We start from the raw sequence: 57,671 nt of genomic DNA on the forward strand, positions 1-57,671 counted from the left end.
GTCGCCGCCGTCGTCGGAGTGCAGCGTCAGCCGGTACTTGGTGCCGTTCACGGTCGCCACCGTCTCGTCCGCCTTCGCGAACCACGGCCGCCCCGCCCGTACCGCCGAGACCGGCGCACTGTCGATCTCGCTGCCGTAACTCGTGAGGAGCGCGAGGCGGCCGTCCTCGATCCGCACCTCGCCCGCGCGCGTCAGCGAGCGCGGCCAGCGTGCGATCCGTACGCCCCTTGCGCTGAACTCGGGCTCCGCCATGCCGATCCGCCCCTTTCACCCGGTTGCCGTACCCAGTGTGCCGGGCCCTCGCCGCCCGCACCAGTAGCCCTGCGGAAGGGCTTCCACAAGGCAGGCCTATGGATCGTCAAAGGGAACGTTTGCCCAGGTGAGAGGGGTATTGTCGGCCCTGGGGGGACCCCGCGAGGCGACACGAGGAGAGCGACGGATGAGCACCACCCACGAGACTGCGGCCGCCCCGGCGGCCACCGTCGACGTCGACCGCAGCGACCCGGCGTACCGGTCCTGGCTGAAGGAGGCCGTGCGCAAGGTCCAGGCCGACGCCAACCGCTCCGCCGACACGCACCTGCTGCGCTTCCCGCTGCCCGAGAAGTGGGGCATCGACCTCTACCTCAAGGACGAGTCGACGCACCCCACGGGCAGCCTCAAGCACCGTCTCGCCCGCTCCCTCTTCCTGTACGGGCTCTGCAACGGCTGGATCCGTCCCGGGAAGCCGGTCATCGAGGCGTCCAGCGGGTCGACGGCCGTCTCCGAGGCGTACTTCGCGAAGCTCATCGGCGTCCCCTTCATCGCCGTGATGCCCCGCACGACGAGCCCCGAGAAGTGCCGGCTCATCGAGTTCCACGGCGGGCAGTGCCACTTCGTCGACGACTCGCGCACGATGTACGAGGAGGCCGCGGCCCTCGCGGAGCGCACCGGCGGCCACTACATGGACCAGTTCACGTACGCGGAGCGGGCCACGGACTGGCGCGGCAACAACAACATCGCCGAGTCGATGTACCAGCAGCTGAAGCTGGAGCGGTACCCGGAGCCGGCCTGGATCGTCGCCACCGCCGGCACCGGCGGCACGTCGGCGACGATCGCCCGCTACGTCCACTACATGCAGCACGACACCCGGATCTGTGTCGCCGACCCGGAGAACTCCTGTTTCTTCGACGGCTGGACGCACCACGACCCGCACGCCACGGCCGACTGCGGCTCGCGGATCGAGGGCATCGGCCGGCCGCGCATGGAGCCCAGCTTCGTGCCGGGGGCCGTCGACCGGATGATGAAGGTCCCCGACGCGGCGAGCGTCGCCGCCGTGCGCGCACTGGAGACCGCGATCGGCCGCAAGGCCGGCGGTTCGACGGGGACCGGCCTGTGGAGCGCGCTGAAGATCGTCGCCGAGATGGTCGCGGAGGGGCGCACCGGCAGCGTCGTCACCCTGATCTGCGACGGTGGCGAGCGGTACCTCGACAAGTACTACTCCGACGACTGGCTGGCCGCCCAGGGCCTGGACATCGCCCCGTACGCGGCCGCTATCGAGCGTTTCCTCGCGACGGGGGCCTGGCCGGAGTGAGCCGCCGGTCGAGCCGGCGGGCCGCGTCCCGGAAGGAGAGCCCCACGCCGGGCGCGGCGAGGCGCAGCGCGAGCCGGAACGGGGCGGCGCCGTCGGCGGCCATGGTCCAGCGCAGCCGGGTGCCCGTCCCGGTGGGGGAGAGGGTCCACTCCTCCGCCATCGCGGTCACGCCGGGGGCGTTCGTCGCGTCGACCCGGTAGGCGTAGCGGAGGTCGGGCTCGGAGGCCAGGATCGTCTCGTCGAAGGCGATCCCGCCCCGCAGCCGGACGGTCCGGCCCGCGCCGTCGGTCGTCGGGACGGCGGAGGTGACGGCCGTGAACCAGGACGGCAGGCTGCCCACCTCCACGGCGACGGATCGGTAGACGGCCGGCGGGGGTGCGGCGAGGGTGGCGGAGAAGACGAGACGGACGGGCGCGGACGCGGTGAAGTCGAGCTCCACCGGCTTGAGTCGGCGCGGCATGGGCCCTCCCGGGGGACGCGAACGGATGCAGCACCATAGCTGACGAACCGTCAACATCACAGGGCCCCCTGCCGTCGGGCCCACCGCCCATGTGGGGCCCGCGCCTGCTGCCGTGTGGGCCATCGCCCCTTGCGGAACGCCTGCCCACAACGGGGTCACCGTCCTCCGAGCAGGCCGTCCAGGGCCCGGCCGAAGACCACGCGGCCCGCTCGTGCCAGCAGCCCGTCGAAGCACCTCGGTACGCCCCGTACCGAGAGCTCCTCCGTCCAGAGGACCCGCGTGCCGCCGGTCTGCGTGACCATGACCTCCACCTGCGCCCAGCCCCGTACCACCCGGCCCGACTTCACCAGGCGGCAGACGCCGGGCCGGTCGGCCGTCGGTGGGGCCCAGTGGACGATCTCCATCGGGTCGTCGAAGGAGAGGCGGCCGACGCCCGTGCGGGCGGTGAACCGCGTCCCCGCACCGCTCGGCCCCGGCGTCAGGACGATCGTCCGGGTCAGCGGCACCTGCCGCCCGTGCGCCGGCCAGTCCGTGAGCCGGCGCCACACCTCCTCCGGAGCCGACGGCACCGTCCGCTCGACCCGGAAGACGGTCACGCCTCCGCCTCGCCCGGCACCACAAGCCCCGGCAGGTGTTCCGCCACCTCCGCGCGTACGCCCTCCGGCAGGCCCCGGTCCGTCACCCAGGTGTCGACCTCGTCCAGGGAGGCGAAGGAACTCAGACCCACCGTCCCCCACTTGGTGTGGTCCGCGACCACGACGACCCGCCGCGCCGAGCGCATCAGACACCGGTTGGTCTCCGCCTCCGCGAGGTTCGGCGTGGAGAGGCCGGCCTCCACCGACACGCCGTGCACACCGAGGAAGAGCAGGTCGAAGTGGAGCGAGCGGATCGCCCGGTCCGCCACCGGGCCGACGAGCGCGTCGGACGGAGTGCGGACCCCGCCGGTCAGGACGACCGTCGCCGCCCCGCGCCGCGTCTCGCCCCCGCCGACGGTCTGCTGCGCCTCGTGGAAGACGTCGGCGACCCGCACCGAGTTGGTGACCACCGTCAGGTCCGGCACGTCGAGCAGATGCCGGGCCAGCGCGTAGGTCGTCGTGCCGCCCGACAGGGCGATCGCCGTCCCGGGCGCGACGAGGGCGGCCGCCGTCCGGGCGATCTCGTCCTTGGCGCTCGGTTCGAGCACCGACTTGGCCTCGAAGCCCGGCTCGTGGGTGCTCGCCTCGACCACCGGAACGGCCCCTCCGTGCACCTTCGCGACCATCCCCTGCCGGGCCAGCGCGTCCAGGTCGCGTCGGATCGTCATGTCCGAGACGTTCAGGCGCCGGGTCAGTTCGTTGACCCGTACGCCGCCACGCCGCCGTACCTCGTCGAGGATCAGGGCACGCCGCTGCTCCGCGAGGAGGTTCTGGTTGTCAGTCACCGCCGGGGCCGGTCCTTCCGCAGGGGACGAGGGGATGAGTGTCGGATTCGGTGAGAGACCGTGCGCGGTCGCACGGCCTTCCGCGATCCTGTTGCCGACGTCGCATCTTCCCACTCTGAGAGGAAGTCCCCTCAGTGTCCCCTGCCACACCCGCCCCGGAGAGCGGGGGCGCGGCGCTCGAACTCCTCGTCCACGGAGTCGGCGGAGCCACCCCCGAATCGATGCTCGACGACCCCAGGACCGTCCGGGTCACCGGCGACCGCACCGCCGCCATGTTCCGGCGGAGCGAGGACCTCGACGCCGAGGACCACCCCGAGCGGTACGCGGCGCGCCCCGTCCCGGAGGCGTACTGCTGGTCCAACCTGACCTCCGGCGACGGCGCCCGCGCCCTGTGGCTGCTGCTCCTGCCGTTCATGGTGGCCAACCTCGCGCACTGGATGCGGCCGCCCGCCGAGGGCAGGCCGGGCCTCGTGCGGCTGTACGGGGTCCTCGTCCGGCTCGTCGCCCTCACCCTCACCGTGCTCCTCACCGCCGCCGCCTGCGAGGTCGCGCTCGACCTGACGGCCTGGCAGTGCGCCGCCACCCCGGCCTGCACCGACGCCTACTCCTGGCTCGGTTTCCTCTCCGAGGGTCGCGGCGGCTGGTGGTCACCGCCCGGCCGCCGTCTCGCCCTCGCCGCGCTCGTGCCGACCGCGCTCGTCGGTCTGCTCTGGTACCTCTCCAACCGGACGTGGAGCGCGTACGAGGCCCAGCGCCCGCCCACCGGATACGACGCGCCCGTCGCGGAGCCCCCGACGGACACGACCGCGAACGCCGACACGGAGGCCGCCGACGCCGCCGATCCCGCCGGTCCCGTCGAGCTCCGCCCCGCGCTCGGCCGGCCCGGCTTCTGGTACGGCCGCCGACTCGTCGCCCGTCTCCGCGCCGCCCACACCGCCGCCGGATTCCTCACGGTCGCCGCCGCCCTCGTCACGGCCACCGCCCACCACGACGCCGGCGCACCAGGCGTCGGCACGGTCCTCGGCCGGGTCCTCCAGGCGGCCGTCGTCGTCCTCGCCGTCGTCGTGCTCTGGGTCGTCTGCCGGCGCGGCCGCAGCGAACGCCGCCTCGATCTGCGGGTCGAACGGGCCCTCGTCTCCTGGCTCCCCGCCGCCTCCCTCGTCCTCCTCGTGCTCACCGCCGTCCACGCCGGCTGGTCCCGCCCCCGCTGGACCTCCTCCGGCACCCTTCCCGGCGACGCCGTCTTCGGCGCCCTCACCCTCGTCCAGGGCGGCCTCGTCGTCGCCCTCGGCGTCGTCGCCCTGCTCCTCCAGCGGCCCCGCAGGGACCCCCGTACCGCCCTGCGCGGACTCGGCGGGCCCGCCGTCGCGATGCTCGCCTGCGCGCTCGCCGGAGTGATGTCCGGGGGAGTGGCCCAGCGCGTCGCCGACTGGCTCGACGACCCCGCCGCCCGCGGCGGCGTCCGCATCGGCCCGCCCGTCCTCCTCAGCTGGCAAGCGTCGGTCATCCCCGTCCTGCTCCTGCTGCTCCTGGCGCCCGCCGCCCTGCTCGTCGTACGGACGCTCCTCGACGCCCGACGCCTGCGCTCCTCCGTCGAGGCGGACTACGACGCCGCCGGCGAACCCGACCCGGTCCGTACGGGACAGATCGCGTCGGGCCGGGCCCGCGCCTCGCTCACCGACTCCGCGCCCGTCCTCGTCGGCGTCGTCTCCGGCGCGACCCTGCTCCTCGGGGCCGCGTCCGTCGCCGGCGCCTGGGCCAGCGGCAACGTCCCGGGGCGGGCCTTCGACGGAGCCCACCCCGCGATCGCCTCCCTCGCCTCCGCCACCCAGGCCCTCGGCTCGTGGATGATCGGCCTCGGCTTCCTGCTCTTCGTCACCTGGGGCCGCCGCGCCTACCGGGACGCCTCCGCCCGCCGCACCATCGGCATCCTCTGGGACGTCGGCACCTTCTGGCCCCGCGCCGCCCACCCCTTCGCCCCGCCCTGTTACGCCGAGCGCGCGGTCCCCGACCTCACCTGGCGGATGAGCTCCTGGACCCGGAGCACCGGCGGCCGGCTCGTCATCTCCGGGCACTCCCAGGGCAGCGTCCTCGCCGCGGCCGCCGTCTGGCAGCTCCGGCCCGCCACCCGGGGCCGGGTCGCCCTGCTCACCTACGGCTCACCCCTGGAGCGGCTCTACGGCCGCTGGTTCCCCGCGTACTTCGGCCCCGAGGCGCTGCGCGCCCTGAACCGCACGGTGCACTGCTGGAGCAACCTCTACCGCGCCACCGACCCGATCGGCGGGCCCGTCCGGGTGCCGGCCGAGGACGGCCGACCGGCCGTGGACGGGGCGGTGCTGCTCGACCCCGTCGCGTACGGCCGCACCCGGGCGCATCCGCTGCCCGAACCGATCCTGGGCCACTCCGACTACCAGGCCGACCCGGAGTTCGCCCGCCACCGCTCCGCACTCCTCGACCGGCTCCCGCCCGACCTGCCGCACCAGCGCACGCCGAACGAGCCGTCCGGTCAGGGCAGTTCGGGAAGGTCCTCCGGGTAGAGGAGGGTCAGGTCGTCCGTGCTCGCCTCGGCGAGCGCGGCGACCCGGCCCGCGTGCCGCTCCACCATCGACTCGAAGGTCTGCCGCGCCGTACGGCCGTTGCCGAACGCAGGGCCCTTGGGGAGCTTCTCGAAGTACGTGAGCAGCGCCTCGTCCGTGCCGGGGGCGAGCCGGTACTCGTGCTCGTCCGCCTGCTGGCCGACGATCCGCAGCAGCTCCTCGGGCTCGTAGTCGCCGAAGGTGATGGTCCGTGAGAAGCGCGAGGCCACGCCCGGGTTGACGGTGAGGAAGCGCTCCATCTCCGCCGTGTAGCCGGCGACGATGACCACGACCGCGTCCCGGTGGTCCTCCATCAGCTTCACCAGCGTGTCGATCGCCTCACGGCCGAAGTCCCGCCCGGAGTCCTCGGGCGACAGCGCGTACGCCTCGTCGACGAAGAGGACGCCGCCGCGCGCCCGGTCGAAGGCCTCCTGGGTACGGATCGCGGTCGAGCCGATGTGCTCGCCGACCAGGTCCACCCGGGAGACCTCCACCAGGTGCCCGCGCTCCAGGACCCCGAGGGAGGCGAGGATCTCCCCGTACAGCCGGGCGACGGTCGTCTTGCCCGTACCCGGGTTGCCCGTGAAGACGAGGTGGCGGCGGACCGAGGCCGCCTTGAGCCCGGCCTCCTGGCGCCTGCGCCCCACCTCGATCATGTTGGTGAGGGTCCGCACCTCCAGCTTGACGCTCTCGAGACCCACCAGGGCGTCCAGCTCCCCCAGGACGTCCTGCGAGGAACGGCTCTCCGGCGCGGGCTCGGGCGCGTCCGTCGCGGCCGGCGCGGGGGTGCGCGGCGCGGGCACCGTACCGAGCAGGCCCGCCGACCGGGTGGCCGTCAGGACCGTGCCGCCGTCGGGTACGGAGGAGCGGACCGCGCTCTCGTCGCTGGTGCAGTCCTCCGCGCTCGCGCCCTCCTCCGGGAACTCGTAACCGCCGCGCGCGCACCGCTCCGTACGGCACTTGCGCAGGGTCGTCCGGCAGCCGTCCGTGACGTGGAAGCCGTATCCGCCGCTGCCCGTGACCCGGCAGCCGTGGAAGGAGCCGCGGCCCTCCGCCGACACGTAGAAACCGGCCTCGGCGGGCGAGGTGACCGTGCACCGGTCGATCGTGGGGTCGGCGCCCTTGGTGACGATGACACCGGTCTGCACGGAGTCGATCGTGCAGCCGCCGAGGGTGCCGCCGCTGCCGTGGTCCCGGAACCAGGCGCCCGTGGAGGCCTCCCGGATCCGGCAGTCGTCGAGCTGGGCCGTGGCCCCGTCGCTCACCGACACCGCCGTGTTCCGCACCTGCGTCAGATCGCTGTCGACGACGTCCACGCGTGAGCCCCGGTCGAGGACGAACAGCGCGTCCGGCACGTCGTGCACCCGGCAGGCGTCGAGGACGGCGGTCGCCCCGTCGCTGACCCACACGGCCGGGTAGTCGCCCGTACTGTCGTGGATCTCGCACTGGTTGGCGTCCACCCGCGTGCCCGGGTCCCACACGGACAGGCCGTTGCGCCCGAAGCGGCGGACGGTGGACCGGGTCAGCGTCAGGACCGAGCGCGAGCGCAGGTCGACCGCGTTCTCCGGGACGTCGTGGATGTCGCAGTCCGAGAGGGTCAGGACCGCGTCCGTGTCGAGCGTGATCCCGTCGGCCGAAGTGCGGTGCACCGAGGAGTCGGTGAGGTGGGCGGTGGCGCGGGCCGCGATCTGCAGACCGGCGCCCTTGATCTCGTACACCTCGCAGCCCACGCCCTCCAGGCCGCTGCCCTCGCCGGTCACGGCGATGCCCGCGCCGGAGGCGTGGTGCACCCGGCAGCGCTCCAGCCGCGGATGGGCTCCGCCGCGCACCGAGACGCCGGCCTGCCCGGCGGAGACCACCTCGCACTCCTCGAACACGCCGCCCGCGCCGTCGAGGACGGCGATGCCGACCCCGGCCGGATTGTCGACGGTGCAGCGGCGGACCGTGGGCCGGGCGGCGCCCCGCACCTCGATGCCGGCGGCCGAGCGGGTCATGATGCGCAGGTCCAGCAGTTCGGGCGTGCCGTCCTCGACGAGCAGCGCGGGCGCGGCGACGTCCTGCCCCTCGATGTGCAGGTCCTGCACGGTGACGGAGGCGCGGAGGGTGAGCGGCACCCCGTCCGGGGGCGCGATCCGCACCGAGCCGATCCCGCCCTCGGGGCCGCGCAGGGTGACGGCCCGCCGGACCACGAGGTTCTCCCGGTAGGTGCCGGGCGCGACGGTGAGGACGTCCCCGTCGCCGGCGGCCTCGAGGGCGGCGGCGAGAGAGGGGTACTCACCCGTGCGGCGCCGCCACCGCGATGTGCCGGTGTGCGTCACCTGGACCGTGCCCTGTGCCATGGGTGTGTCCTGCCCCCGCCTCATGCCTCGCCGCTGATCCGATGCCCCACCGTAGCGCGCGCGGCGCCGCCGGGTTGACGGGTCGCCGGCCCCCGCCCCCATGGACGTCCGACGGCCCCCGGCACGTGTCAGCGCCGGTCCGGAGCGGTCGGGCTCGGTCGCCGAGTGATCGAACCCGAAGCCCGGGGTTCAGCTTCCGGTGCCCGTGCGGCCCCAGTCGGGACCCACCGCCGCCCACGCGCGGTCGAGGCGCGCGTAGCGCCGCAGCTCCAGTCTGCGGACGGCGATGCGGCGGACGAGCTCCACCAGGAGACCGGCGAGGAGAGCGGCCGTCAGCCCGGCCATGATCGCGTGCGCACGGGCCGTTCCCGTCTGCATCGGCGGCTGCACCGGGCGCCCTTCCGAATCCGTCCAGATCCGGAAGGAGGCGCCGGGCGCGGAGTGCTGCCGGGCCGTCGCCACCGTCCCCGTGCGGGGCGTGCCGTCCGGCGCGGTCCAGCGGGCGACGACGGAGCGCCGCAGCCGCTCCTCCCCGGCGGTCTCGACGGACCGGGGGCCGCTGACGGGTCCGTCGGCGAGCCGCACCACCCGGGCCGTCGTCGGCAGCCGCTGCTCCTGCTGCGTGCGGACCGCGCGCGACAGCGAGCCGTACGCGGAGGTGCCGGACGCCCAGCCGGTCAGCGGCACCGCGAGACAGAGCAGTACGGCCGCCGCGAAGGCGACCCATGCCTCGACGAGATCAGTGGTCCGGCGCAGGGGATTGTGCCGCCAGCGCCAGAGTCCGGTGGCTGCACGCACGTGTGGACCCCCTCGTTGTTCACCGCTCCTCCAACGAGTGTGCCCCGGTGCCTGGTTCCCCGCCCGTCGGGCGCGCGAAGTGTGATGTGAACCCCGCGCTGTGCTGTGAACCCGCGCCGGGGTGCTGACCCGCGCTGTGCTGCGAACCCCCGCTGTGCTGCGAACCCCCGCTGCGCTGCGAACCCCCGGCCGTGCTGCGAACCCCCGCAGGTGATGCGAACGCCCGCCGTGCTGCGAACCCCCGGCGTGATGCGAACCCGGCCCGTCCTCAGTCCAGGATCTTCACGGCGTCGCCGACCCGGACGGTGCCGGTGTGCTCGGGGACGAGGTTCTGGCCGAAGAGGACGCGGCCGTCGTTCTTGCGGTGCCGGGCGAGGGTCCGCAGGGGTTCCTTGCCGCGCTCGGCGGTCAGCTGGTTCGTCGTGGTGACGGCGCAGCGCCCGCAGGGCCGGGCGACCCTGAAGGTGACCTCTCCGACGGCGAGTCGCGTCCAGCCGTCCTCCGCCCAGGGGGCGGTGCCCTCGATCACCAGGTTCGGCCTGAACCGGTTCATCGGCAGGGGGCCCTCGTCGGCGTGGTCGCCCTGGGCGATCAGGGAGTTGAGGGCGTCGAGCGAGGAGACGGTGGCGACGAGCAGCGGATAGGCGTCCGCGAAGCTCACGGTCTCGCCGGGCAGCGCGTAGTCGGGGTCGACGGGCCGCCGGTGCCCGGGCGCGTCCATGTGCACGAGCCGTACGTCGCTCTCCAGGTACGCCGAGAGCCAGGCGGCCGCGGCGGGGTCGGCCGGGACCGCCTCCACGTCATCGCCGAAGATCTTCACCGTGACGGTGGTGGAGGGGTGCGGGACCTCGACCTCCAGCGTCGGGTGACCGGGAGCGGACAGTGCGACCCCGCCGCCCGGCAGGGGCTCGGCCGTGGCCAACGCCATCCGGGGGTGGCGGCGTTGGGTCACGACCTCGTTCGCGGCGTCGACGACGGTCCAGCGGCGGTCCCCGGCGAGCCCCCAGGGCTGCACCTCGGCCTCGGTGCGGGTCAGCGCACGCATGGATTTGACCGGGTGGATGTGGACGGAGCGGAGTACAGGAATAGGCATGCCTTCATCCTGCCAGCCGCCCCGGCACGACGGAGCCGGTGGGCGGAGCCTGTCAGTAACCCCCGCCCTGGTAGGGGCGGTTGTACGGGTCGTCGTAGGGCGCGGGGGCCGGGACCGGCGCCGGCCGGGGGGCCGCCGGGCGCATCGCCTCGTAGCCGGCGGCGGCCGGTCGGGGCTGCTGCGGGTACTGACCGCCCGGGTAGCCGCGCGGGGCCACCGGCTGCTGCGGGATGTACGGGGCCGGGGCGGCCTGCAGCGGGACGGGGGCCATCTGCGGTGAGGGCTGCGGGTAGCCGTACCCGCCGCCGTAGGCGGGGGCGGGCTGTGGGCTGGGCGCCGCCGGGAGGGCGGGCAGCGCCGCGGGGAGCGCCGGCAGGTAGGAGCCGCTCGCGGGGAAGCTGCTGCCCGTGTCGTAGGCGGCGGGCACTCGGATCGGGGCGATCTGAGGCGTGCCCCGCTCCGCGACCAGGGAGTCGTAGATCGGGGTGTCCGGGAAGGACGGCGCGGTGTGGAAACCGCCTCCATAGGTGGAGCGGGGGGAGGTCATGGCACATAAGTTAAGCCCACGATGTGCCGGTTGGGGAGCCCCCATCTTCGGGTCATCCGTTTTACGCTGTTTTTGTCGGCCTGACCTGCTAAAACGTTGTTAAAGGCTGCGTTAACGGCGGGGGATTATTCCTTCGGTCGGGGGACATCTGGCGGTGCCGACGCAGGTGGCGGACTTTCGATCTTGAGTGCCTGAAACTCAGGATTATCGAGCTATTACCGACCGTAACTAGGTGCCGACGTGTTGAGGATTCCTGTGGTCGCCGTGTCCGTGTGTATCGGGGTCTTGTCCTTCTTGTGAAACGGCGGGCGGCAAATCAGGCATCCGGGGGCGAACCCGCTTTTGTGCCGCGTGGCATGTGCGCGACGGGCTGAGAGCGTCCGTGCCCGTCAAGGCAGTCCTCCTTGAACGGGTGGGCGGCGATCCCGTCCAACTCCCCCTGGCTCCCTGGAGAAACCACATGTCCTCGCCTTCCCCCGCCGCCGGCCGCGCCGTCTCGCCCTCACGTCCGGCGCCGCCGTCCTCGCCGGCACCCTGATCGCCGCCGGTGCCACCACCACGTCGGCGGGCGCCGCCGCCGACCGCGCCGACGCCACCTCCGTCGCGGCCACCGCCTCCTCGCTCGGTCTCGGAGTCAAGGAGAAGCTGGTCGTCAAGGACGTCGTCGAAGACGCCGACGGCACCGTCCACACCCGCTACGAGCGCACCTACGCCGGTCTTCCCGTCCTCGGCGGCGACCTCATCGTCCCCCACACGCGGGGCGGGTCACGCGGCCCGGGCGAGGTGGGTACGGTGCCGGGCGACCGTCGCCAGGACCGACGCCGGCAGGAACGCCCCCGCGGCGATGACCGCCGACACAAGCGCACGCCGGGTCGTCCATGTGACCGAAGCGGGCGCCGCCGGTTTGGCCGACACCTTCGGCGTGCGGCCGGTGGACTGACCCGGAGTCACCGGACGTCCGCCCGTGCGCGCCTGACACAGGTGAGGGGGCCCGAAGCTCACCTGTCCGGTGCCGTCTCCGGGCGGGTGTACGTGCGGCCCTTCCAGGCCGCGCCCCGGCCCCGGTAGTGACGGACCGCCGAGTCCACCGTCATCAGGAGGTACAGGAGCGCCGTGACCGGCAGCAGGGGGGCGAGCCACAGCGGCTGCCGGTAGTAGCGGAGCATCGGCACGTACGTCCCCGCCATCACCGCCCACGCGACCCCGCCCGCCCAGGCCGTCACCGCGTCCCCCGTCCACACCCCCGTCACCAGGGCCGTCGGCGGCACCAGATAGACGAGGGCCAGACCCGCCACCGTCCCCGCCAGCAGCAGCGGGTTGTGCCGCAGCTGCGCGTACGCGCTCCGCGCGATCATCCGCCACAGTTCCCCGAGGCCCGGATACGGGCGGACGCTGTCGACCCGCTCCGCGAGCCCCAGCCAGATCCGCCCCCCGCACCGCCGCACCGCCCGCGCGAGCGACACGTCGTCGATCACGGCCTGCCGGATCACCTCCGGCACGTTCGCCGCCACCGCCGTCTCCGTCCGCAGCAGCACGCAGCCACCCGCCGCGGCCGTCGCCAGCGGCCTCGGCCGGTTGATCCAGCGGAACGGGTACAGCTGGGCGAAGAAGTAGACGAACGCCGGCACCACCAGGCGCTCCCAGAAGCTCGCGACCCGCAGCCGGGCCATCTGCGACACCAGGTCCAGATCGTTCTCCGCGGCCGCCGCGACGAGCCGCCGCAGACTGTCCGGCTCGTGCGCGATGTCCGCGTCCGTGAGGAGGAGGTACTCCGGCTCCCGCGCGCGTGCAAGCGCCATTCCGTGCCGCAGCGCCCACAGCTTCCCCGTCCAGCCCGGCTCCGGCTCTCCCGGCGACACGACGGTCACCGGCAGCCCGCCGTACCGGCCCGACAGCTCCGCGGCGAGCTTTCCCGTACCGTCCGTGCTCCCGTCGTCGACGAGGAAGACCTCCGCGCTCCCCGGATAGTCCTGTACGAGGAGCGAGGGCAGGCTCAGCGGCAGCACCTCCGCCTCGTCCCGCGCCGGCACGACCACGGCCACCCGCGGCCACGGACCGGTCCGGGTGCCGCGCGACGGCGGCAGCCGCTGATCGGTGCGCCAGAAGAAGCCCTGGCCGAGCAGCAGCCAGACCCAGGCGGCCAGGGAGGCGGTCGAGAACCAGGCGAAGGTGCTCATTCGCCGCAGTCTGCCCCAGTTCGCGGGGGACGTGAGGCTCATCGGCTAGGGTGACCGGGTGAAGATCGCGCTCATGGACTCCGGAATCGGCCTCCTCCCCGCGGCCGCCGCGGTGCGGCGGCTCCGGCCGGACGCGGATCTCCTCCTCTCCAACGACCCGGACGGCATGCCGTGGGGCCCGCGCACCCCCGAGGACCTCACCAGCCGCGCCCTGGACGTCGCCCTCGCCGCCGCCGAGCACCGGCCCCAGGCGCTCATCGTGGCCTGCAACACCGCCACCGTGCACGCCCTGCCGGCCCTCCGCGCCGCCCTCGAACCGGACATCCCGGTCATCGGCACCGTGCCCGCGATCAAGCCGGCCGCCGCGGCCGGCGGCAAGGTCGCGATCTGGGCCACCCCCGCCACCACCGGCAGCGCCTACCAGCGCGGGCTGATCCGCGACTTCGCCGACGGCGCCGAGGTCACCGAGGTGCCCTGCCCCGGTCTCGCCGACGCCGTGGAGCACGCCGACCGGGACGCCGTCGACGCCGCCGTCGCCGCGGCGGCCGCGCTCACCCCGACCGACGTCCGCGCCGTCGTCCTGGGCTGCACCCACTACGAACTCGTCGAGGAGCGGATCCTCGCCGCCCTGGCGGCCCGCCGCCAGGGCGGACTCCCGCCGATCGTCTTCCACGGCTCCGCCGACGCCGTCGCCGCCCAGGCCCTGCGCCGGATCGGCGCCGAGCCCGCGCCCGACGCGGACCCCACCGGCATCCTCTCCGTCCTGCTCAGCGGACGGCCCGGCGACCTCCCCGCCACCGCCCTGACCTACGCGGAGGGCCGCGCCCTCGGCGCCACGGCCGCCGTGCGCTGAGCACCGCCGGAGGGGTCCGTACCGAGCGTGACCGGACGACTCCGCTCCGGCGCGCTGTTCCGGCCGATCCTGGGTACTCTCGCCTTATGAGGGAGCATTCCCGGACCGAACCGACGCCCGCCGTCTGGACCGGTCGCGCCACCAACCGTTTCCAGTGGGTCGCGGCTGTCGCCGGAGCCGCCTGCATGGCGCTGGGCATCACCCTCGCCGTCGAGTCCCCGTGGACCTCCGGCATCGCCGCCCTCCTGATGGCGGTGATCGGCTGCGTCGCTGCCGGACTGCTCGTCCTCTTCGGCACCCTCGCCTTCGTCCACGTCGCCGTGAAGGTCGACGACCGCGCCATGGAGGTCCGCTGCGGCCACATCGGCGTGCCGCGGCGCCGCATCCCGCTCACCCAGGTCGTCGGTGCGGACTTCGCGCCGAGGGTCAGTCCGTGTCAGTGGGGCGGCTGGGGCTACCGCTGGCGGCCCGAGAAGGGCACGGCCGTGATCGTCCGGCGGGGCGAGGGCCTCGTCCTGCGCCTCGGTGACGGCCTCACCTTCACCGTGACCGTCGACGACGCCGAGTCGGCCGTGCGCGTCATCCGCGCCCGCCTGCGCCACCCGGCCCCGCCGGCGCCGCCCGCCGCGACCGGCGCGTGAGCACGGGGAGGTCCCGCGTCCGCACCGGTCGCAGGGGTTCCCGGCCGGGCCGTACCGCCCTCCTGACGGACAGGATCGCCCCGTAGACTCCCCAAGGTGAGTGCCACCATCACCCCCGTCGACGCGTCCGGACCCGACACCGCCCCCACGCCGGGTTCCCGGCTCCGGCGGTTCGTGCGGCCCGGGGCGGCTCTGCTGTCCGGGTTCCTGCTCTACCTGAGCTTCCCGCCGCGCCCCCTGTGGTGGCTCGCGCTGCCCGCCTTCGCCCTGCTCGGCTGGACCCTGCGGGGCCGCCGGCTCCGCGCCGGGTTCGGCCTCGGCTACCTCGCCGGCCTCGGCTTCCTGCTGCCGCTCCTCGTCTGGACCGGCGAAGAGGTCGGCGCCGGTCCGTGGCTCGCGCTCGCCGCCGTCGAGGCGCTGTTCGTGGCCGCCGCCGGACTCGGCATCGCGGCCGTCTCCCGGCTCCCCTGGTGGCCCTTCTTCGCCGCCGGTGTGTGGATCCTCGCGGAAGGGGCACGCGCGCGCGTGCCCTTCGGCGGCTTCCCCTGGGGCAAGGTCGCCTTCGGACAGGCCGACGGCCTCTTCCTCCCGCTCGCCGCCGTCGGCGGCACCCCCGTGCTCGGCTTCGCCGTCGCCCTCTGCGGCTTCGGCCTGTTCGAGGCCGGCCGGCAGTTCCGCGCCTACCGGGCCACCGGCGCGGTCCCGCGCGGACCGCTCGCCGCCGCGGCGCTCTCGGTCCTCGTCCCGGTCACCGGCGCCCTCGCCGCGCTGCCCCTCGTCGACGACTCCGCCGAGGACGGCACCGCCACCGTCGCCGCCGTCCAGGGCAACGTGCCGCGCCTCGGCCTCGACTTCAACGCCCAGCGCCGCGCCGTCCTCGACAACCACGTGGCCCGCACCCGCGAGCTCGCCCGGGCGGTCAAGGAGGGCCGCGAGCCGCAGCCCGACTTCGTGCTGTGGCCGGAGAACTCCTCCGACATCGACCCGTACGCCAACGCCGACGCGGCCGACGTCATCGACGGCGCCGTGAAGGAGATCGGCGTGCCCACCGTCATCGGCGCCGTGATCACCCCCGAGACCGGCAAGCTCCGCAACACCCTCATCGAGTGGGACCCCGAGCGCGGCCCCGTCGCCACGTACGACAAGCGGCACGTGCAGCCCTTCGGCGAGTACATCCCGATGCGCCCCTTCGTACGGATCTTCAACAGCAACGTCGACCGGGTGAGCCGCGACTTCGGCGCCGGTACGAAGATCGGCGTCTTCGACCTCGCCGGTACGAAGGTCGGTCTCGCCACCTGCTACGAGGCGGCCTTCGACTGGGCCGTGCGCGACACCGTCACCCACGGCGCCCAGCTGATCTCCGTCCCCAGCAACAACGCCACCTTCGGCCGCAGCGAGATGACCTACCAGCAGCTCGCGATGAGCCGGGTGCGCGCGGTCGAGCACAGCCGGTCCGTGGTCGTGCCCGTCACCAGCGGTGTCAGCGCGATCATCCGGCCCGACGGCGAGATCGTCGCGCAGACGAAGATGTTCACCCCGGACGTCCTCGTCGAGAAGGTGCCGCTGCGTTCCTCCCAGACCCCCGCGACCCGCCTGGGCACTCTGCCCGAGGCCCTGCTCGCGCTGCTCGCCGCGGCCGGCCTCGGCTGGGCCACCACCCGCGCCGTGCGCGCCCGCCGCACCCCGGCCGCCTGAGGCCCCAGGCCGTCCCACGCGCCCCCGGCCCCGGTCCTCCGATGATCTAGGGTCGGGGCATGGGTATTCCTGACTTCATCCTCGAACTGCGCAAGACGGCCGGCCACCAGCTGCTCTTCCTGCCGGGCGTCAGCGCCGTCGTCTTCGACGACCGGGGCCGGGTCCTGCTCGGCAAGCGGGCCGACAACGGCCTCTGGGCGATCGTCGGCGGCATCGTCGACCCGGGGGAGCAGCCCGCCGACGCCGTGGTGCGCGAGGTGTACGAGGAGACCGCCGTGCGCTGCGTGCCCGAGCGGATCCTGCTCGTGGAGACCCTCCGCAAGCCCGTCGTCTACCCCAACGGCGACACCTGCCAGTACATGGACGTCGCCTTCCGCTGCCGGGCCGTCGGGGGCGAGGCGCGGGTCAACGACGACGAGTCGACCGAGGTCGGCTGGTTCGAGGTGGACGACCTGCCGGAGATGAAGCGTTTCTCCTATCTGCGGATCGAGAAGGCGCTCGCCGACGACCCCACATGGTTCCGCACCACAGCAACCAACTGAACTATGGGCCCGGCGCACATCGGTGGGGGAGGGGCCCGTTCATAGGGTGCGGAGCATGAGCGCACCCATCACCGTCCCCGGCACCGAATTCGCCGCCGCCCCCGGGAACGACGTCGCCTCGCCCCTGCCCCACGCCGCGGCCCTCGCCCTCGACCTCACCGGCCGCACCGCGCTCGTCACCGGCGCGGCCGGCGGCATCGGGCGCGCCTGCGCCCTGCGGCTCGCCGCCGCCGGGGCCCGGGTCAGAGCGGTCGACCGGGCCGCCGAGGGCCTGCGGACCCTGGCGGACGAGGCCGACGCGCTCCCCGGCACCCTCGAACCCCACCTCCTCGACCTGACCGACCTGGACGCGGCGGAGGCCGCGGCCGCCGGCACCGACATCCTCGTCAACAACGCCGGGATCCAGCTGGTCCGCCCCATCGAGGAGTTCCCGCCGGACGTCTTCCACACCGTCCTCACGGTGATGCTGGAGGCGCCCTTCCGGCTCATCCGCGGCGCCCTGCCCCATATGTACGGCCAGGGCTGGGGGCGGATCGTGAACCTCTCGTCCGTCCACGGGCTGCGCGCCTCCGCCTTCAAGTCCGCCTATGTGGCCGCCAAACACGGTCTGGAGGGCCTCTCCAAGACCGCCGCCCTCGAAGGCGCCCCGCACGGGGTCACCTCCAACTGCGTCAACCCCGGCTATGTCCGTACCCCGCTGGTCGAACGGCAGATCAGCGACCAGGCCGCCGCCCACGGCATCCCGCCGGAGCGCGTGCTCACCGAAGTCCTCCTCAAGGACTCGGCGCTCAAGCGGCTCATCGAACCGGAGGAGGTCGCCGAGGCCGTCCTCTACCTCTGCAGCCCGCAAGCCTCGTTCATCACCGGCAGCTCCCTCACCCTCGACGGCGGCTGGACCGCCCACTGAGACAGACCCCCACGGTTGTCCACAGGGGTGGTGCGACCACACGTACGGCAGGTATCCCTGTGTCCATGTCCCACGAACTCGTCTCCTACCTGGAACTCCTCGCCCGGGGAGCGGCGACGGAGGCCTACGACCGGCCCGTGCTGCTCGCCCGCGCGAGCGGCGCGGGCCCCGAGGTGCTGGCCGAACTCGAAGAGGCCAAGCAGCTCGCGCTACGGGTCCGGGCCGAGCTGGAGGGGCGGCGGCGCCGCGAGGCGGAACTCTCCGCCCTCTTCGCCACCGCCCACGACCTCGCGGGGCTCCGCGACCTCGACGCGGTGCTGCGGGCCATCGTGCAGCGCGCCCGCTCGCTCCTCGGCACCGAGGTCGCCTACCTCAGCCTCAACGACCCGGCGGCCGGCGACACGTACATGCGGGTCACCGAGGGCTCGGTCTCCGCCCGGTTCCAGCAGGTCCGGCTCGGCATGGGCGAGGGGCTCGGCGGCCTCGTCGCCCAGACCGCCCGGCCCTACGTCACCGAGGACTACTTCGCGGACCCGCGCTTCCAGCACACGCGCGCCATCGACGCCGCCGTACGGGACGAGGGCCTCGTCGCCATCCTCGGCGTGCCGCTCAGCCTCGGCAGCCAGGTCATCGGCGTGCTGTTCGCCGCCGACCGCAGGGCCAGGGTCTTCGAGCGCGAGCAGGTCGCCCTCCTCGGCTCCCTCGCCGCGCACGCCGCCGTCGCCATCGACACCGCCAACCTGCTCGCCGAGACCCGCTCGGCCCTCGCCGAGCTGGAGCGGGCCAACGACATCATCCGCGAGCACAGCGCCGTCATCGAGCGGGCCTCCGACGTCCACGACCGGCTCTCCGAGCTCGTCCTGCACGGCGGCGGCGTCCACGACGTGGCCCACGCCGTCTCCGAGGTCCTCGGCGGCACCGTCGAGTTCACCGAGGCGGGCGCGGGCTCCGCCCGCCGCGCCGGCGGCCACGCGGTCCGCGAGGGCGACGACTGGGTGGCGGCCGTCTCCGCCGGCGACGAGACGCTCGGCGCGCTCGTCCTCCACGGGCAGCCCGAGCTCGACCCCGTCGACCAGCGCACCCTGGAGCGCGCCGCCCTCGTGACCTCCCTGCTGCTGCTCGCCCGCCGCTCCGCGGGCGAGGCCGAACAGCGGGTACGGGGCGAGCTCCTCGACGACCTCCTGGACGCCCCCGACCGGGACCCCCGCCTGCTGCGCGAGCGCGCCGCCCGCCTCCGTACCGACAGCGAGGCCCCGCACGTCGTGCTCGCCGCACGGATCGACAGGGCCGCCGAGGACGCCGCCGACTCCGACGCCGGGCGCCGGGAGAGCGCCGACCGCCGGCGCCTGTGGTCGGCGGCCTCGCACCTGGCCGCCACCCGCCACGGACTCGCCTCGGCCCGCGACGGCGGTACGGTCCTGCTGCTGCCGCTCGGGCCGGGGGAGAGCGCGGCCGAGCTCGCCCGCCAGACCGCCAGGAGCCTGGGCGGCACCCTGCGCGAGCCGGTCACCGTCGGCGCCTCCGCTCCCGTACGGAAGGTCCTCGACCGCCCGGACCAGGTGGCCCTCGCGTACGAGGAGGCCCGCCGCTGCCTGGACGCGCTCGTCCTGCTGCACCGCTCGGGCCAGGGCGCGGCCGCCGAGGACCTCGGCTTCCTCGGCCTCCTCCTCGCCGACGGCCGGGACATCGACGGCTTCGTGGGCCGGACGATCGGCCAGGTCGTCGACTACGACCTGCGCCGCGGCACCGACCTGGTCCGCACCCTGGACGCCTACTTCGCCAGCGGCATGAGCCCGGCCCGCACCAAGGACGAACTCCACGTCCACGTCAACACGGTGGCCCAGCGCCTGGAGCGCGTCGGCCGGCTCCTCGGCCCCGACTGGCAGTCCCCGGCCCGCGCCCTGGAGATCCAGCTGGCCCTGCGCCTGCACGCGATGGCGGCGGCCGTCACCCGCTGAACCGCGGGGCCGTACCGCGTCGGTGGGATCGGGCCGATGAGCGGCGTCCCGCGAACTCGGGCCGGTGAGCCCGTGACGCCACGGGCTCCCTGATCGTTCTCGGGGCGAATCCCGAGGGAGCCGCATGACCAAGGAACGCCTTGATCCCGCCCTGCTCAGGCTGTGCGGTGTGCTCGCCGTGGGGGCCTTCGCCCCGCTCCTCGACAGCACGATCGTCTCCGTGGCGGTCGACGCCCTCGCCGACGACCTCGGTGTCCCGACGACGACCGTGCAGTGGGTGAGCACCGCCTACCTGCTGACGTTCGCGATGGTCATGCCGGTGAGCGGCTGGGCCGGTAACCGGTTCGGGACGCGGCGGGTCTGGCTGGGCGCGCTGGCCGTGTTCTCCGTCGGTTCGCTGCTGTGCGCCTCCGCCCGGAGCGTCGAGTCGCTCGTCCTGTTCCGAAGCGTTCAGGGCGCCGGTGCGGGGCTGATGACGCCGGTCCTGCAGACCATCGTCATCCGGGCCAGCGGTGGGCGGAGCGTCGGCCGGCTCATCGCGGTGGTCTCGTTGCCGGCTCTCCTCGGCCCGGTCCTGGGGCCGGTGTTCGGCGGGCTGCTGCTCGGGCACCTCAGCTGGCGCTGGATCTTCTACGTCAACCTGCCGGTCTGTGCGTTGGCGCTGTTCCTCGCCTGGCGGGGCGTGCCCCGGGACCGTCGGCAGCGTGCTTCCCGCCTCGATGTCGTAGGGCTGCTGCTGGTCTGTCCGGGCCTCACCGGGCTCGTGTACGGGCTCTCGCAGTGCGGCGGCGGGGGCGGTGCGGGACAAGGGCGAGTACTCCTGCCGATCGCGGCGGGAGTCGTCCTGGTCGTGGCGTTCGTCGGACGGAGCCTGCGGAGCAGCGCGCCCCTCATCGACCTGCGTCTGTTCGGGCTGCGCTCCTTCGCCGCGACGTCGGTGCTGATGTTCGCCGGCGGTCTGACCATGTACGGCGGGATGTTCCTGCTGCCGCTGTACTGCCAGCTCGTGCTCGACAAGGGCGTCGTCGCCACCGGTCTCCTGCTCGTTCCGCAGGGCGTCGGCGCGCTGGCGGCGCGGGGGGCCGGGGTGCTCACCGACCGGATCGGGCCCCGTCCGGTCGTGGTGACCGGCCTGCTGCTGAGCGCGGTCGCGACGTGGCCCTTCGCCGCCTCGGTGGCCGAGGGCGCGGTGATCGGCGTCGCCCTGTTCTTCCGTGGCCTCGGTATGAGCGCCGTCAACCTCGCTGTCACGGTCGGTGCCTACCAGGGCCTCGCGGACTCCCAGGTCGCGGACGCCAGCACCACGACGCGCATCCTCCAGCAGCTCGGCGGTTCCTTCGGCATCGCCACCCTCGCCGTCCTGCTCCAGCGCGGTGACCACACCGCCACGGCGTTCGCCCACGCCTTCGGCCTGACGGCCGCCCTCACCGTCTGCACCGTCGTCGTGGCAGCACTGCTGCCCGGCCGCCGCGCCCCGGCCTCGGCACCACTGGCGACGGCCGACGGACGGACCTGACGACGCTCTGCCACCGGCCCGGCGGCCCGTCCGCCCGCAGCGGCCCACAGGTTTGACGACCCTCTGCCGCCGACCCGGCGGCCCGTCCGCCCGGCAGCGGCCCACAGGTCTCCGGACAGCGCGCACGGACGAGCCGGTCACATGAACGCCGAACGCGTGACCTTTGTCCGCGCGTTCCGGTTGACCGGGCATGAACGCTGAGAGGATCCGTCACCTCACCTTCGACGGCTTCGGCTACCGGTGCCGGATCGTCGAGAACACCGCTCCCGTCACCGAGCCCGTCGTCGTACTCGGGGGCGCCTTCCAGGACATGTACGCCTATCAACGGCTCGAAGCACGCTGGACGGCGTCGGCGACCGTCGTCAGCGTGGACCTGCCTGGATCGGGCGCGGCCGATGTGCTGCCCGCCTCGTACGGCTTCGACTTCCTCACCGGCGCGCTGGCGGACATGGTGGACCGGCTGGGCCTGGGACGGGTGAACCTCTTCGGCGCCTCCTACGCCGCGCCGATCGCCTACGGCCTGGCCCAGGACCATCCCGAACGCGTCGCCCGCCTGGCCCTGGTGGGCGCGGCTCCCGTGTACCCGCCGGATCAGCGCGCCGCGCTCCAGGCGATGGCCGACGCCCTGCAGTCCGGCGACCCCGACGCCTACGCCCGTATGAGCATCGCGGCGCTGCTGTCTCCCGGCGAACGGGACGTCCAGAAACGAGCGGTCGTCACCCGCGTCCTCGCCCGCACGATGGGGTCGGTCACGCACGCCGACATCCCACGGCATCTCGCCTCCACCCGCCGTGTCATCGACTGGCAGGGGCTGCGGCCCGGCGGCGTCCGGGACGTTCCGGCGCTGGTCTTCACCGGCGAACACGACAGCCTCACCTACCCCGATCTCGGGCGCGAGGTCGCCGGCACCATCGACGGAAGCGTCTTCACCCTGATCAGGGGAGCCGACCACCTCTGTCATCTCGAACGCCCGCAGGAGATGTCCCAGTTGATGGATCGCTTCTTCACCGATCAGCCCCTCGACGACCTGCCGAGCCTCACTCCCCTCGAACACCACGCCAGGTCCGCCTCCCTGGTCCCGTGACGGCTGCGAAGCACACCCCGGCCGACCCGCCGCCGCACTCCTCCCCACGACCCCGAGGGACACAGATGTCCGACCTCCGGCCCGAGACGGCCGACCAGGGCTTCGTCAGCTACACGGAAGCCATCCTCGACACCCTGGCGGGCCGTCCCGACCTGCCCGTGATCATCCGTGATGACCGCCGGCACATCACCGCGGGCGAGCTGCGCGACAGCGTCCACCGGCTCGCCCGGGAGCTGATCGCGCGCGGCATCCGGCGCGGGCAGACCGTCTCCCTGCTCACCGGCAACACCCCTCAGGCGCTCATCGCGCGCTACGCCGCCAACCTGGCCGGGGCGCGTGTGACACCCCTGTACGAGGGGCTGTCCACGGACGTCCTGGCGCACCTGATGGACGTCGTGGACACCGAGCTGCTCCTCGTCGACCCCACCCGGTACGCGGACCTGGACCGGCTCGCGCCGCTTCTCCACGTGCCGCTGCTCGCGACGCTGGGCCCGCACCCGGCCGCCGACGACATCTGCGCGGCGGCGGCCGGGCAGCCGTCGGCGCCCGTGAGCGTGCAGGTCGGCGCCGACGACGACTGGTGCATCCGGCACACGGGCGGCACCACGACCGGGCTGCCGAAGAGCCTGCAGATGAGGCACGGCCCGTACCGGCGCACCCTGGAGGACCTGCGCTCCCCCGAGGACGCCCCGTTCCGCTATCTGGCATGTACGCCACTCACGCACATCGCCGGGCTCTGGGCGGACCTGGCGCTCCTCCAGGGCGGATCGGTCGTCCTGCAGTCCGCTTTCGATCCCGGCGAGGCCCTCGCGGCGATCGAACGCGAGCGGATCACCCGGCTGTTTCTCCTGCCGCCGCTCCTGCACCAGCTCCTCGACCATCCCGCCCTGCCTGCCACCGACACGTCCAGCATCCGGCGGATCACCTATGGGGGGAGCCCCGCGTCGACGACCAGGCTGCGGCAGACCGAGAGCGTCTTCGGCAAGGTGCTGCAGAGTTGGTACGGGCAGAACGAGACGCTCGGGCTCACCGAGGTCCGCCCCGAGGAGCACCACCTCGTCGGCCGGCACGGGCAGATCACAGTCGGTCGTGCCATGCCCGGCGTCGAACTCCGCATCGTCGGCCGGCACGGCGGCGTGCTCCCGGCCGGCAGCGAAGGCGAGATCCACGCCCGCACCCACAGCGCCATGAACGGCTACTGGAAGCAGCCCGAGCTGACCGCACGCGTGTTGCACGACGGCTGGGTGAGAACCGGCGACATCGGCTACCTCGACGACGACGGCTACCTCTTCCTCGTCGACCGCGGCCACGACACGATCACCGTCGACGGTGCGGAGGTCTATCCCAGCGAGATCGAGGAGGTGCTGACGGCCCATCCCGCCGTCGCAGAGTGCGCCGTCTTCGGGATGCGTCATGACGGCACCCCCGAGCGCGTCCACGCCGCCATCGTGCCCGCCCCCGGTCACGGCGCCGACGTCGACGAGCTGCGCGACTTCGTCGCCGCCCGGAAGAGCGGCCGTCATGTCCCCGACACATTCCACGTGTTGAAGGCCATCCCGCTCAGCAGCACCGGCAAGCCCGACAAGCACGCGCTCCGCCGGGCGCTCTCCTGAGAGAGCGGCCCCCTCCGCCGGGGCGAAGAGGGCCGCTCGGGGTGGTGGGTGCCGTACTCCGGTCAGGCGTCGGCGCGGACCGGGGCGGCGGCCTGCGGGGCGTCCTCGGCGATCTCGCCGAGGTCGCGCTCGCGGGTCTCGCGGGCGCAGGCGAGCGCCACGACGGTGAGCAGCGCGGCGGCGATCACGTACAGGGCGATCGGCGTCGAGGTGCCGTGGTCCTGGAGGAGCGCGGTCGCGATGAGCGGCGCCGGGGCTCCGGCCGCCACCGAGGAGAACTGGGCGCCGATGGAGGCGCCCGAATAGCGCATCCGGGTCGCGAACATCTCCGAGAAGAAGGCCGCCTGCGGCGCGTACATCGCCCCGTGCAGGACCAGACCGACCGTGACGGCCAGGAGCAGGGAGCCGAAGCTGCCGTGGTCGATGAGCAGGAAGAACGGGAACATCCAGGCCCCGACGCCGACCGCGCCGATCAGGTAGACCGGACGGCGGCCGATCCGGTCGGAGAGCGCGCCCCAGGCGGGGATGACGGCGAAGTGGACGGCGGAGGCGATGAGGACGGCGTTGAGGGCGGTCTGCTTGCTCAGGCCGACCTGCGTGGTCGCGTACACGAGGATGAAGGCGGTGATCACGTAGTACGAGATGTTCTCCGCCATGCGGGCGCCCATCGCGATCAGCACGTCCCGCCAGTGGTGCTTCAGCACGGCGACCAGCGGCATCTTCTCGACCTGTCCGGCGAGCGCCCTGCGCTCTTCGGCGGCGGCGAGCGCCGCCTTGAAGACGGGCGACTCGTCGACGGAGAGCCGGATCCACAGGCCGACGATCACCAGGACGCCGGAGAGCAGGAAGGGCACGCGCCAGCCCCAGGAGGCGAAGGCGGCGTCGGAGAGCAGCGCGGTCAGCGCGGACAGCACACCGGTCGCGAGCAGCTGCCCGGCCGGCGCGCCGGTCTGCGGCCAGGAGGCCCAGAACCCGCGCCGCTTCGCGTCGCCGTGCTCGGACACGAGCAGCACGGCGCCGCCCCACTCACCGCCGAGCGCGAAGCCCTGGACCAGACGCAGCGCCGTGAGCAGCACCGGAGCGGCGGAGCCGACGGTCGCGTGCGTCGGCAGCAGTCCGATCGCGAACGTCGCCCCACCCATCATCAGCAGGCTCAGGACCAGCAGCTTCTTCCGCCCGAGCCGGTCCCCGTAGTGTCCGAAGACGAGTGCGCCGAGCGGCCGCGCGGCGAACCCGACCGCGTAGGTCAGGAACGACAGCAGCGTCCCGACCAGCGGGTCGGACTCGGGGAAGAACAGCTTGTTGAAGACCAGCGCGGCGGCGGACCCGTACAGGAAGAAGTCGTACCACTCGATGGTCGTGCCGATGAGACTGGCGGCGACGATGCGCTTGAGGGAACCGGGGGGTGTGGGAGCGGTTGTTGCGGCGGCCATGTGCACCACTTCCAGGCGGTTGTGCGGGGACGTTTCGGTGTCGCCACACCGTAGGAAGCCGCAGGTCGGGCGCGTATGTGGTGGGGCACCATAGTTCGCCTTGCACACATGCGCCCGGCCGCCATGGGCCTCCTCCGTGCCTCGCGGAGTCCCGCGGAGCGGCCGAACCAGCGCCCGTCCGTGTTGCGCTGATCGGGGACGATATGAGGCCGCTGACTATGGAGGGGGGAACCAGCTGTGTGGTGCTCGTGCCCGCGTCAGGGGGGCGGGGCCGGGTTCGTGTCCGGTTCGTCCGAATGGGTGAACCGGCTTCGTGGCGATGATTCCGCGGTCGTCCCCGGGTCTACCTCTTGACGAGACCGTTCGACGCATCAGGAGCAAGCCATGGGCCTCATCCACATCGCCATGTTCTCGACCCTCGACCTCGTCGGGCAGGCGCCCGGCGGCCCCGACGAGGACCCCGAGGGGTTCCCCTTCGGGGGCTGGCAGGCACCCCTGATCGACGAGGCCACGGGCGCCCAGATCCAGGCGGCGTACCAGGGCACGGACGCCCTCCTGCTCGGCCGGCGCACGTACGACATCTTCGCCTCGTACTGGCCGCAGCAGGACGACCACTTCGGCAGGCTCTTCAACCGCATCCCGAAGTACGTGGCCTCCCGTGGCAAGCCCGATCTGCCCTGGGCCGGCTCCGAGCAGCTCGGCCCGGACCTGCCCGGCGCGGTGCGCGAGATCCGCGAGCGGCATGAGCAGGTGACGGTCGTCGGCAGCCTGAACCTGGTGCAGACCCTCCTGCACGAGAAGCTCTTCGACCGCCTGGACCTCTGGCTGCACCCCGTCGTGCTCGGCGTCGGCAAGAAGGTGTTCGAGGACGGCGCGGTGCCCACCAACGTCACGCTCCTGGAGCCGCCGGAGGCCAGCCCCAAGGGCACCGTGCACCTGCGCTACGATCGCGCCGAGGGCACGCCCGCCACGGGAGACATGAGCGCACCCGGCCGCGGTCTGGGCGACGAGTCCTGATCCGTGCTGGGGCAGCCCGCGGGCGTCGGCCGCCTTCCGTCCGGCGAGGAAAGCCCTTCGAGGAAAGCCCCGTTGACTCCGTGGGGCACCACTTCACCCCGCAGGTGCATCGGCTGTCGTCCCTCGGCAGCGGCGCCGTCAACCCCGCGCTCCGTGAGCGGTACGGCCGCTTCGCCCGCCGCCTCCGCTACGGCAAGTGGGAACGGCTGCTGGCCGGGCGCGGCGCCCTCCCGGGGCAGGGCTGCACGCATCCGCCAGGCCGCCATGTCAGCGGTCGTGGGGGGAGGACCGTGGGGTGTCCGTGGAAGTCTCCTTCGCCTTTCGGCGGCTCTTGAGGGCACCGAGGACCACCGGGATCAACGACAGCAGGACGATCCCGATGAGGATGACCTCGACGTGGGCCCGGACGAAGCCGACCCGGCCGAGCCAGTAGCCGGCGAGCGTGACGCCCGCGCCCCAGCCGACGGCACCGATCACGTTGTACGTGAGGAACGTCCGGTACCTCATGCGTCCCGCCCCCGCCACGATCGGCGCGAACGTCCGCACGATCGGCACGAAACGGGCCAGGACGATCGCCTTCGGCCCGTACTTCTCCAGGAACTCGTGCGCCTTGTCCAGGTTCTCCCGCCTGAAGAACCTGGAGTCCGGCCGGTTGAAGATCCTGGGACCGAAGAACGTGCCGATCCAGTAGCCCACCTGGTCGCCGAGCACGGCCGCCACCACGAGCAGGACGATCACCAGCCACAGCGGCTGGTGGATGTACCGGCCGTCGGCGACGAGCAGGCCGGCGGTGAAGAGCAGCGAGTCGCCCGGCAGGAAGGCGAACAGGCCCGACTCGGCGAAGACGACGACCAGGATGCCGATCAGGCCGAAGGTGGAGATCCAGTAGTCGGGCGACCACCAGTCGGAGACCCCGGAGGCGAGGATCGTCATGGGCACGGCGCGGGCGCTCAGCGCGTGCCGGACTGCTCGCCGCCGGTCTTCCAGTGCACGCGCCGTCCGGTACCGGCCCGCGGGGCCACCGGCTCCGGCTCGGCCTCGACGGCCACGTCCATCGGACCCGACCCGACCGTCGTACTGCCCATGACCCGGTCCGTCTCGGTGTCGACGTAGACCGCGGACCGCGAGCCGAGCCCGGTCGCGACGTACATCTGCCGCCCCTCGTAGCCCAGGGCGAGGCCCTCGGCACCGCCGGGAACACGGAAGCTGCGCGCGACGGTGCCGACCTCGGTGTCGATGACCGACACCTCCTCGCTCCCGAAGCCGGAGGACACGTACACCTCCGACCCGTCCGGCGCCACGGCCAGCGACTCCGCGCCCGCGGCGACGGGCACGGCGTCGAGGACGGTGGCCGCGCGGGCGTCCAGCACGGACACGTACTCGGTCCCGTTGCCCGTGCTCACGTACGCCAGGGTGCCGTCCGGGCTGACGGCCACGTCGTAGGCGGCGGTGCCGCTGCCCAGTTCCACGGTCGCCACGACCCGGCCCCGGTGGGCGTCGATCACCGACACGCTGCCGGACAGCAGGTTGGCGACGTAGACGCGGTCGCCGTCCGGCGAGACAGCCAGACCCCTGGGGAACGTACCGACGCGCACCGTGCGCACCACCCGGTTCCGGGCGGTGTCGATGACCGACACGGTGCCGGAGCCGGCGTTGGCGACATAGGCGCGCCGGCCGTCACGGCTGACGGCGACGCCCTCGGGCCGGTCGCCGACCCGGAGGGTGCCGACGACCCTGGCCCGGTCCGTGTCCAGGACGGTGACGGTGCGCGAGTCATGGCCGCCGGTCACATAGGCGCGGTGCATCCGCCGGGAGACGGCCACATCGGCCGCGCCGGACGGCACGGACACGGTGTGCGTGACGGTCCGGTCGTCCGTGTCGAGGAACGACACCGTCCTGGCGGTGGCGTTGGAGACGTAGGCACGGTCGGAGGCGTCGTCCTGCCGGGGCGGCACCGGCGTCGCGGCCGAGGCGGGCACCACGGCCGTGGAAGCGGCGACGGCCGCCGCGGCCAGGACCGCGCGCAGCCGGCCGGCGGACCGACGGCGGATGGCGTCCTGCGAGTCGCGTGCCGGCACGGGGGGCCTCCAAGGGGGTGGCGGATCGGGCACGCCGGACGGGGGCGCGCGGGCATGGGTCCTGTCCCTTCTTCCCGTACCGGGCGGCGGGCGAGACCGCAGGACACGGCTTGTCGCCCGACCGGCAGACACCGCGCGCACCGATCGAGTGAATGCGACGGCCCGGCCGGGACGGCCCGGCCGCGCCGACCCGCCCCGGCCCACGGCCGCGCCTACCTTCCCGACGGTGCCTCCGTCCCCACCGTCTTCTGGCCGACGCCTCCGGCCGGCCGCGACGGAGGCTGAAAGGACCCGTGAATGCCTGTGTTCGCATCCGTCGGACGCCGCCGCCGAGCCCTCCGTCTCGCCGGCGCCGCCGTGGCGCTCGGTGCCCTCTCGGCGGCCCTCGGCACCGCCCCCGCCCACGCCGACCTGCCCGGCGCCTCACCGGTCCTCACCCGGGCCCCGTACCTGACGGACCTCACCCCCACCTCCGTCCGGGTGACATGGGCGACGAGCACCCGCAGCCGGCAGACCGTGAAGTACGGACCGCTCGGCAACTGCACGGCCAACTCCGTCACTTCCGCCACCCTCGGCACCACCATGACCGTCAACGGCGTCACCGAGTACAACAACTCGGTGACCGTGCCGAACCTCAGCCCCGACACCCCGTACTGCTACCGGGTCTTCACCGGCGACGCCACCCCGATCGACCTGCTCGGCACCAACTTCTCGCCCTCGTTCACCACGATGGTCCCGGACGGCTCGCCGGCCCCCTTCACGTTCGCGGTCCTCGGCGACTGGGGCGACACCACCAGCAACGGCGTCAACAGCGGGGCGCTCAACCAGGACCAGGCCAACGTCATGTCCCGGCTGGCCGCCAGCGGCGCCCGCTTCGCGCTCTCCACCGGCGACGTCGCCTACCCCAGCGGCAGCCCCACCAACTACGGCGACCTCCAGCAGACCGGCGTCAACATCAGCGCCGTCTTCGCGCCCGAGTACTACGCCGTGCCCGGCCAGACCCTGCCGATGTTCTCCACCAACGGCAATCACGGTCGCACCGCCACACTCCTGTCGACCTGGCCGCAGCCCGCCGTCACCGCCGCCTCGAGCGGCGTCTACTCCCAGGTGAGCTACCCCTCGTTCTTCGGCAGCACCCCGGCGACCTACCCGACGACGTACTACGCCTTCAGCAGCGGCGGAGTCCGCTTCTACGTCCTGGACGCCTCCTGGAGCGACAGCAACGTCGGCACCGCGGACGGGGGCAACTGCGAGGGCACCACGCACTGCGACATCTACCAGGTGGACGCGGCCGCCCACTGGACGCCCGCCTCCGCCGAGTACCAGTGGCTCGCGCAGGACCTCGCCGCGCACCCGGGCGGCGTCAAGGTGGCCGCGTTCCACTTCCCGCTGCGCTCCGACGACCCGACCGAGCCGGACGACGAGTACCTGAAGAACAACCCGGGCAGCACCGACACCCTGGAGCAGCTCCTCCACGACAACGGCGTGAACCTGGCCTTCAACGGCCACTCCCACATCTACCAGCGCAACGTCGCCCCGCCCGGCGGAGTGCCGAGCTACGTGACCGGCGGCGCGGGCGCCAAGCTCAGCTCGGTCGGCGGCCACGGCTGCGACCCGACGGACGCCTACGCCCTCGGCTGGTCCTACAGCTCCAACGTCGGCAAGCGCTGCCCCTCCTCGGTGCCGGTCCCCGCGGCCGACGCCAACGTCCACCACTTCCTGCTCGTCTCGGTCCTCGGCTCGACGCTGACGGTGACCCCGACGGACTCCCTCGGCAACCCCTTCGACGTGCGGACCTACGACTTCACCCCCGACAGCACCCCGCCGACCGCGCCCGCCGACCTGACGGTGACCCGCACCGCCTCCACCACCATGAAGCTGACGTGGGGCGCCGCCCTCGACCTCACACAGCTCGCCGCGTACGACGTGTACCGCGACGGCACCCACCTGGCCACGGTCCCCGACACGGTGGACACCTTCAGCGACAAGACGGCCGTCTGCCCGGCCTCGTACACCTACGAGATCAGGGCGCGTGATCTGGCGGGGAACTCGGCGGCGAGGTCGACGCCGGTGACCTGCTGACCGGCCGCCCCGGGTCCGTCCGCCGCCCCTCGGCTGCGGCCGACCGGGCGGCGCGCAGGCGGCGCACCGCGAGCGGCGTGACGAGCAGCAGGGGCACGGCCACGCCGGCGAACGCCCAGTAGCCACGGGTGGGGTCGGGCCGTGCGACCGGCCGGGCGGGGATATTCCCGCTCTCCTCGTACGCGGCGGTCGCGGGCACTCCGCGGAGGTCGCGCAGCACCTGCAGGAAGCGGTCGCCGTGGTCGCGGGACGGCTCGACATGGGTGTTCTCGGAGAACTCGTTCCAGCTGATCAGCCCGATGGCGTCCGGTGCGGAGCGCAGTGCGGCGGCGTACTCGGCGGCGAGCGTGGCGCCGTCGCGGCGGGGGACGGGCTTGGTGCCGCCGACGAGCTGTGCGTCGAAGCCGGGCGCGCAGGGCGCGAGCCAGATCTTGTGGTCGGCGTGCACGGCCCGTGCCATGACCTGGAGCTTCTCGTCGTATCCGGGAGTGGTCTCGGGGTCGACGGAGGACCAGTAGTACGCGTCGCCGTCGGTGACGTCGGCGATCCGCCGGTAGCCGTCGACGTTCTTCTCGCTGGCCAGGACCCGCAGTTCGCCCCGGACGGCGGAGGTGACGCTCGCGACGTCTTCGTGGGAGTAGCGCCAGGTGCCGCTCCAGACGGTCAGCGGGCGGCCGGCGATGCGCAGCATGGCGGGGCTGCCGGCGAAGTGGTCGCGGTAGTACCGGAAGTCGGCGGCGACCTGGTCGACGGGCAGCGGCCGGCGGTGGAAGTCGAGGCTCTGGTAGATCATCGCGAGCTTGAAGTTCCTGGACTCGGCGGCGGCGATGAGCTTGCGCAGCCGCCGGTCGTTCACGGTGCCGTGCTTCCAGCCGACGATGAACCCGTCGATCCCCGCGGACCTGGCCTCGGAGATCTGGCGGTCGATCACCTGGGTGTCGTCGCTGGAGTACGGGCCCGCCAGCGGCATGTCCGTCTTGGCCCGCTGCCAGGAGCCGGGGCTGAACCACTGGTAGTAGTAGGCGAGCAGCGGCGGACGGGACGGCTCGCCGGCGAGGGGAACGACGGAGGGCCGGGGGCCCGGCGAGGCGGCACCGAGGCCCGGCCAGCACAGGACGAGTGCGGCGAGGAGGGCCCAGAGCCGCCTCAGCATCGGGTCGCCGCCCCGGGGCGCGAGGTGGGGCTCCCCTTCTCCGCTCCCTCCGGCTGCTCGGGTTCTTCCTCCGGTACGGGCTGACGCGGCGCGGGGGCGCTCCGGCGGGCGTGGGTGCCGGGGGCCGCCGGGTACGCGGCGGTTCGGCGGGTCCGGCGCCTCAGCCGGATCACGACCGGTATCCCGAGGAGCAGCAGGCCGGCGCCGGCGATGACGAGGACGTCGGCGAGGCTGACCACGGTCACGTCGGCCGTGACCGCCTGGGACAGCTGGATCTCGCGCGGGTTGGTGCTGCCGCCGGGGGCCTTGACCTCGACGGTGTACCGGCCGCGCGGCAGGTGCGCCAGGACGGCGGTGTGGTCGGGGCCGAGGGAGACGGTCGTGACGTGCCCGGCGGGGTCCGTGACGGTGGCCCGGTCGCCCGTGGCGGAGCCGAACAGCGCGTCGTGGGCGGTGACGGTCAGGTCGTGGAAGGCGCCGGTGAACGTCAGGTGCCGGTCCGGTCCCGGCCGGAAGCCCTGCCGGCCGGCGTCGGCGAGCTGGACGCCGTCGTAGACGAGGCTCCGCAGGGTGTAGTCGACCGGAACGGGCGTCAGGCTGCTGTTGCGGAAGACGGGCACGACGCCGTCCAGCCAGGTGGTCCCGGCCACGGACAGGTCGGTGATGCGCGCGTCGGAGCCCCTGACCTTCACCGAGGAGACCAGGGACGGGTCCAGGGGCGCGCCGTGCTGGTCGGTGAAGGCGACGGTCACCGGGTACTGCACGGTGAATCCGGCCGTGATCGTGTAGTCGGCGCGCAGCGGCAGCCCGTCGACGCGGCTGCGGAACGTCTGCTCCGGGTCGCGCTGTCCGGCCCAACGGGTGAACCGGTAGCGGGCGTCCGGGGTGTCGACGGAGGTGTCGAGCAGTCGCAGCGACTGGCGCTGCGCGGTCCGGGGGCCGGTGTACGAGGCGGTGCCGTCGGCGCCCGTGACGAGGGACTGCCCCCCGAAGACCAGCCGGACCCCGGGCACGGCGGGAACGGTGCGGAAGGTGACGGTGACGGTCGCGGCGGCCGAGGCGGGCTGGGGGGCCGGGGTCGGGGCGGCGGAGGCGGGCTGGGTGGCCGCGGCCGGCCCGGTGAAGGCGAGCAGCAGCGCCGTGAGCAGGGCGAGGAGCGCGACGGCGTGGCGGCGTGCGGTGCGGCGGTTCACTGTCGGCTCCTCTCCGGCGCGCGGGACCGCGTCGACGGTTCGGGCACCGCGTGGCCGGCCGGGGCCGTGGGCGTCGTGGAGCGCCTGCGGAGGGTGAGCCGGGCGGTGCCGGCGACGAGCAGGGCGGCCGCGCCGAGGATGCCGCCGTAGACCGCGTACACGATGGTGGCGTTCACCGGTCGTACGACCGGCCGTGCGGAGGGGACGGCGAGCACCTCGGGGGGGCGCGGGGCGGCGGAGAAGTCGAAGGCGGCGGCGAGGCTGGCGGCGGTGGTGTCCCGTCCGCCGAGCGGTGCCAGGTTCCAGTTGTCCTCGATGAACCGCAGCGCCGACGAGGAGTCGAGGACGCGGTGGTCGATGTGCCCGGCCGGTGCGTAGGCGCTGATCAGGAGGGCCGGGACGCGCAGTCCGCGCGGGCCGTCGGCGGCGGCCGGCGGGGCCACGTGGTCGTACCAGCCGCCCGAGCCGTCGTGGCTCCACAGCAGCGCCGAGCTGTCCCAGTAGGGGCTGAGGGCCAGCTGGGTGGCGAGCGAGCGGATGAGCTTCTGGCCGGGCGGGATGGCCCGCGCGGAGCGCTCGGAGGAGCCGGAGCTGGCGATGTAGGCCACCGACGGCAGGGTGCCGTTGTCGAGGTCGCGGTAGTACTGGTCCAGGTCCACGATGTGGGAGGCGAGTGCGGGGTCGTCGACGAAGCGGGCGTTGCCGAGGAGCGGGGCGCGTACCGGCTGGGTGGCGCCGGGGGCGTGGTAGTTCTCTCCCGGCCGGTAGTCCTCGACGTAGAACTTCCAGCTGACTCCGGCCTGTTGGAGCCGGTCGAAGATGGTGGGCCCGGTGCCCGACCGCGTCGGGGCGGCCGCCGAGACCCAGTAGGAGCGTTCGGTGGCGGTGCCGTAGGGGACGGCGGAGAAGAACTTGTCGAAGAGGACGTAGCGGTCGGCGGCGGCCCAGTCGAACGGCACGTCCCGGGCGTCGTAGTGGCCCATGACGGTCGTGCCGTCCCTGCCCTGGCGGGTGTACGCGGAGACGAAGCCGTCCATGCGCCCGCCGTTGATCTGCTGGGCGATGATGCTGCGGCTCGGGGTGAGCGGGGCGGGGGCCCTGGCGTGCAGGGCGTAGGGCCGCACGCAGTCGGAGGCGGGGCCGCCGACGGTGCGCGGCTGGCAGGCGTCGGCGGGAATCCCGTCGGCGCCGGGGTAGGTGCCGAAGTAGTTGTCGAAGGTCCGGGGGCCCTGCATCACGTAGATGAAGTGCTGGACGGGGGTGGCCGCGCGGTGTTCGGCGGCGGCGCCGCCCGGGTCGGGGCGGGGTTCGGCGCCGGTCGCGGCCGTGGTGGGGCCGAGGAGCAGTGCCGCGCCGGCCAGCGCTGTCAGCAGACGGACGGTCAGCGGCTTCATGACACACGCACCTGGTAGATGACGATGACCGGAGTGGGCGTCGGGTCGGTGGGGGACGCGGGTACCCGCACGGCGGAGGTGTAGACGGCCCTGCCGTGGTACTTGTCGACCAGCTGCCGGATCTTCTCGCCGTAGAAGGGGGCGCGCCGGGCGGTGTAGGAGTCCCAGACGACGTACTGGAACTCGCCGTCGCGCAGGGCGCGGTCGGGGTTGGGCACCGGTGTGTACGACGGGTTGCGGTAGAGCCGGTTGACGCTCACCGACAGCGCCGACACGGGTTTGCCCCCGTAGAACTGGAGGACGTTCGCGACGGACGGGCCGCCGGCGAGGAGCCGTGCCCCGCCGGGGACGTGGTCGCGCACCCACTGGCCCGCCTCGCGCCCGCCCGCAAGGCCGCCGGAACCGGCCAGGAACGAGCCCGTCGGGGCGGCCGTGATACGGCCCGCGGAGGGCAGGGCGAGGGAGAGCGCGACGGCGAGCGCGACGAGGACGGCAGCGGCGGCGGACAGCCGGCGGGGTGAGACCCGCAGCCGGCCGGCCCGCGGCCGGAGCCCGGCCAGGGCGCCGATCGTCCGGCCGGCGAGCACGGCGAGCGGCGGCGCGATCGGCAGCAGGTACGGGAAGCCCTTGACGGGCCACAGGGTGAAGAACAGCACGGGCGCGGCGATCCAGCACAGCAGCAGACCCTCGCGCCAGCTGTTGCGGCGGCGCAGCCAGACGAGCCCGACCACGGCCGCCGCGAGCACGGCCCAGCCGAGGACCCACGGCAGCGTCGTCGCGTAGAAGCCCATCGGGTGGTTGGCGCGCCGGAACAGCTGCCACTGCAGATAGTGCTGCCCGGTGGCGCTGCGGCCCGAGATCCACATCGCGAGCGGGAAGGCGAGGACGACGAGGGCGAGGAGGCCGGTGGCGAGGACGGCGTGCCGCCAGCGGATCCACGCCGAACGGCTGAGGACGAAGAAGACGTACAGACCGCAGACGAGTACGAGCGCCGTCTCCTTGGAGAGCGCGGCGGCCCCGAGCGACGCCGCGGCGCCGAGCAGCCACGGGAGTCCGTCGCGGCCGGCCTGCACGTACCGTACGACGCAGTAGAGCGCCACCGTCGCGCACAGCGTCATCAGCCCGTCGAGCAGCACCTGACGGGTCACCACCACGTGGTACGGCATGACGGCGAGCAGCAGCGCGGCGGCGAGCCCCGCGCCCCGGCCGTACAGCCGCTTGGCCAGCAGGTACGTGACGACGACGGTCACCACGCCGACGCCGGCGGCGACCGCGCGGGCCGTGAACTCGTCGGTGCCGCCGCGCAGGAACAGCGACAGGAAGCCGGTGAACAGGACGGGGTGGGCGCGGAAGACGGGGAACACCGGCTGCATGGCGGGGTCGCCGGCCAGAGAGGCGGCGGTGCCGGTGTAGACGGCCTCGTCACTGTTGAAGCCGATCTGGGTGAGCTGCCAGAACCGCAGGAAGGCGGCCAGGGCGAGGACGGCGGTGAGCGGCAGGGCGCCGCGCACCAGCCGGTCGACGCTGGGACGCCGGCGCGGGCGGGCGGTGTGACGGGCCCGGTGCGCCGGAGTCTCGGCCGTCCCCGGGGGACCGGCGGCCGCGGTCCGTGCGGGGGTGCCGGTGTCGGCGGCCTTCGTGTCCGAAGAGGAGTACGCGGGACGGCTCATGGCGTCCTCCCACCGGGGTCGTTCGGACGGGAGGAGCCGCGGTCGGTCGGCACGGCGGTGTAGAGGGGCAGGGCGACGGAGCGCACGGGCTGCGGCGCTGCGCCCTCGGGGGTCTCCGGCTCCCAGTGCGGCCAGGGACGCCCGTCGGCCGCGGGGACCCGGTGGCCGTTGACCGGCGGCCGGTCCGCGGCGAGCAGCCGGGGTATCTCGTCGGCCCAGCCGAAGTGGTCGGAGGCCAGGACCCGGGTGCGCACGCCGGAGAGGAAGCCGGACAGGACGTCGCGTTCGCGGCGGCGCAGCCGGGCGTGGTCGAGTCCGTCGACGGTGATGGCGGGGGCGAAGTACCGGAACGGCGGGAAGCCGTACGCGTCCTCGGTGTTGACGAGCAGCCGGCGTACGGTCTCCTCGTGGCCGAGCTCGCTCAGACGGGGCTCGCCGCGCTCGATGACGAACAGTTCGGTGACCTTGACCGCGCTGCTCAGCCGGCAGTCCACGAGCCGGTCGACGGCGTACTTCGGCGGCGGCACGAGGATCTGGGTGACCGCGTTGATGCCCATGATGGGCAGGTTGTGGCGGGCGAGGGTGAAGGCGAAGGAGCGGCCTTCCTTGGAGTGCAGGCGGCTCTGCCGCTGCAGCCGGTGCCACTCGCGGGGGGTCAGGTCGTCGGAGCGCACGGCGTGCAGGGTGTGGGCGCTGATGGTGAGCGGCTTGGGGAAGCACAGGGCGTTGCCGGTGGCGTCGACGACGGTCATGTCGTCGGACAGGAACCGTCCGTCGTGTTCGCTCAGCAGCCGCAGGACCGTGGACGTCTTGCCGGTGTCGGTGAGCGCGGAGAGCATCACGCCGGTGCCGCCGAGCTCGACGCAGGCGGAGTGCAGGAGCATCCGGCCGCGGGAGACGAGCACGAAGCGCAGCAGCGCCTCCAGGACGTTGGTGTAGACGACGTGCGGGGAGCGGGCGAGCAGCGGGCTGACGAGGACATCGATGGGGTTGCCGATGTCGACGCGGAAGTTGGCGCCGAGGCGGCCGAGCTGCTCCTCGTACTGCACGGTGGTGGGCTGCGGTGCGCCGCGGCCGGGGATCTCGGTCATGACCGCGCGGTGGCGCGGGGTCCTGCGGCCCACGTCGCCGACGCGGACGGTGATGTCGCAGGAGTCGGGCGGCACCCACTGGGCACGGAAGAACTCCAGCTCGGGCAGGCGTATCTGGGAGCCGATGGTGACGGTGCCGGCGATGTCGTAGCGGTAGGTCAGGTACCGGGGCCGCTTGGGGTGGGCCGGGGCGGCGCCGGGGGCCTCGGGCGCCGGGGTGGCGGTGGGTCGCGGGGCTCCGGGGACGGTGGCGCCGGGGGCGACGAGGACGCGCACGGGGTCGCGGCGGGCTCCGTCGTCACGGCGGCCGCGGTAGATGAGCAGGTCGCTGAAGAGGAACCTGACCACGAAGAGCACGACGAGGCTGATCACGTTGGCGGTGAGCAGTCCGACCCCGGCGAGGACGAGCGCCTGGAGGAGCGGCAGCCGGCCGAGCAGCAGCAGGTTGTTCAGGGCGAGGAAGGCGATGCCGCGGACGAGGGCCGCGCGCTTGCCGCCGCCCTGGCCGCCCCCGTAGACGAGCGTCTCCAGGAGGGCCCAGTTCCACAGGGAGGACACCTGGGTGGCGAGGGTGGCGCCGAGCAGCTGATGCAGTCCCACGACGGTGTGGAAGAACCAGAGGGCCGCGGTGTTGACGGCGATGCCGCTGAGGCCGACGAGTCCGAAGGCGAAGAACCGCGCCGTGGTGCCGAGGCGGGGGCGGTCGGGTGCGGCGTCGCGGGCATGGGCGCCGCCGCGCCTTCCGCCGGGCTCGGGCCGGCGCAGCCGGGCCAGGTGGCGCAGGAACCGCAGCCCTTCGCGCAGCGAGGCCTTGGAGGTGCCGGCCGCGCGGGGCGCGAACCGGTAGGAGACCTCGGCCACGCGGGCGCCCGGGTGCCTGACGAGCAGTTCGAGGAGCACCTTGAAGCCGAGGGGGCTGAGCCGGTCCGGGTCGATCGCGGCGGTACGGAAGGCGAAGAGCCCGCTCATCGGGTCGCTGACGCCGGCGAGACGGTGGGGGAAGACCGTCTTGGCGAGGACCGTGCTGCCGCGGGAGACGAGCCGTCGTACGGGGCCGTCGAGCCCCTCGCCGGTCGATCCGGACCCCGCGTAGCGGGTGCCGACCACGATGTCGACGCCGTGTCCCAGGGCCGTGCGCGCCAGTGCGGCGGCGGCCTCCGGGGGGTGCTGGAGGTCGGCGTCCATGACGAGGGCCCACTCGCCCCTGGCGTGGCGTGCGCCGGCGAGGACCGCCCCCGCCAGGCCGCCCTCGCGGGCGCCGGGCGCCCGGTGCAGCATGCGGACCGGCAGCCGGCAGTCCGGGGCGTGGCGCGCGGCCGTCTCGGGGGTGTCGTCGTCGCTGTCGTCGACGAAGAGGACCTCGACGGGCAGCCCGTCGAAGGCCGGTTCCAGGGCGCGTAGCAACAGCGGGACGGATTCACGCTCGTTGCGCGTCGGGATGACCAGGGTCAGGCGGGCCGGGGAGCGGGGCTGCGGGTCGTTCAGCTCGGGGCACTCGGTGCGGAGGATGCGGTTGCCGTCCATGTCAGCGGCCTCCAACGGAGGACGGTGCAGACGCTGTCGCCGTACGTCTACGTTTTAAACATACATATTGCTCCGCCTTGTGAGGCCTGTCAATGAATGTCCACTTATGGTGTAAATATATGCCTTCACGATATTCAGATATAGTCGGTACCAGTCGCAGCGCGACATCGAGCCGGAGGCGCCACCATGGCCAGCAGCCCCCAGCCGGACCGCCGGAAGGTGGACATCGGTCACAGTACGGAGCGCCGCCGCGGCCGGCGCCGGCTCAGCCGTGAACGCGTGCTCGCCGCCGCCCTCGACGTCGTGGACCGCGAGGGCCTGTCCGCCCTGAGCATGCGACGGGTCGCCGCCGAACTCGACGTCGAGGCGATGGCGCTCTACCGCTACGCCCCCAGCAAGGACGCGCTCCTCGACGGCCTCGTCGAACAGCTCTACATCGAGCTGCACGCGGACCTCGACCGCGAGGAGCCCACACCCCTCGGCCAGCCGCCCGACCTGCCCGCGTGGCGCGCCGAACTGCGCCGCGGCGCCTGTGCCCTGTACCGGACCTCCCTCGCCCACCCGCACGTCGTGCCGCTCCTCGCCACCCGGCTGCTCGCCGTCCCCCTGGCCCGCCGCCCCCTCGCGGTGCTGAAGGCCCACGAGCGGGTCCTGGTCCTGCTCCACCGTGCCGGGCTCGGCGAACAGGACGTCGTCGTCGCCTACCGGGCCATCACCGCCTGGGTGCTGGGCTACATCTTCAGCGACCTGCGGGCCATGGTCGACAACCCCGACGAGCCCGATCCGGCGTTCCGCCTGGGCCTGCACCTGCTGCCGGCCCGCGAGCTTCCCCGGCTGCGCGAGACCGTGCCCTTCCTGGCGGAGAAGGGCGGCTACCAGGGGCTGACGGACGGCCTCGACGCGCTGCTCGACCGCATCCTGGCCTCGGCCGCGCCGCGCGAGGAGCGGGTGGACCAGGCGCCGGGGGCGGCTGTGGATCAGGCGCCGGACCCGGCCTAGGCGGTGGGCGGCAGGAGATCCGATACCCCCTCCCCGTATGATGGCCGGGTGGAATCCGAGGTGAAGAGGCGCCCGAGGGCGGCGACGTGGTGGGGCCGGTTCGTGCTCGCCGCCGTGCTGCTCGTCGGCATCGTGCTGATGCACGTCCTCGGTCACCCCGGCGGACACGCGGACGCCGCGCAGGGACCGGCAGCGGGCGGGCACGCGGCCGCCGGGCACGTCTCGGACGGGCAGGTGGAGCCCGCGCACGTCTCCGGCGGGCAGGCGGAGCCCGCCCATGTGCCCGGCGGGCACGCGGCCGCCGCGCACATCTACAGCGGGCAGGCGGACCCCGCGCACGTCTCCGGCCGGCTCGCGCCCCCCGCGATGGAGCACGTGGTCGCCGACGCGGGCCACGCGAAGGCCCCGGCCCCCGCGCACGGGGCCGGTGTCGCCGCCGTCTGTCTGGCCGTGCTCGGAGCCGGGATCGGCCTCCTCCTCGCGGTCCGCGGCGCGCTCGTCCGCCGACGCCGCCGCGCCGCCCCGCCGTCGGCGACACCGCTCGCCCACGCCCTCTGGGCGATCCCGCCTCCCGCGTCGTCCCGATCCCTCCTGACCCGCCTCTCCCTGTTGCGCATATAGGCGGACCGCCCGCTCCACGCACCGAGCGGAAAGCCGTCCTGCTCACGCAACGACCACGTCAAGAGGTTCCACAGTCATGTCCCGACTCACCCGTCGTACCGTCCTCGGTGCCGGCCTCGCCGCCGCGGGCACCGGTCTGCTCACCGCCTGTTCCGGGTCCATGAACGGCATGGACCACCCCTCCGGCGGAGGCGGCACGTCGCCGGCCTCCGACTACCTCGGCCCCGACAGCAAGGAGGTCGGCGCGACCGAGGCGCTCCGCAAGCCCGGCCCGGAGCGCAGGTTCACGCTCACGGCCGTCGAGACCCCGCTCGACCTCGGGGGCGGGCGCACCGTCCGTTCCTGGGCGTACGGGGACGAGCTCCCCGGCAAGGAGGTGCGGGTCACCGCGGGCGACACCCTCGCCCTCACCCTCGCCAACCACCTCCCCGAGGCCACCAGCGTCCACTGGCACGGCCTCGCCCTGCGCAACGACATGGACGGCGTCCCCGGCCTCACCCAGCGCGACATCAGGCCCGGCGGCTCCTTCGAGTACCGCTTCGCGGTCTCCCGCCCCGGCACGTACTGGCTGCACCCCCACTCCGGGGTCCAGCAGGACCGCGGCCTGTACGCCCCGCTGATCGTCGAGGACCCCAAGGAGCCCCTGACGTACGACAAGGAGTGGGTGATCGTCCTCGACGACTGGGTCGACGGCGTCGACGGCTCCACCCCGGACGCCGTGCTCGCCGAGCTGAGCAAGGGCATGGGCGGCATGGATCACGGCGGCATGGATCACGGCGGGTCCGGGTCCGGCGGCATGGAAGGCCACGACATGTCGAACATGTCGATGACCACGAGCAAGTCGAGGAAGTCCGCGTCCCCGTCCCCGAAGCCCGCCGGCCCCTCCCGGATGCTCATGGGGGCCACCAGCGACCTGCTCGGCGGCGACGCCGGGGACGTCGGCTACCCGCACTACCTGATCAACGGCCGTACGCCGGACAGGCCGCAGACCTTCACCGCCGAGCCCGGCGACCGGATCAGGCTCCGCGTCATCAACGCCGGCGGCGACACCGCCTTCCGCCTCGCGCTCGGCGACCACGCGTTCACCGTCACGCACGCCGACGGCTACCCCGTCGCGCACACGAAGGCCGACGCCCTCCTGCTCGGCATGGGCGAGCGCCTCGACGCCCTCGTCACCGTCGGGAGCGGGGCCTTCCCGCTCACCGCGCTCGCCGAGGGCAAGAACAGGACCGCCCTCGCCGTCCTCCGTACCGGCGGCGGATCGGCGCCCACCGCCTCCGCACGCCCGAAGGAGCTGGACGGAAAGGTCGTCCACGGCGGTCAGCTGAAGGCTGCCGAGTCCGTGCGGCTCGAACCGGGGCGTCCGGACCGGACGATCGAGTTCGAGCTGACCGGCTCGATGATGACGTACAACTGGGCCATCAACGGCAGGAAGTACGACCCGGCGCAGCGCTACCCGGTCCGCTCGGGCGAGCGGGTCCGGCTGTCCTTCGTGAACAGCACGACGATGTGGCACCCCATGCACCTGCACGGCCACACGTACGCGCTCGCGGACGGCGGCGCGCGCAAGGACACCTCGATCGTGCTGCCGGGCAAGCGGCTCGACGTCGACTTCGACGCCGACAACCCCGGCCTGTGGATGATCCACTGCCACAACGTCTACCACGCGGAATCCGGGATGATGACGGTGCTCGGCTATCTGAAGTAGGGCCCCGCCGCCCCCGCTTGTGCGGCCCCCGTCCATGCCGACGGTTCGCTTTGTGTGGCGTGACCACATGCCCCGTGGTCTGTCCGCCCGCCTACCGTGGGCGGATCCGATGCCAGGACGGGCACCGGGGGGACGCGCCGCGGGCGCACGAGCGGGGAGGCCGGAACATGGCCGACAGACGGAGTCCGGGACGCCGGTGGCGGCTGCGCGCAGCCCGTGTCCTGGCCGTGGTGGGGGTCGTCGCGGCCGCCGTGGTGGCGTCGCCCGCCGCCGCGAGCGGCGCGACGCCTCCTCCGTACCTCACCCTGGAGGCGAGCTACGGGGCCGGGACCGTCACCAACGGCTGGGAGCGGGTCGAACGCTACGCCGACACGACCACCGGCTTCCGCACCGAGGGCTTCCCCGCGGACGGCCGCGGCGACCAGGACGGCAAGCGCGTCACGTACTTCGGCGGCGTCTCCCGGCCGTCCTCCGGCCGGTTCCTGCTGTACTCGGCGCCGGGCTGGAACACCGGCAGCCGCACCACCCCCGTCCTCCTCGTGCACGGGGCGAACGACACCGCGGACCGGGCCTGGGCCAACCCCGGCGAATCGGGCGGTTACGGCTGCGGCGCCGCCTCCTGCCCGTCCACCGGGCTCATGCAGTACCTCTCCGAGCGGGGCCACCGCGTCTTCGCCGTCGGCTTCGCGCACAAGCAGGGCGACAACCTGATGCAGGCGCAGATCGTCGGCGACGCGATCGCCGTCATCAAGGCGAAGCTGGGCGTCAGCCAGGTGGACCTGGTCGGCTGGAGCAAGGGCGAGATGTCGACCCGCGCGTACGTCTCCTCCCTCAGGCCTTCCTGGGGGCGCGCGTACGCCGGTGACGTCCGCCGTCTGATCACCCTCGGCGGTCCCAACGGCGGCTACGACTACCCGTACGCCCACGGCTGGGCCCACGACTTCTCCATCTGGCCGGAGTGCGGAGGCAAGATCAACGCACCGTCCCCGCACTCCCACATGACCTGCTACGGCCTCTACACCACACACCCCGAGTTCTCGATGACACCGTCCGGCGGCCAGGACAACTACCCCGGCCAGCGCCAGATGCTGGCCCGCTGGGACGGCGTGTACGGAGTCGACGGCGCCGCCCAGGACTGGTACACGACCTACTACGGCGGCCAGGGCTTCTACACCGCCGGCACCGGCATCCAGGCGGCCATCGACGCCGGATCGCTGATCGCCCCGCTGCACAGCGCCGGAGTGCCCGCCTCGGTCACCACCTACCTCCTCGCCGGCGGCTCCGCCGACATCGTCGGCATCTTCAACGAGAACCGCGGACCCAGCGACGGCGTCGTCTTCGTGTCCAGTGCCCTCGACACCACCGGCATCCCCACCGTCGGCGGCAAGGCCACCGTCGCGGCCGCCAACCACCTGGAACTCGGCTGGCACAGCACCGCCGCCGCCCAGGTCGCCACCTGGCTCTCCTGAATCACCCGCGACCAGCACCCGCGACCAGCACCCGCGACCAGCACCCGCGACCGGCACCCGCGACCGGCACCCGCGACGGGCACCCGCGACGGGCACCCGCGACCGGCACCCGCGACGCCGGCACCCGCGACATCAGCTCACGCGACCAGCGCCTGGCACACCAGCACCCGGCACACCAGCACACGCGCCGATCACACGCGACAAGGATCTCGACGCCATGACCTCGCTCCACACCCGCCGTGTCACCACCGGCCGACTGACCCAGCAGATCACCGAGGCCAGGGCCGAGGGCGAAGCCGTCGTCTTCGTCCACGGCAACGTCTCCTCCTCCGCGTTCTGGCACTCCACCCTCACCACGCTGCCGGACCGCTACCGCCCCCTCGCCGTCGACCTGCGCGGCTTCGGCGGCAGCGACCCGCTGCCCGTCGACGCCACCCGCGGCCTGCGGGACCACTCCGACGACCTCGCCGAACTGCTCACGGCCCTCGGCATCGACCGGGCCCACCTGGTCGGCTGGTCCATGGGCGGCGGCGTGGTCATGCAGTTCCTGCGCGACCACCCGGCCGCCGTGCGCTCCCTCACCCTGGTCAGCCCGGTCTCCCCGTACGGCTTCGGCGGGACGCAGGGCGTGGAGGGCACCCTCAACTCCCCGGACGGGGCCGGATCGGGCGGCGGCACGGCCAACCCGGAGTTCGTCCGGCGGCTCGCCGAGGGCGACCGGGGCGAGGACTCCCCGACCTCGCCGCGCACCGTCCTGACGTCCTGTTACGTGAAGCCGCCGCTCCGCCCCGAGTACGAGGACGAGTACGTCGAGGCCATGCTCGCCACCCGCCTCGGCGACGACCACTACCCGGGCGACAGCAAGCCGTCCACCGCCTGGCCCGGCTTCGCGCCCGGTACGCGCGGCGTGCTCAACTCCATGGCCCCGAACCACTTTCGCGTCGACGACCTGCACCTCGTCGACCCCAAGCCGCCCGTCCTGTGGATCAGGGGCGAGGACGACATCATCGTCTCCGACACCTCCCTGTTCGACCTGGCCCACCTGGGCGCCCTCGGCGCCGTGCCCGGATGGGACGGCACCCCTGCGCAGCCGATGCTGGCGCAGACCCGCCACGTCCTGGACCGGTACGCGGCCGCCGGCGGGAGCGTGCGGGAGGTCGCCGTGGCCGACGCCGGGCACGCCGTCCACCTCGAACGCCCCGAGGAGTTCGGCAAGGCGCTGCTCGAGGTGCTGTCGGCATGACGGTCTGCCGTACGCGCCAGGGGGAGGTCCGCGGCCGGACCTCCCCCGACGGGGTGACCTCCTTCCTCGGCATCCCGTACGCCGCTCCGCCCTTCGGCGCCCTGCGGTTCCGGGCCCCCGCCCCGCCCGAGCCGTGGACGGGCGTGCGCGACGCCACCGCCCACGGGCCGACGGCGCCCCACGCCCCCTACGCGCCGCCCTTCGACGCGCTCATCCCGGAGAACGCCGTCCCGGGAGAGGACTGTCTGAACCTCAGCGTCTGGACCCCGTCCCCCGGGCCCGGCGCCCAGCTGCCCGTGATGGTGTGGCTGCACGGAGGGGCGTTCACCAACGGCTCCGGCTCGGCGTCCGGATACGACGGAGGCGCCTTCGCCCGCGACGGCGTCGTCTGCGTCACGCTCAACTACCGCCTGGGCGCCGACGGCTTCCTGCGCCTCCCCGGCCGCCCCGACAACCGGGGCCTGCTCGACCAGATCGCCGCACTCCGCTGGATCCGCGAGAACATCGCCTCCTTCGGCGGCGACCCGGACCGGGTGACCGTCTTCGGCGAGTCGGCGGGCGCGATGAGCATCGGCGCGCTCCTGACCACCGAAGCGGCCCGGGGGCTGTTCCACCGGGCCATCCTGCAGAGCGGCGCCTGCCACCACTTCCTGCGCCCGTCGTCGGCCGCGCTGATCGCGGCCCGCCTCGCGGAGAAACTCGGGATCGAGGACGCGAGCCCGGAGGCCTTCGAGTCCGTGAAGTGGTCGGAACTCCTCCCGGCGCAGGCCGAGTTGCGTGCCGAAGTGGGCGCCGATCCGGACCCGGCGCGGTGGGGCGAGGCCGTCCTCGACATGATGCCGTTCGAGCCGGTGCAGGACGAGCTCACGCTCCCCGGCGCGGACTGCGAGGTCGACCTCCTCATCGGCAGCAACCGCGAGGAGTACCGCCTGTTCCTGGTCCCCACGCAGCGCCTGCACGTCTTCCCCGAGTCCTCGCTCCACGCGATGACCGCGGGCTACGGCCTCGACCCGGCCGTGGCCCTCCCCGTCTACCGGGCCGCCCGCCCGGACGCCGCACCGGGCGAGCTCCTCGACGCGGTGGCGACGGACTGGTTCTACCGGATCCCCGCCGTCCGCCTCGCCGAGGCCGTGCCCGGCTCGTACCTCTACGAGTTCGCCTGGCGCTCCCCGCAGTTCGGCGGCGACCTCGGCGCCTGCCACGCCCTGGAACTGCCCTTCGTGTTCGACCGCCTCCACGACCCGTCGTACGCGGCCCTGCTCGGCGCCGAACCGCCCCAGGCCCTCGCGGACGCGATGCACGGGGCGTGGGTGCGCTTCGCGAAGACGGGCAACCCGGGCTGGCAGGCGTACGACAGGGCGCACCGCACGACGATGACCTTCGGCGCCACGCCCGAGCCCGTCCCGGTCGCCGACCCGCGCGCGGAGGAACGGCTCCTGTGGGAGGGGGTGCGCTGAGGGACGTCACCGTTCGAGGAAACGCCGCAGTCCGTCCCGTACGCCGTCCGTGGGGACGGTGGCGGCGAAACAGGCCGCCTCCACCGCGAGGCCCTCGTCGATGGGCAGGTTGATGCCGCGTGTGACCGCGCGCAGGCAGGCCGCGACGGCCGTCGGCGCGTGCCGGATGACACGCCCGGCCAAGTCATGTGCGGCGGCGAGGAGTTCATCGGCCGGTACGACGCTGTTGACGAGGCCGATCTCGGCCGCTCGGGCCGCCGGGATCGGATCGCCGGTCAGGATCATCTCCAGGCCGCGCTTGCGGCCGACATGGCGCGGAAGCCGCTGGGAGCCACCGAAGGGCGGCGGGAACCCGAGGGCGATCTCGGGCTTCGCGAAGCTCGCGTGCTCGGCGGCGATCGCGAGCGGCGCGGCCTCGGTGATCTCGCAACCACCGCCGTACGCAAGGCCGTTGACCGCCACGATCAACGGCTTGGGGAACTCCTCGATCCGCCGGGTCAGCGCGTGGCCCCGGCGGACGAACTCCCGCAGGGCCCGCTCGGGACCGCCCTCGATGCTGCCGGCGAGGGAAGGGATGTCCGCACCCGCGCTGAACGCCCTGTGCCCGGCGCCGGTCAGGACGACGGCCCGGACGCGGTCGTCGGCCTCGACGCGGTCCAGTTCGGCGAGCAGCGCGTCGATCGTCGGGTGGTCGAGGGCGTTGAGCTTGTGTTCCCTGGCGAGGGTGATCGTGACGACGTGGTCGTCCCGCTCGGTGCGGACCGTCATGCCGGTGCTCCGTTTCGCTGAGTGCGGACGCACCGAGGCTAGGAGCCGCGATCCAGGACGATCCATCTATTGTCCTGGATACAAGTCGAGACGAGTCCCGTCCCTTCTCCGTCCCCGCAGGTGCCCCGCATGCGACCGCCGTCCTACAAAGCCGTCGTCGACGAGTTCGCCGCCGCCATCCGCTCCGGCACCCTTCCGGCGGGCAGCCGGCTCCCGACGCACCGCGCCCTCGCGCGCGAGCGGCGGATCGCGCTGGCCACCGCCACCCGGGTCTACGCCGAACTCGCCGCCATGGGGCTGGTCGTGGGGGAGACGGGCCGAGGCACGTTCGTGCGTGAGCAGGCCGGCTACGACGGGCTCGAACCCTCGCGCGCGCTGCCCGTGCCCCGGGTGGCGGACCTGTCGTTCAACCAGCCGCTGGCCGCCGGGCAGGAGGCCCTGCTGCGGCAGGCCCTGCGCGCGCTGGCGGCCACGGGTGACGCCGAGGCGCTGCTGTACCAGCACCCGCCGGGCGGACGCCGCAGCGACCGGGCGGCCGTGGCCACGTACCTCCTCGACCGGGGGATCGACACCGCACCCCAGGACGTCGTGCTGACGGGCGGGACCCAGCAGGCGCTGGACGTCGTCCTGCGCGCCCTCACCCGGCCCGGTGACGTCCTCGCCGTCGACGCGCTCGGCTACCCGGGCATCAAGCTCCTCGCCTCGGCGCACGGCCTCGAACTGGCCCCCGTCCCGGTCACGGCGACCGGCCCCGACCTGGACGCCCTGGACCGGCTGTGCCGGGACCGGCCCGTCCGCGCGGTCTACACGATGCCGACCGTGCACAACCCGCTCGGCTGGGTCCTGGACCGGGAGGCGCGCGACCGGCTCGTCGCCGTCGCCGGGACGCGGGACTGCCTGATCGTCGAGGACGGCACCTACGCGTTCCTCGACCCGTCGCCGCCCCCGCCGCTGCGGGCCCTCGCGCCCGAACGCACCTGCTACGTGGCCGGCCTGTCGAAGAACGTGGCACCCGGCCTGCGCTTCGGCTTCGCCGTACTGCCCGGCCGCCATGTGGAGCCGGTCACCCGGAGCCTGCGCGCGGCGGCCCGGGGAGCCCCGGGGCTCGTCACCGCGCTCGCCACCGGCTGGCTCTCCGACGGCACGGTGACGCGCCTGGAGCGCGACCGCCGCGAGGACGCGGCCGCCCGGCAGGGCATCGCCCGCGCCGCGCTCGCCGGCATGGACGTCACGGCACATCCGAGCGCGTACACGGTGTGGCTCGGCCTGGAGCCGCACCAGCGCCCCGACCACGTCGCCGCCGCGCTCGCCGGGGCGGGGATCCTCGTGTCCACCGCGGACGCCTTCGCCACCGGGCCCCACCGGCCGCGGGCGCTGCGCCTCGCGCTGGCCACGCCGCCCGTGGGGCGACTCCGTGAGGTGCTGCACCGCTTGAGGGACACGATCGAGGCGATCCCGCCGTGACCCCCGCCGCTACTTCTTGTTGCGGGTGACGACCGCGCCGAAGAGGGCCAGGCCCTTGATCACCACCCGGGGTGTGCCCGGCTCGCCGATGCGCCGGGCGGCGCGCTTGTCGAAGACGCCGAAGAGTCCGAGACCCCGCACCTCGACCTCGATGTCCTCCGGGACGACGATCCTGGTGCCGCCCCACAGGGCGACGGCGCGGATCTCGGTGTCCTGGCTGCTGAAGCGCGCCTCGGACAGGTCGATCCTTCCGCCGCCCCACATCGACCAGAGCGTCATCCGGGGTGGCACGACCCAGGCGCCCTTGCGCTCGAAGCCGCCGAAGACGCCCGCGACGAAGCCGCGCGAGGTCGGGGGCCGGTCCACCACGAGCGAGTCCCGCGGGCCCGGCGGCGGCAGACCGCGGCAGGCTTCCTCCAGGTCGCCCCGGGTGCGTGAGGCGTGCACCTCGTCGAGCCGGGGCGTGAGGTCCGCCAGCGGCAGCCGGCCGTTCTCGACGGCGGCCCGCAGCCGTTCCTCGGCGTCGAAGCGCTCGCGGTCCGAGGCGAGGATGTCCAGGTCGTTCCGGTTCATGTCAACCCTCCGAGGTGGGCGGCGAGGACGGAAGAGAGTGCGGTGCGATAGGCGGCGTCGCGCCCCGGCTCGTCGGGGTCGTGGCCCAGGTCGGCGAGCCAGTAGCGCCGGCCGAGGGCGTAGCCGTACGCGCTGGACATGGCGAGCAGGACGACCATCTCGATCCGCGCCCGGTCGGGACCCTCGGGCGGGGGAAGGACCGAGCGGACGCCTTCCTCGATCGCGTCGACCAGGCGGGAGAGGTTCGTGGGGGAGTCCGGGGCCGTCTCGTCCTCCCAGCCGTGGAGCTGGGACCACGTCCACAGCCGGACGTAACGCTCGTCGGCGAGGATCTCGAAGAGCACCTCGGTCATGCCGGCCGCGTACGGCACGCTGCCGTCGGCCCGCATGCGCTCCCGTACGAGCTCCCGCTTGCGCTCGTTCTCGCGCTCGAGGACGGCCCGCACCAGCGCCCGGTAGGTCCCGAAGTAGTGGGTGACGAGCCCGTGGGTCACCCCGGCGGCCTCCGCGACCCGGCGCAGCCCCACGCCGTCGGGTCCGTGCCGCGCGATGAGCTCGGTGGCGGCGTCCAGGATCTCGGCGCGCGCCTGGTCCGGGGTACGGCGGCGTCGTGCAGCGGGCATGGGCCCTTCCCTGTTGTCAGAGTGGACAATATCTTGTTGTCCACTCTGACAACAGGCGCCGCGCCGGTCAACCGGGTCCCGCCCTCCGTGGTCGGTGGGGTGTCCGTCATCAGGAAATGCATCACCGCATTCCGGAAACACTGGCCTGAATGCCTCGACGGAACGGCCCCCGATCATGGAAACTGTCGCCAACGGGCCTACAAGTGGGCCCAGTTCGACAAGAACTGACAATTGCGGGGGGAATCATGGCAACACTTGCTCTTCGTCGGTCCGGGCGTATAGCCGGCGCGATGGCCGGAGCGGCGCTGATCCTCGGCGCCACGACCGGTGTCTCCAGCGCGGCCACCACGCCGCCTCCCGGGGCGAGCGCGTTCACCGGTACGGGCAACTACGGGGTGACCACGAGCACGCATCCCGACACCGTGGGCTGTAACGGCTACAAGGTGGTCGGCTCGGGGACCTTCACCGGCAACCGGGTCGCCGGCACCGCCACCTGGTCGCAGACCGAGGACGCCTGCACCGCGACCGTGCCCGGCCAGTGGGACATCAACGGCAAGGTGACGATCACTCAGGCCGACGGCTCGCACCTCTACTTCACCTACCACCTCAACGCTCCGGTGACCTCGGACGCCATGGTCTACCCGTCCGGCACCTTCACGATCACCGGCGGCGACGGCAGCTTCGACGAGGCCGTCGGCGGCGGCAAGATGAACGCCACCGTCAATCTGCTGGACAAGGACCACGTCACCGCTTCCCTGGACGGCTCCATGGGCTTCCGCTGGCAGATCTGATCCAGCGCGCAAGGGCGCGTACGGCGCCATGGGGGCCGGCTTCGACACCGTCGAGGCCGGCTCCGCCTCTCTGCCCGCGACGCGCCTGTCGAACGTCTCGACGGCAGGTCCCCGATCGGGGAAGCTGTGCCCAACAGCCCTTCTGCAGGGCGTAGTTGGGCATGAGCTGACACGTTCGGGGGAGAACATGGCAAGAGTCGCCCGTCACTGGTCCGCCCGCATGGCGGGTGTCGTGGCCGGAGCCGTACTGATCGCCGGCGGCACGGCCGGCGTCACCGTCGCCGCCGAGACCGGCACCACGGCGGTCACCGCCGGGACGTACCTTCCCACCGTCGAGATCACCAGCAACTTCGCGGTGGTCGCCACCACGCACCCCGACACCGTGGGCTGCAACGGCTACAACGTGACCGGGACGGGCACCTCCACCGGCAAACCGGTCACCACCGCCACGTGGGCCCAGAAGGAGGTGGTGTGCACCGCGACCATCCCCGGCAAGTACGACATCAGGGGGACGGCGACGATGACGGAGCCCGACGGCGACCGGCTCAACATCAGCTACGCGCTCACCGCCCCGCTGACCTCGGACACCATGGTCTACCCGACCGGCACCTTCAAGATCATCGGTGGCTCCGGCACCTACGAGTTCGCGGTCGGCAGCGGCACGATGAACGCCCGCGTCAACCTCCTGGACCACGACCACGTCAGCAGCTCCCTGCTGGGGGACATCCAGTACCTCGGCTGATCACGTCCTGTCCACCGCGCACTTCCAAGGGGCCGCACCATGAAGAGCACGATGCAGGACCGCGAGCTGCTGGTCCGCGACATCCTCGCGCACGGGCAGCGCGTCTACGGGGAGAGCCGGGTGATCCGATGTTCCGACGGGCCGGCCGCCCGGTCCTCACAGTCCTTCGCCGACATCGCCCGCCAGGCCGAGCAGCTCGCCGCCGCCCTCGCCCGGCTCGGCGTACAACTCGGCGAACGGGTCGCCACCCTCGCCTGGAACACGCCCGAACACCTCGTGGCCTACCTCGCCGTACCCAGCATGGGCGCGGTGCTCCACACCCTCAACCTCCGCCTCCACCCCGACCAGTTGGGCTACATCGTCGAGCACGCCGAGGACACCGTCCTCCTCGTCGACGCGACCCTCCTGGACATGCTCGAACCCCTCCGGGACCGGCTCGCCGGCGTCCGCCACGTCGTCGTCATCGGCGAAGCGCCGGACCCCGAACTGCCCCCGCACATCGCCGTCCACCGCTGGGACGAGCTCCTCGCGGCCGAGCGGCCCGGCTTCACCTGGCCCGACCTGGACGAACGGGAAGCGGCCGCGCTCTGCTACACCACGGGCACCACCGGCAACCCCAAGGGCGTCGCCTACAGCCACCGCTCGATCACCCTGCACACGCTCGGCGTCTCCGCCGGCGCCGGATTCGCGATGCACGACGGCGACCGCGTGCTGCCGATCGTCCCCATGTTCCACGCCAACGCCTGGGGCTGGCCGTACGCCGCCTGGCTCGCCGGCTCCGACCTGATCATGAACGGCCGGCAGCTGCACACCCCCGACCTCGCCCGGATCATCAACGAGGAGCGGCCCACCGCGGTCGCCGCGATCTGCACGATCTGGAACAGCCTGGTCCACCACGGCGAACAGCACCCGCTCGACCTGAGCGCCGTACGCCTCGCCGGCTGCGGCGGCGCGACCCCGCCGCGCGCCCTGCTCAAGACGCTCAAGGACCGCTACGGGGTCCGCCTCAAGCAGGGCTGGGGACTGACCGAGACCAGCCCCCTCGCCACCTTCGCCGTCCCCCCGCACGACACCCCCGACGAGGACGAGGTCGACTGGCTGGCCAAGAGCGGCCGCGTGATGCCCTTCGTCGAGGTGCGCCTGATCGCGGAGGACGGCAGCGAACAGCCCTGGGACGGCACCTCGGTGGGCGAACTCGAACTCCGCGGACCGTGGGTCACCGGCTCGTACTTCAACACCGAGGACTCCCCGGAGAAGTTCCACGACGGCTGGCTCCGCACCGGCGACCTCGGCGTGATCGAACCGGGCGGCTGGGTCGTGGTCAGCGACCGGCTCAAGGACGGCATCAAGAGCGGCGGCGAGTGGATCTCCACCATCGAGCTCGAGAACGCCATCATCGAGCACCCCGCCGTCCTGGAGGCCGTCGTCGTCGGCGTGCCCGACCCGCGTTGGGAGGAACGGCCCCTGGCCTGCGTCTCGCTGGTGCCCGGCGCAGGGACCGGCGGGGACGAGCTGCGCGCGTTCCTGGCCGGACGGGTGGCCCGCTGGTGGATCCCGGAGCGGTGGTCCTTCGTGGACGCCGTGCCCAAGACCAGCGTCGGCAAGTACGACAAGCGGGCCGTGCGCGCCCTGTACGGGGACGGCGCGCTGGACGTCTGGACGCCGGGCGAGCCCGGGGCGTCCGGGGACTGAGCGCGAAGGGCGGCGCCCCGGACCACCCGGAGCGCCGCCTCCCGCACCTCTCAGGCCGCGAGGAGACCTTCCGCCTCCGCCAGCAACTCCCGCTGCCCGTCAGGGCCGAGACCCAGCTCCCGCACCCACCGGAGGGTCAGGACGAGACGCGCCTGCATCGTCCGCTCGGGGTCCGGGTCCGCATCGTCCCGCTCCGCGTCCGCGTCCAGGCCGTCGGCGACGAGACGGGCGAGGGCCGACGGGTCGAAGTCCTCCGCGCCGGCCTCCAGGGAGCCGAGGAACTCCCCGACGTACCCGTCTACCTCCTCAGCCGTCGCGCCCTGCGGGAAGCGGCGACGGGCCGCGATCCCGAAGGCGGCGCCGACCGCCCGCCCGTACTGAGGCTCGGTGGGGTCGAGGGCGGCGGACTTCTGCGCGAACCCGATGAAGTCGAACGCCAGAAGGGCGCCCAGGACGTCGAGTTCGGTGGTGGAAGCGACGGTGGTCATGACGGCTCGCCTTCTGCCGTGGGGGAGTCGGTCGTGGGGCCCTGAGGGCCTGCGGTGATCGCCGCCACCGCGCGTTCGGCGTCCCGGCCGACGAAGCCGATCAGCGCCGAGCCGCGGGTACGCATCCGGTACAGCCCCAGGTAGTGGCTGCCGGGCAGCACCCCGGTGCCCTCGGTGTGCCGGGGCTGCCCTTCCTCGTCCAGCATCCGCGGGTCGAGCCAGCTCCAGTCGGTGCGGTAGCCGGTCGCCCAGATCACCGCCGACGGCTTCACGCGTTCGCCGTCCGCGACGAGCAGCTCGGCGCCCTCGGCGCCGGTGACCCGGCCGACCGTGCGCATCCGGCCCGCCGCGACGAGCTCGGGCACCCGGTCGCCGACGATCGGGTCGGGTGCCTGCATGTTCACCGGCAGGCTCATCACACCGAGGACGCTCATCCACCAGAACATGTCCCGCCCGACGACCGTCTGCGGCAGCGGCGGCGAGACGGCCTCGCTGCAGCTGAGCACCACGCTGTGCGTCTCGGACAGCTCGGCGGCGATCTGCCGGCCGGAGTTGCCGTCACCCACGACCACCACCGTCCCCGGCGGCACCTGCCCGGCGCCCCGGTACTCGCTGGTGTGCAGCGTCGGCACGTCCGGGCTCAGCCCGGCCGCGAAGTCCGGAACCCGCGCCGCGCCGAACGCGCCGGTCGCGATCACGACCTGCCCGGCCCGGCACGCGCCGTGCGCGGTGGTCACCACATAGCCGTCGCCGTCCTGGCGCAGAGACAGCACACGGTGGTCGGTCAGCACCGGGAGTGCGAACCGCTGGGCGTACTCCCGCAGATACGCCACCACCTCCTCCTTGCCGGGGTAGTGCGCGCCCTCGCCGGGGAACGGCAGCCCGGGAAGGCCGGAGAACTGCGCGGACGTGAACAGCTTCAGCGAGTCCCAGCGCCGCGCCCAGGTCTCGCCCACCTCGCTCCCGGCGTCGAGCACCACACACCCGACCCCGGCCTGCCGCAGGCAGTATGCGGCGGCGAGGCCGGACTGACCCGCCCCGATGACGGCGACCGGCACGGTCGCCGGCAGCGTGCCCGCCGGCCGCCTCGTCGGGGCGGCCTGATCTCTTCCCATACCGAATGTCCTCACTTCGTGGACCTGGAGCCCGCGGAATCGCGGGACGGGTCCGGGGTGCATCGAGTGGATCGGCCCCGCGCGGTCCGGGGCCGGACCGGACAGGAGACCGGTCCGGGGTGGACCGGCCGGGCCGCCGGCGCGGCGGCCCGGCCGGTCGGGTCAGTGCGCGTCGAGGGCCCGGCGCAGCTCGCCGGCCAGGACGCGCAGCCGCTCGCCGCGCATCACCGTGTAGTGGTCGCCGGGTACGTCGACGAGGCGGGCGTCACCGGGGAAGTACCGCATCCAGCGGTTCGCGGTCTCGACCGTCGCACCGCCGTCCGCGGCACGCAGCGACACGACCCGTCCGGCGAAACCGCTGGGCGCGTGGCGCAGCAGGGCCCGGTAGTTGTTCCGGAACCGGCCGACGATGGCGCTGAGCGTGTCGAGGTCGATGTCCTCGGACAGCGCCCCCGCTCCCCGCGCCGCGGCGTACAGGACCTCCACCGGCGGTCGGCCGTCGAAGGCCTCGGGCGGCAGCTCCCAGTCGACCCCGGCGAGCCCCGCCAGGTCCCGGGCGAACCAGGACAGCAGCTGCTCGTCGGAGACGGGCGCCCCCTCCGCCGGTCCGGGCTCCACCATCAGGTCGATCACGGTGAGCAGCTCCACCTCGGCGCCCGCCGCGGTGAGCTGGGCCGCCATCTCCAGGGCGATCACGCCGCCCATCGACCAGCCGCCGAGCCGGTACGGACCGTCCGGCAGCGCCTCACGGAGCGTCGTGACGTAGTGGGCGGCCATCGCCTCCACGCTGTCCAGCTCCGTGTCCGGCAGCTGAAGCGCGTAGAACGGCTGCTCCTCGCCGAGGAGTTCGGCGAGCTCCGCGTAACAGAGCACGTCACCGCCGACCGGGTGGACGAACACCAGGGGAGTCCGCGAACCACCGGTGCGCACCGGCACCAGCGCCTCGCGGCCGGTCTCGCCGCCGTCGGCCTCCCGCACCGCCCGGGCCAGCAGCTCGATCGTCGGCCGGGCGAAGAGCGTGGACAGCGGCAGGCTGCGGCCGAGACCGCGGGCGATCCTGGCCATCAGCCGGACCGCGAGCAGCGAGTCACCGCCGAGGTCGAAGAAGCTCGCGGTCACCCCGATCTCGCTCACGCCGAAGAACTCCGCCCAGATCTCCGCGAGCCGGCGCTCCACCTCGTCGCGCGGTGGCACGAACCCGGCGCCCTCCACGGCGACCTCGTCGGGCGCGGGCAGGGCCGCCCGGTTCACCTTCCCGTTGTCGCTCAGCGGCAGCTCGTCCAGGACGAGGACCCGCTGCGGCACCAGGTGGGACGGGACGACCCGGCGCAGCGCCTCGGTGATCTGCTCCTCGGTGTCCTCGCGGCCCTCGTCGAGGACGACGTACGCGATGAGCCGCTTGGGCCCGTGCTGCTCCCCCGCCGCGACGACCGCGGCGGACCGCACGCCCTCGCACTGGGTGAGCCCGGCCTCGACCTCGCCCAGCTCGATCCGGTAGCCCTGGATCTTCACCTGGGAGTCGAGCCGGCCGAGGAACTCGATGGTGCCGTCCGGCAGGAAGCGCCCCATGTCGCCGGTGCGGTAGAGCCGCTCGCCGGTGTCCGGGTGGTGCAGGAACGCGGCGCGGGTCTTGGCCTCGTCGTTCAGATAGCCGCGGGCCAGACCGACGCCCGCGATGTAGAGGTCGCCCGGCACCCACACGGGGCAGGGCCGCAGCGCGCCGTCCAGGACGTGGAAGCGCTGGTTACGCATCGCCTTGCCGTACGGGATGCTCACGCAGTCGTCCGACACCTCGCCGATGGGGTGCAGGATCGACCAGATCGACGCCTCCGTGGCGCCGCCGAGGCTCCACAGCTCGGCGTCCGGCAGCAGCAGCCGGATCCGTCCGGGCAGCGACACCGGTATCCAGTCACCGCTCATCATGACGAGCCGCACCGGCAGCCCGGTGAGCCCGTTCGACAGGGCGTGTTCGGTGAACATCTCCATCAGCGCGGGCACGCTGTTCCAGATCGTCACCCCGTGCTCGGCGACGAGCTCCGCCCAGCGGGCGGGCTCACGGTGCGCCGCCGGTTCGGGCAGCACCAGGGCGCCGCCCACCGAGAGCAGTCCGAAGACGTCGTACACCGACAGGTCGAAGTGCATCGCGGACAGTCCGAGGGCCCGGTCGGCCGCGGTGACGCCGTACCGCTCGTTGACGTCGACCACCGTGTTCAGCGCGGCACCGTGCTCGATCATCACGCCCTTCGGCAGACCCGTGGAACCCGACGTGAAGATCACGTAGGCGAGGTCGCCCGGCTTGGCACCGGACTCGCCCAGCGGGCTGTCCTCACCCGGGTCGTCCGCCCGCACCACGGTCCTGGCCACACCCTCCGGCCAGTCCGCCGTGTCCTCCACCCACGGCTGGGTGACGACCCGGCTGATCCCGGCACTGTCGAGCAGCACGTGCAGCCGCTCGACGGGCACCCGGGCGTCGATCGGGACGTACGCCGCCCCCGACCGCAGGATGCCGAGCGCCGCGACGACCTGCTCCCAGCCCTTGTCCATGACGATCGCCACCAGGTCGCCGGGGCCGGCCCCCTGGGCGCGCAGCGCGTGCCCCACCCGGTTGGACCTGCGGTCGAGCTCCCCGTACGTCAGGGTCAGCGCCCCCGAGATGACGGCCGGCGCGTCGGGCGTGGCCTCGGCCTGGGCGAGCACCGCGTCGTGCAGCAGACCGTCGGGCACGGGCCCGTCGGTGGCATTGGCCTCGGCCCGTACCTCGAGATCGGCCGCCGGTACGAGCGCGGGCCGGGGCCGCTGCCAGGCCTCCGGGTCCCGGCACAGCTCGTGCAGCATCCGCTGGTACGCGGCGAACATGGCGTCCACGCAGCCCGCAGGGAACAGCTCCTCGATCACGTCCCAGTTCAGGACGAGCTCACCGGCCTCCTCGACCGCCTGGTGGTCAAGCCACACCTGCGGGGTCCGGACCGAACTGCTCACCTGACGGCCGTTCTCACCGATCCCCGCGAGGTACTGCACGACCCCGCGCTCCTCGCTGTCCTGCTGCCCCGCGAAGTTCACCAGGCTCGTGAAGACGACCGGCGCCGCGGCCCGCACCGACGCGCCACGGGCCCGGTTCAGCTCCCTCAGCACCTGCACACCGCTGACCTGGCTGTGCTCCATGTCGCTCCACAGCCGGGCCTGCACCTCGCTCGCCCGGGTGGCGAACGTGTCCTCGGCCGAGTCGCGGATCTCCAGCATCAGCGTGGTGGAGAAGTTGCCGATGACGTCGCCGACCTGCGGATGCAGCGGAAGCCGGTTGAAGTACAGCAGGTTCAGGGAGAAGTCGGGGGTGGCGCTCCACTCCGCGATCACCTGCGAGTACGCCGTGCACAGCGCCGCGGACGGGCTGACCCCGGCCGCCGCGGCGTGCTCCTTGAAGCGCGTCCACTCCTCCTTCGGGAGCGTCGCGCCACGGTGGTTGAACACCGGCCGGTCCAGGCTCGACGGAGCCA

Annotated in this window: 45 protein-coding genes and 2 pseudogenes (2 of these 47 cut by a window edge); 24 read left to right on the forward strand and 23 right to left on the reverse strand. The window is 73.4% G+C overall.

The window, feature by feature from the left end; all coding sequences use genetic code 11:
* A protein-coding gene (locus ABT041_RS09870) for a hypothetical protein (protein WP_351181822.1) crosses the window boundary here: on the reverse strand, positions 1-252 show its 5' portion. Its footprint begins 78 nt before the window's first position; the window shows 252 of its 330 coding nt (coding positions 1-252); its start codon is at positions 250-252; the stop codon falls past the left edge of the window.
* A gap of 187 nt (positions 253-439) precedes the next feature.
* Between ABT041_RS09870 and cds1 the strand changes: the two genes are divergently transcribed.
* The gene (gene cds1, locus ABT041_RS09875; protein ID WP_351181825.1) at positions 440-1,570 is read left to right on the forward strand and encodes an L-cysteine desulfhydrase Cds1; all 1,131 of its coding nucleotides are present in this window, start codon (positions 440-442) and stop codon (positions 1,568-1,570) included.
* Here cds1 and ABT041_RS09880 read toward each other — a convergent pair.
* The 3 genes from ABT041_RS09880 to ABT041_RS09890 all read right to left on the reverse strand — a co-directional run bounded on the left by ABT041_RS09880 (position 1,530) and on the right by ABT041_RS09890 (position 3,450).
* A complete protein-coding gene (locus tag ABT041_RS09880; protein WP_351181828.1) occupies positions 1,530-2,030 on the reverse strand; it encodes an SRPBCC family protein in 501 nt (166 codons plus the stop codon). The genes cds1 and ABT041_RS09880 overlap by 41 nt on opposite strands.
* A gap of 155 nt (positions 2,031-2,185) precedes the next feature.
* The gene (locus ABT041_RS09885; protein ID WP_351181831.1) at positions 2,186-2,626 is read right to left on the reverse strand and encodes an SRPBCC family protein; all 441 of its coding nucleotides are present in this window, start codon (positions 2,624-2,626) and stop codon (positions 2,186-2,188) included.
* Positions 2,623-3,450, reverse strand: coding sequence for a DeoR/GlpR family DNA-binding transcription regulator (locus tag ABT041_RS09890; RefSeq protein WP_351181834.1), 828 nt, complete (start codon positions 3,448-3,450; stop codon positions 2,623-2,625). The genes ABT041_RS09885 and ABT041_RS09890 overlap by 4 nt, the downstream gene beginning before the upstream one ends.
* 134 nt (positions 3,451-3,584) lie before the next feature.
* On the opposite strand from ABT041_RS09890, the gene ABT041_RS09895 reads away from it, so the two are divergent.
* Positions 3,585-5,987, forward strand: a complete 2,403-nt coding sequence (locus ABT041_RS09895; RefSeq protein ID WP_351181837.1) for a hypothetical protein — start codon at positions 3,585-3,587, stop codon at positions 5,985-5,987.
* On the opposite strand, the gene ABT041_RS09900 is transcribed toward ABT041_RS09895, so the two are convergent.
* From ABT041_RS09900 to ABT041_RS09915, 4 genes are all read right to left on the reverse strand, one after another.
* A complete protein-coding gene (locus ABT041_RS09900; protein WP_351181840.1) occupies positions 5,957-8,365 on the reverse strand; it encodes a right-handed parallel beta-helix repeat-containing protein in 2,409 nt (802 codons plus the stop codon). The two genes, ABT041_RS09895 and ABT041_RS09900, sit on opposite strands and share 31 nt — an antisense overlap.
* A gap of 189 nt (positions 8,366-8,554) precedes the next feature.
* A complete protein-coding gene (locus ABT041_RS09905; protein WP_351181843.1) occupies positions 8,555-9,163 on the reverse strand; it encodes an Rv1733c family protein in 609 nt (202 codons plus the stop codon).
* A gap of 268 nt (positions 9,164-9,431) precedes the next feature.
* Complete coding sequence (locus ABT041_RS09910) at positions 9,432-10,256, reverse strand: MOSC domain-containing protein (protein ID WP_351181846.1); 825 nt, start codon at positions 10,254-10,256, stop codon at positions 9,432-9,434.
* A 52-nt stretch (positions 10,257-10,308) separates the two neighbouring features.
* A complete protein-coding gene (locus tag ABT041_RS09915; protein WP_351181849.1) occupies positions 10,309-10,803 on the reverse strand; it encodes a DUF6643 family protein in 495 nt (164 codons plus the stop codon).
* Between the two features lie 645 nt (positions 10,804-11,448).
* Between ABT041_RS09915 and ABT041_RS39020 the strand changes: the two are divergent.
* Positions 11,449-11,556 (forward strand): annotated as a pseudogene (locus tag ABT041_RS39020) (hypothetical protein); the annotation flags it as partial.
* Between the two features lie 245 nt (positions 11,557-11,801).
* Here the strand turns inward: ABT041_RS39020 and ABT041_RS09925 are convergent.
* A complete protein-coding gene (locus tag ABT041_RS09925; RefSeq protein ID WP_351181852.1) occupies positions 11,802-12,980 on the reverse strand; it encodes a glycosyltransferase in 1,179 nt (392 codons plus the stop codon).
* 58 nt (positions 12,981-13,038) lie between these two features.
* On the opposite strand from ABT041_RS09925, the gene ABT041_RS09930 reads away from it, so the two are divergent.
* The 9 genes from ABT041_RS09930 (at position 13,039) to ABT041_RS09970 (ending at position 23,789) form a co-directional block, all read left to right on the forward strand.
* Positions 13,039-13,833, forward strand: coding sequence for a glutamate racemase (locus tag ABT041_RS09930; protein WP_351181855.1), 795 nt, complete (start codon positions 13,039-13,041; stop codon positions 13,831-13,833).
* Between the two features lie 86 nt (positions 13,834-13,919).
* The gene (locus tag ABT041_RS09935; RefSeq protein WP_351181858.1) at positions 13,920-14,474 is read left to right on the forward strand and encodes a hypothetical protein; all 555 of its coding nucleotides are present in this window, start codon (positions 13,920-13,922) and stop codon (positions 14,472-14,474) included.
* Between the two features lie 96 nt (positions 14,475-14,570).
* Positions 14,571-16,169 carry an apolipoprotein N-acyltransferase gene (gene lnt / locus ABT041_RS09940; RefSeq protein WP_351181861.1) on the forward strand — a complete coding sequence of 533 codons (1,599 nt, stop codon included), beginning with the start codon at positions 14,571-14,573 and terminating at the stop codon, positions 16,167-16,169.
* A gap of 59 nt (positions 16,170-16,228) precedes the next feature.
* The gene (locus ABT041_RS09945; protein ID WP_351181864.1) at positions 16,229-16,711 is read left to right on the forward strand and encodes an NUDIX hydrolase; all 483 of its coding nucleotides are present in this window, start codon (positions 16,229-16,231) and stop codon (positions 16,709-16,711) included.
* A 55-nt stretch (positions 16,712-16,766) separates the two neighbouring features.
* Complete coding sequence (locus ABT041_RS09950) at positions 16,767-17,618, forward strand: 3-hydroxybutyrate dehydrogenase (RefSeq protein WP_351181867.1); 852 nt, start codon at positions 16,767-16,769, stop codon at positions 17,616-17,618.
* Between the two features lie 65 nt (positions 17,619-17,683).
* Positions 17,684-19,576 (forward strand): helix-turn-helix domain-containing protein, encoded by a 1,893-nt coding sequence (locus tag ABT041_RS09955; protein ID WP_351181870.1) that lies wholly within the window; start codon positions 17,684-17,686, stop codon positions 19,574-19,576.
* Between the two features lie 124 nt (positions 19,577-19,700).
* The gene (locus tag ABT041_RS09960) at positions 19,701-21,092 is read left to right on the forward strand and encodes a DHA2 family efflux MFS transporter permease subunit (RefSeq protein WP_351181873.1); all 1,392 of its coding nucleotides are present in this window, start codon (positions 19,701-19,703) and stop codon (positions 21,090-21,092) included.
* A 190-nt stretch (positions 21,093-21,282) separates the two neighbouring features.
* Positions 21,283-22,176, forward strand: a complete 894-nt coding sequence (locus ABT041_RS09965; protein ID WP_351181876.1) for an alpha/beta fold hydrolase — start codon at positions 21,283-21,285, stop codon at positions 22,174-22,176.
* 65 nt (positions 22,177-22,241) lie between these two features.
* Positions 22,242-23,789: a class I adenylate-forming enzyme family protein gene (locus ABT041_RS09970; protein ID WP_351181879.1), complete on the forward strand. Its 1,548-nt coding sequence runs from the start codon at positions 22,242-22,244 to the stop codon at positions 23,787-23,789.
* A 62-nt stretch (positions 23,790-23,851) separates the two neighbouring features.
* On the opposite strand, the gene ABT041_RS09975 is transcribed toward ABT041_RS09970, so the two are convergent.
* Positions 23,852-25,222, reverse strand: a complete 1,371-nt coding sequence (locus ABT041_RS09975) for an MFS transporter (protein WP_351181882.1) — start codon at positions 25,220-25,222, stop codon at positions 23,852-23,854.
* A 384-nt stretch (positions 25,223-25,606) separates the two neighbouring features.
* Here ABT041_RS09975 and ABT041_RS09980 point away from each other — a divergent pair, with 384 nt between their 5' ends.
* On the forward strand, positions 25,607-26,239 hold the full coding sequence (locus ABT041_RS09980; RefSeq protein ID WP_351181885.1) for a dihydrofolate reductase family protein: 633 nt from the start codon (positions 25,607-25,609) through the stop codon (positions 26,237-26,239).
* 356 nt (positions 26,240-26,595) lie between these two features.
* On the opposite strand, the pseudogene ABT041_RS09985 reads toward ABT041_RS09980, so the two are convergent.
* Positions 26,596-27,172: pseudogene (locus ABT041_RS09985) on the reverse strand (VTT domain-containing protein); the annotation flags it as partial.
* A 17-nt stretch (positions 27,173-27,189) separates the two neighbouring features.
* Positions 27,190-28,317, reverse strand: coding sequence for a cytochrome D1 domain-containing protein (locus tag ABT041_RS09990; RefSeq protein WP_351181888.1), 1,128 nt, complete (start codon positions 28,315-28,317; stop codon positions 27,190-27,192).
* A 297-nt stretch (positions 28,318-28,614) separates the two neighbouring features.
* On the opposite strand from ABT041_RS09990, the gene ABT041_RS09995 reads away from it, so the two are divergent.
* On the forward strand, positions 28,615-30,399 hold the full coding sequence (locus ABT041_RS09995; protein ID WP_351181891.1) for a purple acid phosphatase family protein: 1,785 nt from the start codon (positions 28,615-28,617) through the stop codon (positions 30,397-30,399).
* On the opposite strand, the gene ABT041_RS10000 is transcribed toward ABT041_RS09995, so the two are convergent.
* From ABT041_RS10000 to ABT041_RS10020, 5 genes are read right to left on the reverse strand one after another with little or no spacing between them, the layout of a single operon-like run.
* Positions 30,341-31,552 (reverse strand): endo-1,3-alpha-glucanase family glycosylhydrolase, encoded by a 1,212-nt coding sequence (locus tag ABT041_RS10000; RefSeq protein WP_351181894.1) that lies wholly within the window; start codon positions 31,550-31,552, stop codon positions 30,341-30,343. The genes ABT041_RS09995 and ABT041_RS10000 overlap by 59 nt on opposite strands.
* Positions 31,546-32,745, reverse strand: a complete 1,200-nt coding sequence (locus tag ABT041_RS10005) for a hypothetical protein (RefSeq protein WP_351181897.1) — start codon at positions 32,743-32,745, stop codon at positions 31,546-31,548. Before ABT041_RS10005 ends, ABT041_RS10000 begins: the two co-directional genes overlap by 7 nt.
* On the reverse strand, positions 32,742-34,139 hold the full coding sequence (locus tag ABT041_RS10010) for an alkaline phosphatase family protein (protein ID WP_351181900.1): 1,398 nt from the start codon (positions 34,137-34,139) through the stop codon (positions 32,742-32,744). The genes ABT041_RS10005 and ABT041_RS10010 overlap by 4 nt, the downstream gene beginning before the upstream one ends.
* Positions 34,136-35,809, reverse strand: a complete 1,674-nt coding sequence (locus tag ABT041_RS10015) for an ArnT family glycosyltransferase (RefSeq protein ID WP_351181903.1) — start codon at positions 35,807-35,809, stop codon at positions 34,136-34,138. Before ABT041_RS10015 ends, ABT041_RS10010 begins: the two co-directional genes overlap by 4 nt.
* Positions 35,806-38,424: a glycosyltransferase gene (locus tag ABT041_RS10020; protein WP_351181906.1), complete on the reverse strand. Its 2,619-nt coding sequence runs from the start codon at positions 38,422-38,424 to the stop codon at positions 35,806-35,808. Before ABT041_RS10020 ends, ABT041_RS10015 begins: the two co-directional genes overlap by 4 nt.
* A 186-nt stretch (positions 38,425-38,610) precedes the next feature.
* Here ABT041_RS10020 and ABT041_RS10025 point away from each other — a divergent pair, with 186 nt between their 5' ends.
* From ABT041_RS10025 to ABT041_RS10050, 6 genes are all read left to right on the forward strand, one after another.
* Positions 38,611-39,423, forward strand: a complete 813-nt coding sequence (locus ABT041_RS10025; protein WP_351181909.1) for a TetR/AcrR family transcriptional regulator — start codon at positions 38,611-38,613, stop codon at positions 39,421-39,423.
* 48 nt (positions 39,424-39,471) lie between these two features.
* A complete protein-coding gene (locus tag ABT041_RS10030) occupies positions 39,472-40,044 on the forward strand; it encodes a hypothetical protein (RefSeq protein ID WP_351181912.1) in 573 nt (190 codons plus the stop codon).
* Positions 40,045-40,120: 76 nt separating this feature from the next.
* Positions 40,121-41,752 (forward strand): multicopper oxidase family protein, encoded by a 1,632-nt coding sequence (locus ABT041_RS10035; protein WP_351181915.1) that lies wholly within the window; start codon positions 40,121-40,123, stop codon positions 41,750-41,752.
* Between the two features lie 167 nt (positions 41,753-41,919).
* On the forward strand, positions 41,920-43,221 hold the full coding sequence (locus ABT041_RS10040) for an esterase/lipase family protein (protein ID WP_351181918.1): 1,302 nt from the start codon (positions 41,920-41,922) through the stop codon (positions 43,219-43,221).
* 217 nt (positions 43,222-43,438) lie between these two features.
* Entirely contained in the window at positions 43,439-44,464 is a 1,026-nt protein-coding gene (locus ABT041_RS10045; RefSeq protein ID WP_351181921.1) for an alpha/beta fold hydrolase, read from the forward strand.
* Positions 44,461-45,921, forward strand: coding sequence for a carboxylesterase/lipase family protein (locus ABT041_RS10050; RefSeq protein ID WP_351181924.1), 1,461 nt, complete (start codon positions 44,461-44,463; stop codon positions 45,919-45,921). Before ABT041_RS10045 ends, ABT041_RS10050 begins: the two co-directional genes overlap by 4 nt.
* 6 nt (positions 45,922-45,927) lie before the next feature.
* Here the strand turns inward: ABT041_RS10050 and ABT041_RS10055 are convergent, their stop codons facing one another.
* On the reverse strand, positions 45,928-46,689 hold the full coding sequence (locus ABT041_RS10055) for an enoyl-CoA hydratase-related protein (protein ID WP_351181927.1): 762 nt from the start codon (positions 46,687-46,689) through the stop codon (positions 45,928-45,930).
* Positions 46,690-46,818: 129 nt separating this feature from the next.
* Between ABT041_RS10055 and ABT041_RS10060 the strand changes: the two genes are divergently transcribed.
* On the forward strand, positions 46,819-48,153 hold the full coding sequence (locus ABT041_RS10060) for an aminotransferase-like domain-containing protein (protein ID WP_351181930.1): 1,335 nt from the start codon (positions 46,819-46,821) through the stop codon (positions 48,151-48,153).
* 9 nt (positions 48,154-48,162) lie between these two features.
* Here ABT041_RS10060 and ABT041_RS10065 read toward each other — a convergent pair whose 3' ends face one another.
* A complete protein-coding gene (locus ABT041_RS10065; RefSeq protein ID WP_351181933.1) occupies positions 48,163-48,726 on the reverse strand; it encodes a DUF1707 SHOCT-like domain-containing protein in 564 nt (187 codons plus the stop codon).
* Positions 48,723-49,349 (reverse strand): TetR/AcrR family transcriptional regulator, encoded by a 627-nt coding sequence (locus ABT041_RS10070; RefSeq protein ID WP_351181936.1) that lies wholly within the window; start codon positions 49,347-49,349, stop codon positions 48,723-48,725. The genes ABT041_RS10065 and ABT041_RS10070 overlap by 4 nt, the downstream gene beginning before the upstream one ends.
* 290 nt (positions 49,350-49,639) lie before the next feature.
* On the opposite strand from ABT041_RS10070, the gene ABT041_RS10075 reads away from it, so the two are divergent.
* From ABT041_RS10075 to ABT041_RS10085, 3 genes are all read left to right on the forward strand, one after another.
* Positions 49,640-50,140: a hypothetical protein gene (locus ABT041_RS10075; RefSeq protein ID WP_351181939.1), complete on the forward strand. Its 501-nt coding sequence runs from the start codon at positions 49,640-49,642 to the stop codon at positions 50,138-50,140.
* A gap of 187 nt (positions 50,141-50,327) precedes the next feature.
* A complete protein-coding gene (locus ABT041_RS10080; protein ID WP_351181942.1) occupies positions 50,328-50,882 on the forward strand; it encodes a hypothetical protein in 555 nt (184 codons plus the stop codon).
* Between the two features lie 39 nt (positions 50,883-50,921).
* Positions 50,922-52,574 carry a long-chain fatty acid--CoA ligase gene (locus ABT041_RS10085; RefSeq protein WP_351181945.1) on the forward strand — a complete coding sequence of 551 codons (1,653 nt, stop codon included), beginning with the start codon at positions 50,922-50,924 and terminating at the stop codon, positions 52,572-52,574.
* 50 nt (positions 52,575-52,624) lie between these two features.
* On the opposite strand, the gene ABT041_RS10090 is transcribed toward ABT041_RS10085, so the two are convergent.
* From ABT041_RS10090 to ABT041_RS10100, 3 genes are all read right to left on the reverse strand, one after another.
* Positions 52,625-53,062 carry a hypothetical protein gene (locus ABT041_RS10090; protein WP_351181948.1) on the reverse strand — a complete coding sequence of 146 codons (438 nt, stop codon included), beginning with the start codon at positions 53,060-53,062 and terminating at the stop codon, positions 52,625-52,627.
* A complete protein-coding gene (locus ABT041_RS10095; protein ID WP_351181951.1) occupies positions 53,059-54,177 on the reverse strand; it encodes a flavin-containing monooxygenase in 1,119 nt (372 codons plus the stop codon). Before ABT041_RS10095 ends, ABT041_RS10090 begins: the two co-directional genes overlap by 4 nt.
* Positions 54,178-54,339: 162 nt before the next feature.
* Positions 54,340-57,671: part of a non-ribosomal peptide synthetase coding region (locus ABT041_RS10100; RefSeq protein WP_351181954.1), annotated on the reverse strand (this coding region is incomplete at its 5' end). Its footprint extends 2,719 nt past the window's final position; the window shows 3,332 of its 6,051 annotated nt.

The sequence above is a fragment of the Streptomyces sp. NPDC002825 genome (assembly GCF_040295385.1).
In the GTDB taxonomy this organism is placed as follows: Bacteria; Actinomycetota; Actinomycetes; order Streptomycetales; family Streptomycetaceae; genus Streptomyces.

Bases quoted from the DNA above. Each gene is read 5' to 3' on its own strand.
- ABT041_RS10065 (WP_351181933.1), bottom strand. From the start codon at position 48,726: ATGAACCGGAACGACCTGGACATCCTCGCCTCGGACCGCGAGCGCTTC.
- ABT041_RS09925 (WP_351181852.1), bottom strand. From the start codon at position 12,980: ATGAGCACCTTCGCCTGGTTCTCGACCGCCTCCCTGGCCGCCTGGGTC.
- ABT041_RS10035 (WP_351181915.1), top strand. From the start codon at position 40,121: ATGTCCCGACTCACCCGTCGTACCGTCCTCGGTGCCGGCCTCGCCGCC.
- ABT041_RS09935 (WP_351181858.1), top strand. From the start codon at position 13,920: ATGAGGGAGCATTCCCGGACCGAACCGACGCCCGCCGTCTGGACCGGT.
- ABT041_RS10080 (WP_351181942.1), top strand. From the start codon at position 50,328: ATGGCAAGAGTCGCCCGTCACTGGTCCGCCCGCATGGCGGGTGTCGTG.
- ABT041_RS10070 (WP_351181936.1), bottom strand. From the start codon at position 49,349: ATGCCCGCTGCACGACGCCGCCGTACCCCGGACCAGGCGCGCGCCGAG.
- ABT041_RS10040 (WP_351181918.1), top strand. From the start codon at position 41,920: ATGGCCGACAGACGGAGTCCGGGACGCCGGTGGCGGCTGCGCGCAGCC.
- ABT041_RS10090 (WP_351181948.1), bottom strand. From the start codon at position 53,062: ATGACCACCGTCGCTTCCACCACCGAACTCGACGTCCTGGGCGCCCTT.
- ABT041_RS09900 (WP_351181840.1), bottom strand. From the start codon at position 8,365: ATGGCACAGGGCACGGTCCAGGTGACGCACACCGGCACATCGCGGTGG.
- ABT041_RS10060 (WP_351181930.1), top strand. From the start codon at position 46,819: ATGCGACCGCCGTCCTACAAAGCCGTCGTCGACGAGTTCGCCGCCGCC.
- ABT041_RS10025 (WP_351181909.1), top strand. From the start codon at position 38,611: ATGGCCAGCAGCCCCCAGCCGGACCGCCGGAAGGTGGACATCGGTCAC.
- ABT041_RS10095 (WP_351181951.1), bottom strand. From the start codon at position 54,177: ATGGGAAGAGATCAGGCCGCCCCGACGAGGCGGCCGGCGGGCACGCTG.
- ABT041_RS09980 (WP_351181885.1), top strand. From the start codon at position 25,607: ATGGGCCTCATCCACATCGCCATGTTCTCGACCCTCGACCTCGTCGGG.
- ABT041_RS09975 (WP_351181882.1), bottom strand. From the start codon at position 25,222: ATGGCCGCCGCAACAACCGCTCCCACACCCCCCGGTTCCCTCAAGCGC.
- ABT041_RS09910 (WP_351181846.1), bottom strand. From the start codon at position 10,256: ATGCCTATTCCTGTACTCCGCTCCGTCCACATCCACCCGGTCAAATCC.
- ABT041_RS09945 (WP_351181864.1), top strand. From the start codon at position 16,229: ATGGGTATTCCTGACTTCATCCTCGAACTGCGCAAGACGGCCGGCCAC.
- ABT041_RS10050 (WP_351181924.1), top strand. From the start codon at position 44,461: ATGACGGTCTGCCGTACGCGCCAGGGGGAGGTCCGCGGCCGGACCTCC.
- ABT041_RS10045 (WP_351181921.1), top strand. From the start codon at position 43,439: ATGACCTCGCTCCACACCCGCCGTGTCACCACCGGCCGACTGACCCAG.
- ABT041_RS09960 (WP_351181873.1), top strand. From the start codon at position 19,701: ATGACCAAGGAACGCCTTGATCCCGCCCTGCTCAGGCTGTGCGGTGTG.
- ABT041_RS10000 (WP_351181894.1), bottom strand. From the start codon at position 31,552: ATGCTGAGGCGGCTCTGGGCCCTCCTCGCCGCACTCGTCCTGTGCTGG.
- ABT041_RS10015 (WP_351181903.1), bottom strand. From the start codon at position 35,809: ATGAGCCGTCCCGCGTACTCCTCTTCGGACACGAAGGCCGCCGACACC.
- ABT041_RS09950 (WP_351181867.1), top strand. From the start codon at position 16,767: ATGAGCGCACCCATCACCGTCCCCGGCACCGAATTCGCCGCCGCCCCC.
- ABT041_RS09965 (WP_351181876.1), top strand. From the start codon at position 21,283: ATGAACGCTGAGAGGATCCGTCACCTCACCTTCGACGGCTTCGGCTAC.
- ABT041_RS09995 (WP_351181891.1), top strand. From the start codon at position 28,615: ATGCCTGTGTTCGCATCCGTCGGACGCCGCCGCCGAGCCCTCCGTCTC.
- ABT041_RS10085 (WP_351181945.1), top strand. From the start codon at position 50,922: ATGAAGAGCACGATGCAGGACCGCGAGCTGCTGGTCCGCGACATCCTC.
- ABT041_RS10010 (WP_351181900.1), bottom strand. From the start codon at position 34,139: ATGAAGCCGCTGACCGTCCGTCTGCTGACAGCGCTGGCCGGCGCGGCA.
- ABT041_RS09955 (WP_351181870.1), top strand. From the start codon at position 17,684: ATGTCCCACGAACTCGTCTCCTACCTGGAACTCCTCGCCCGGGGAGCG.
- ABT041_RS10055 (WP_351181927.1), bottom strand. From the start codon at position 46,689: ATGACGGTCCGCACCGAGCGGGACGACCACGTCGTCACGATCACCCTC.
- ABT041_RS09970 (WP_351181879.1), top strand. From the start codon at position 22,242: ATGTCCGACCTCCGGCCCGAGACGGCCGACCAGGGCTTCGTCAGCTAC.
- ABT041_RS09915 (WP_351181849.1), bottom strand. From the start codon at position 10,803: ATGACCTCCCCCCGCTCCACCTATGGAGGCGGTTTCCACACCGCGCCG.
- ABT041_RS09880 (WP_351181828.1), bottom strand. From the start codon at position 2,030: ATGCCGCGCCGACTCAAGCCGGTGGAGCTCGACTTCACCGCGTCCGCG.
- cds1 (WP_351181825.1), top strand. From the start codon at position 440: ATGAGCACCACCCACGAGACTGCGGCCGCCCCGGCGGCCACCGTCGAC.
- ABT041_RS10020 (WP_351181906.1), bottom strand. From the start codon at position 38,424: ATGGACGGCAACCGCATCCTCCGCACCGAGTGCCCCGAGCTGAACGAC.
- ABT041_RS10075 (WP_351181939.1), top strand. From the start codon at position 49,640: ATGGCCGGAGCGGCGCTGATCCTCGGCGCCACGACCGGTGTCTCCAGC.